At 75.7% G+C, this 57046-nt stretch carries 48 protein-coding genes and 1 tRNA gene (1 of these 49 cut by a window edge); 31 read left to right on the top strand and 18 right to left on the bottom strand.

The window, feature by feature from the left end; genetic code table 11:
- The 6 genes from EV189_RS11100 to EV189_RS11075 form a co-directional block, all read left to right on the top strand.
- Window positions 1-820, top strand: the end of a protein-coding gene (locus EV189_RS11100; protein ID WP_130493052.1) for a hypothetical protein. 3071 nt of this gene lie to the left of the window's left edge; the window shows 820 of its 3891 coding nt (coding positions 3072-3891); its start codon lies off the left edge, out of view; the stop codon is at window positions 818-820.
- Window positions 817-4491, top strand: coding sequence for a hypothetical protein (locus EV189_RS11095; RefSeq protein WP_130493051.1), 3675 nt, complete (start codon window positions 817-819; stop codon window positions 4489-4491). Before EV189_RS11100 ends, EV189_RS11095 begins: the two co-directional genes overlap by 4 nt.
- A gap of 95 nt (window positions 4492-4586) precedes the next feature.
- Window positions 4587-6227, top strand: a complete 1641-nt coding sequence (locus EV189_RS11090) for a peptide chain release factor 3 (RefSeq protein ID WP_130493050.1) — start codon at window positions 4587-4589, stop codon at window positions 6225-6227.
- Between the two features lie 11 nt (window positions 6228-6238).
- On the top strand, window positions 6239-7924 hold the full coding sequence (locus EV189_RS11085; protein ID WP_130493049.1) for a ribonuclease J: 1686 nt from the start codon (window positions 6239-6241) through the stop codon (window positions 7922-7924).
- 168 nt (window positions 7925-8092) lie between these two features.
- On the top strand, window positions 8093-9733 hold the full coding sequence (locus EV189_RS11080; protein WP_130493048.1) for a methyl-accepting chemotaxis protein: 1641 nt from the start codon (window positions 8093-8095) through the stop codon (window positions 9731-9733).
- A gap of 300 nt (window positions 9734-10033) precedes the next feature.
- On the top strand, window positions 10034-11335 hold the full coding sequence (locus tag EV189_RS11075; RefSeq protein ID WP_130493047.1) for a multidrug effflux MFS transporter: 1302 nt from the start codon (window positions 10034-10036) through the stop codon (window positions 11333-11335).
- Between the two features lie 343 nt (window positions 11336-11678).
- Here the strand turns inward: EV189_RS11075 and EV189_RS11070 are convergent, their stop codons facing one another.
- Window positions 11679-12464 carry a SprT-like domain-containing protein gene (locus EV189_RS11070; RefSeq protein ID WP_130493046.1) on the bottom strand — a complete coding sequence of 262 codons (786 nt, stop codon included), beginning with the start codon at window positions 12462-12464 and terminating at the stop codon, window positions 11679-11681.
- Between the two features lie 210 nt (window positions 12465-12674).
- On the opposite strand from EV189_RS11070, the gene EV189_RS11065 reads away from it, so the two are divergent.
- Entirely contained in the window at window positions 12675-15758 is a 3084-nt protein-coding gene (locus tag EV189_RS11065) for a SpoIIE family protein phosphatase (RefSeq protein WP_130493045.1), read from the top strand.
- On the opposite strand, the gene EV189_RS11060 is transcribed toward EV189_RS11065, so the two are convergent.
- Genes EV189_RS11060 through EV189_RS11050 form a run of 3 tightly spaced genes read right to left on the bottom strand, consistent with a single transcriptional unit; the run spans window position 15752 to window position 18573 of the window.
- On the bottom strand, window positions 15752-16729 hold the full coding sequence (locus EV189_RS11060; RefSeq protein ID WP_130493044.1) for an aldo/keto reductase: 978 nt from the start codon (window positions 16727-16729) through the stop codon (window positions 15752-15754). The two genes, EV189_RS11065 and EV189_RS11060, sit on opposite strands and share 7 nt — an antisense overlap.
- A gap of 54 nt (window positions 16730-16783) precedes the next feature.
- Window positions 16784-18070: an aromatic acid exporter family protein gene (locus EV189_RS11055; protein WP_130493043.1), complete on the bottom strand. Its 1287-nt coding sequence runs from the start codon at window positions 18068-18070 to the stop codon at window positions 16784-16786.
- A gap of 53 nt (window positions 18071-18123) precedes the next feature.
- Entirely contained in the window at window positions 18124-18573 is a 450-nt protein-coding gene (locus EV189_RS11050; RefSeq protein WP_130493042.1) for a CYTH domain-containing protein, read from the bottom strand.
- Between the two features lie 260 nt (window positions 18574-18833).
- Here EV189_RS11050 and EV189_RS11045 point away from each other — a divergent pair, with 260 nt between their 5' ends.
- The 8 genes from EV189_RS11045 to EV189_RS11010 all read left to right on the top strand — a co-directional run bounded on the left by EV189_RS11045 (window position 18834) and on the right by EV189_RS11010 (window position 27307).
- Entirely contained in the window at window positions 18834-19475 is a 642-nt protein-coding gene (locus EV189_RS11045) for a hypothetical protein (protein ID WP_130493041.1), read from the top strand.
- 150 nt (window positions 19476-19625) lie between these two features.
- On the top strand, window positions 19626-20885 hold the full coding sequence (locus EV189_RS11040; RefSeq protein WP_165400259.1) for a DUF4192 domain-containing protein: 1260 nt from the start codon (window positions 19626-19628) through the stop codon (window positions 20883-20885).
- On the top strand, window positions 20882-21847 hold the full coding sequence (locus EV189_RS11035; RefSeq protein ID WP_231116288.1) for an aldose 1-epimerase family protein: 966 nt from the start codon (window positions 20882-20884) through the stop codon (window positions 21845-21847). Before EV189_RS11040 ends, EV189_RS11035 begins: the two co-directional genes overlap by 4 nt.
- A 216-nt stretch (window positions 21848-22063) precedes the next feature.
- A complete protein-coding gene (locus EV189_RS11030) occupies window positions 22064-23500 on the top strand; it encodes an MFS transporter (RefSeq protein ID WP_130493724.1) in 1437 nt (478 codons plus the stop codon).
- Window positions 23501-23676: 176 nt separating this feature from the next.
- Entirely contained in the window at window positions 23677-26211 is a 2535-nt protein-coding gene (locus EV189_RS11025) for a DEAD/DEAH box helicase (RefSeq protein WP_130493039.1), read from the top strand.
- Between the two features lie 10 nt (window positions 26212-26221).
- Window positions 26222-26692, top strand: a complete 471-nt coding sequence (locus EV189_RS11020) for an NUDIX domain-containing protein (protein WP_130493038.1) — start codon at window positions 26222-26224, stop codon at window positions 26690-26692.
- A complete protein-coding gene (locus EV189_RS11015; protein WP_130493037.1) occupies window positions 26689-26889 on the top strand; it encodes a DUF5302 domain-containing protein in 201 nt (66 codons plus the stop codon). The genes EV189_RS11020 and EV189_RS11015 overlap by 4 nt, the downstream gene beginning before the upstream one ends.
- A gap of 10 nt (window positions 26890-26899) precedes the next feature.
- Entirely contained in the window at window positions 26900-27307 is a 408-nt protein-coding gene (locus EV189_RS11010; protein ID WP_130493036.1) for an ankyrin repeat domain-containing protein, read from the top strand.
- Between the two features lie 42 nt (window positions 27308-27349).
- On the opposite strand, the gene EV189_RS11005 is transcribed toward EV189_RS11010, so the two are convergent.
- From EV189_RS11005 to EV189_RS10990, 4 genes are read right to left on the bottom strand one after another with little or no spacing between them, the layout of a single operon-like run.
- Window positions 27350-27850 carry a molybdenum cofactor biosysynthesis protein gene (locus EV189_RS11005; protein WP_130493035.1) on the bottom strand — a complete coding sequence of 167 codons (501 nt, stop codon included), beginning with the start codon at window positions 27848-27850 and terminating at the stop codon, window positions 27350-27352.
- A complete protein-coding gene (locus EV189_RS11000) occupies window positions 27851-29014 on the bottom strand; it encodes an RtcB family protein (protein ID WP_130493034.1) in 1164 nt (387 codons plus the stop codon).
- 51 nt (window positions 29015-29065) lie between these two features.
- On the bottom strand, window positions 29066-29968 hold the full coding sequence (locus tag EV189_RS10995; protein ID WP_130493033.1) for a hypothetical protein: 903 nt from the start codon (window positions 29966-29968) through the stop codon (window positions 29066-29068).
- A gap of 2 nt (window positions 29969-29970) precedes the next feature.
- Complete coding sequence (locus EV189_RS10990; RefSeq protein ID WP_130493032.1) at window positions 29971-31068, bottom strand: glycosyltransferase; 1098 nt, start codon at window positions 31066-31068, stop codon at window positions 29971-29973.
- Between the two features lie 108 nt (window positions 31069-31176).
- On the opposite strand from EV189_RS10990, the gene EV189_RS10985 reads away from it, so the two are divergent.
- A complete protein-coding gene (locus tag EV189_RS10985; protein WP_231116286.1) occupies window positions 31177-32001 on the top strand; it encodes a glycosyltransferase family 2 protein in 825 nt (274 codons plus the stop codon).
- A gap of 4 nt (window positions 32002-32005) precedes the next feature.
- Here EV189_RS10985 and EV189_RS10980 read toward each other — a convergent pair whose 3' ends face one another.
- Window positions 32006-32920: a PAC2 family protein gene (locus EV189_RS10980; protein ID WP_231116285.1), complete on the bottom strand. Its 915-nt coding sequence runs from the start codon at window positions 32918-32920 to the stop codon at window positions 32006-32008.
- Between the two features lie 351 nt (window positions 32921-33271).
- Here EV189_RS10980 and EV189_RS10975 point away from each other — a divergent pair, with 351 nt between their 5' ends.
- The 7 genes from EV189_RS10975 to EV189_RS10945 all read left to right on the top strand — a co-directional run bounded on the left by EV189_RS10975 (window position 33272) and on the right by EV189_RS10945 (window position 41559).
- Window positions 33272-34711: a hypothetical protein gene (locus EV189_RS10975; RefSeq protein WP_130493029.1), complete on the top strand. Its 1440-nt coding sequence runs from the start codon at window positions 33272-33274 to the stop codon at window positions 34709-34711.
- Between the two features lie 63 nt (window positions 34712-34774).
- The gene (locus tag EV189_RS10970; RefSeq protein ID WP_130493028.1) at window positions 34775-35326 is read left to right on the top strand and encodes an ATP-binding protein; all 552 of its coding nucleotides are present in this window, start codon (window positions 34775-34777) and stop codon (window positions 35324-35326) included.
- A gap of 441 nt (window positions 35327-35767) precedes the next feature.
- Window positions 35768-37195, top strand: a complete 1428-nt coding sequence (locus EV189_RS10965; RefSeq protein WP_130493027.1) for an ABC transporter substrate-binding protein — start codon at window positions 35768-35770, stop codon at window positions 37193-37195.
- A 278-nt stretch (window positions 37196-37473) separates the two neighbouring features.
- Window positions 37474-38433: a carbohydrate ABC transporter permease gene (locus EV189_RS10960; RefSeq protein WP_231116284.1), complete on the top strand. Its 960-nt coding sequence runs from the start codon at window positions 37474-37476 to the stop codon at window positions 38431-38433.
- Window positions 38430-39335 (top strand): carbohydrate ABC transporter permease, encoded by a 906-nt coding sequence (locus EV189_RS10955; protein ID WP_130493026.1) that lies wholly within the window; start codon window positions 38430-38432, stop codon window positions 39333-39335. Before EV189_RS10960 ends, EV189_RS10955 begins: the two co-directional genes overlap by 4 nt.
- 207 nt (window positions 39336-39542) lie before the next feature.
- Window positions 39543-40079 (top strand): TetR/AcrR family transcriptional regulator, encoded by a 537-nt coding sequence (locus EV189_RS10950; protein WP_130493025.1) that lies wholly within the window; start codon window positions 39543-39545, stop codon window positions 40077-40079.
- Window positions 40080-40149: 70 nt separating this feature from the next.
- Window positions 40150-41559 (top strand): DHA2 family efflux MFS transporter permease subunit, encoded by a 1410-nt coding sequence (locus EV189_RS10945; protein ID WP_130493024.1) that lies wholly within the window; start codon window positions 40150-40152, stop codon window positions 41557-41559.
- 3 nt (window positions 41560-41562) lie between these two features.
- Here the strand turns inward: EV189_RS10945 and EV189_RS10940 are convergent, their stop codons facing one another.
- Genes EV189_RS10940 through EV189_RS10930 form a run of 3 tightly spaced genes read right to left on the bottom strand, consistent with a single transcriptional unit; the run spans window position 41563 to window position 44579 of the window.
- Window positions 41563-42432 carry a nuclease gene (locus EV189_RS10940; RefSeq protein WP_130493023.1) on the bottom strand — a complete coding sequence of 290 codons (870 nt, stop codon included), beginning with the start codon at window positions 42430-42432 and terminating at the stop codon, window positions 41563-41565.
- Between the two features lie 12 nt (window positions 42433-42444).
- Window positions 42445-44106 carry an ABC-F family ATP-binding cassette domain-containing protein gene (locus tag EV189_RS10935; RefSeq protein ID WP_130493022.1) on the bottom strand — a complete coding sequence of 554 codons (1662 nt, stop codon included), beginning with the start codon at window positions 44104-44106 and terminating at the stop codon, window positions 42445-42447.
- Window positions 44103-44579: a heme-degrading domain-containing protein gene (locus EV189_RS10930; protein WP_130493021.1), complete on the bottom strand. Its 477-nt coding sequence runs from the start codon at window positions 44577-44579 to the stop codon at window positions 44103-44105. Before EV189_RS10930 ends, EV189_RS10935 begins: the two co-directional genes overlap by 4 nt.
- A 111-nt stretch (window positions 44580-44690) precedes the next feature.
- Between EV189_RS10930 and EV189_RS20185 the strand changes: the two genes are divergently transcribed.
- Both EV189_RS20185 and EV189_RS10925 read left to right on the top strand, forming a co-directional pair.
- Window positions 44691-44828, top strand: a complete 138-nt coding sequence (locus EV189_RS20185; protein ID WP_165400258.1) for a hypothetical protein — start codon at window positions 44691-44693, stop codon at window positions 44826-44828.
- An 11-nt stretch (window positions 44829-44839) separates the two neighbouring features.
- Window positions 44840-45472 (top strand): nucleoside/nucleotide kinase family protein, encoded by a 633-nt coding sequence (locus EV189_RS10925; RefSeq protein ID WP_130493020.1) that lies wholly within the window; start codon window positions 44840-44842, stop codon window positions 45470-45472.
- Here the strand turns inward: EV189_RS10925 and EV189_RS10920 are convergent.
- Complete coding sequence (locus EV189_RS10920) at window positions 45407-46327, bottom strand: spermidine synthase (protein WP_231116283.1); 921 nt, start codon at window positions 46325-46327, stop codon at window positions 45407-45409. The genes EV189_RS10925 and EV189_RS10920 overlap by 66 nt on opposite strands.
- A 225-nt stretch (window positions 46328-46552) precedes the next feature.
- On the opposite strand from EV189_RS10920, the gene EV189_RS10915 reads away from it, so the two are divergent.
- Window positions 46553-48085, top strand: a complete 1533-nt coding sequence (locus EV189_RS10915) for a serine/threonine-protein kinase (RefSeq protein ID WP_130493019.1) — start codon at window positions 46553-46555, stop codon at window positions 48083-48085.
- Window positions 48086-48119: 34 nt separating this feature from the next.
- On the opposite strand, the gene EV189_RS10910 is transcribed toward EV189_RS10915, so the two are convergent.
- Window positions 48120-48659 (bottom strand): CGNR zinc finger domain-containing protein, encoded by a 540-nt coding sequence (locus EV189_RS10910; protein ID WP_130493018.1) that lies wholly within the window; start codon window positions 48657-48659, stop codon window positions 48120-48122.
- A 101-nt stretch (window positions 48660-48760) separates the two neighbouring features.
- Here EV189_RS10910 and EV189_RS10905 point away from each other — a divergent pair, with 101 nt between their 5' ends.
- From EV189_RS10905 to EV189_RS10895, 3 genes are read left to right on the top strand one after another with little or no spacing between them, the layout of a single operon-like run.
- The gene (locus EV189_RS10905; protein ID WP_130493017.1) at window positions 48761-49723 is read left to right on the top strand and encodes a DMT family transporter; all 963 of its coding nucleotides are present in this window, start codon (window positions 48761-48763) and stop codon (window positions 49721-49723) included.
- 9 nt (window positions 49724-49732) lie between these two features.
- A complete protein-coding gene (locus EV189_RS10900) occupies window positions 49733-50404 on the top strand; it encodes a phosphodiesterase (RefSeq protein ID WP_130493016.1) in 672 nt (223 codons plus the stop codon).
- 39 nt (window positions 50405-50443) lie between these two features.
- Window positions 50444-51943 carry an MFS transporter gene (locus EV189_RS10895; protein WP_231116282.1) on the top strand — a complete coding sequence of 500 codons (1500 nt, stop codon included), beginning with the start codon at window positions 50444-50446 and terminating at the stop codon, window positions 51941-51943.
- A gap of 6 nt (window positions 51944-51949) precedes the next feature.
- On the opposite strand, the gene EV189_RS10890 is transcribed toward EV189_RS10895, so the two are convergent.
- On the bottom strand, window positions 51950-52375 hold the full coding sequence (locus EV189_RS10890) for a SufE family protein (RefSeq protein ID WP_130493015.1): 426 nt from the start codon (window positions 52373-52375) through the stop codon (window positions 51950-51952).
- Window positions 52372-53253, bottom strand: coding sequence for a sulfurtransferase (locus EV189_RS10885; RefSeq protein WP_130493014.1), 882 nt, complete (start codon window positions 53251-53253; stop codon window positions 52372-52374). The genes EV189_RS10890 and EV189_RS10885 overlap by 4 nt, the downstream gene beginning before the upstream one ends.
- Window positions 53254-53402: 149 nt before the next feature.
- Here EV189_RS10885 and EV189_RS10880 point away from each other — a divergent pair, with 149 nt between their 5' ends.
- The gene (locus EV189_RS10880) at window positions 53403-54230 is read left to right on the top strand and encodes a serine hydrolase domain-containing protein (RefSeq protein WP_231116281.1); all 828 of its coding nucleotides are present in this window, start codon (window positions 53403-53405) and stop codon (window positions 54228-54230) included.
- 12 nt (window positions 54231-54242) lie between these two features.
- On the opposite strand, the gene EV189_RS10875 is transcribed toward EV189_RS10880, so the two are convergent.
- A complete protein-coding gene (locus tag EV189_RS10875; protein WP_231116280.1) occupies window positions 54243-55784 on the bottom strand; it encodes an ATP-dependent DNA ligase in 1542 nt (513 codons plus the stop codon).
- Window positions 55785-55831: 47 nt separating this feature from the next.
- Complete coding sequence (locus EV189_RS10870; protein ID WP_130493012.1) at window positions 55832-56446, bottom strand: sigma-70 family RNA polymerase sigma factor; 615 nt, start codon at window positions 56444-56446, stop codon at window positions 55832-55834.
- Window positions 56447-56561: 115 nt separating this feature from the next.
- Between EV189_RS10870 and EV189_RS10865 the strand changes: the two genes are divergently transcribed.
- A tRNA-Trp gene (locus EV189_RS10865) sits at window positions 56562-56634 on the top strand.
- Window positions 56635-57046: the final 412 nt, after the last annotated feature.

Below are 57046 nucleotides of genomic sequence, written 5' to 3'. Positions count from 1 at the left end.
GGACGTGACCGAGTCCGCGCTGGCGGCGTTCCTCCGCGCGGTCGACACGACGCTGTGGACCGTCGACCCCGTCGCCGGGGCCGGCTCGTCCGGGCTCGGCTCGATCACGGGGCGACCGGTCGCGGTCGTGCGCGCCGTCGTCGGGCTCGAGGTCCAGGACGACCTCGCCGTGCTGACGCTCGATGACGCCGGGCGGGCGGCGCGCGCCGCCGCGTACGCCGCCCTGGCCGCGCTCCGCGTGCGGGTGCGCATCGGCGAGCTGACCCGCAGCGACGACGGCGTGCTCGGCTGGTGGGTGGACGACGACTTCTCGACGTTCCACCCGGTCGACGCCGCGGTGCGCGACCTCGCCCTCGAGGCCGGGCGCCGGAAGGGGCACCTCGCCCCGTGGGGCACCGCGCCCGTCGTGCCGGCGCGGCAGGAGATCCTCCACCCGTACCTCCAAGGCTCCGAGCTGCTCGAGCTCGTGCCGGGCGTCCCGCGCCTGGTCACCCTCCTGCTGCTGCCGGGTGCCCGGGCGCACCTGACCTCGGGTCTGCTGCCGCGCAGCTCGGTGGGGCTGTCGCGGGCGTGGTTCGCGCCCGGGCTGGAGCGCCTGTCCCCGTCCGTCCGCGTCGGGCCCGTCCTCCTCGACCCCGGCGAGGTGCGGCTGCCGCGGGTGGCGGCGCTCGGCCAGGACCAGGTGCTCACCAGCCGGGAGGGCGCCCTGGGGTGGCGGGACGACGCGATCCTCGCCGCCACCCAGTCGGCGCTGCTGCCCGACCGGGCGAGCGTGCTGCGGGAGGGGTGGATCCGCGTGGCACCGGAGCAGGCGCCGTGAGCCGGTACGCGTGGCCGCGCGGCCCGCGCGGGCGGCGGGGGCGGGCGGCCGAGCGCCTGGCGTGGAACGCCGGTCGCGGCATCCCGCGCGCGGTGCCCGGGGCGCTGCCGGTGCAGCGCTCGGCGTCCGCCCACCCGACCGCTGCCCACCCCGCTGCTGCTCCCTCGACTGCTGCTCCGCCGACAGCGGGAGCCGACCTCTGGCAGCCGCTCGGCCCGACCGGGACGCTGCGCGGTCAGACCGACGGCGCCCCGCGCGTCGCCGGGCGCGTCAAGGACCTCGCCGTCTCCCCGGACGGCACCCGCGTCTACGCCGCCTCCGCGCTCGGCGGCCTCTGGTACTCCGAGGACGGTGGCGGCCACTGGCGCGCGGTGGGGCCGTACTCCTCCACCCCGCAGGCCGACGTCGCGCCGGGCTCCTTCACGCTGAGCTGCGGGGCGCTGCACGTGGAGTTCGGGGCGAGCGCCGCCGCCGACGAGGTGTTCGTCGCGACCGGGGAGGGGATGCCGCGGCGCACGGTCACGGACAAGGGCGTCGGCGCGCACTACGGGGGCGTCGGCGTGCTCCACGCCACCGGTCCGGCCGCGGCCGGACCGGTCGTCGCGTGGACCCACGAGGCGCAGCCCGCCGGGACGTACCCGGGGCTGCGCGGGGCGGGCTCCTTCGCGCTGGCCCGCGACCCGGCCACGCCCGGTCGGCTGGCCGCCGCGACGATGCGCGGGGTGCACCTGCGCGACCCCGGCACCGGGGCGTGGAGCCTGCTCGCCTCGCCGACCTGGCCGGTGCCCGCCGCGGACGGGACGACCGGGCTCGTCGCCACCGACGTCGTCTGGGTGCCCCGGGCCGCAGGGGGCTCCCGCCTGTGGGTCGCGGTCGCCGGCGCCGGGCAGCCGGACACGCTGCAGGGGCTCTGGCTGAGCACGGACGGGGGAGCGACGTTCGCCCGGGTGCCGCTCGGCGGGGCGAAGCTCACCGCCGCCCGCATCGGGCTGGCGGCTGCGCCCGGCAACCCCGAGGTCCTCTACGTGCTCGCGTCCGGTCCGGCCCGGCTGTGGCGCGTCGACGGGGACGGCGCCGTCCGACCGGTCGGTCCGCTGCCCAAGGATCCGAACGTCTTCGCCAAGCAGGGCCACTACGACCTCGCCCTGGCCGTCGACCCCGCTGACCCGCTCCGCGTCGTCATCGGCGGCGCCGGCGTGACCAGCCCGGACGGCGAGTGGGACGCCGCGCTGTGGAGGTTCCGCCTCGCCGCATCCCCACCCGCCTCCGGCCGCTGGCCGAGCGGCCTGGCCGGATGGACGAGCTGGACCGGCAGCGGCGTGCACGCCGACGTCCACCGCATCCGCTGGTCGACGCCCACCGGAGCGACGGCGTCCAGCGTCCTCGTCGGCTGCGACGGCGGGGTCTTCCGTTCCGACCACGACGGCGACCCCGGCACGTACGCCGCCCGCGCGGACGGCATGCAGGCCACGGAGGCCGGGTTCGTCGCCTGCCACCCCACCAGCGACGGCCCGGTGCTCGCGGGGGTGCAGGACAACGGCACCCAGCTGCGGGTCGGGGAGAGCGCCTGGCGCCTGGTCCACGGCGGCGACGGCGGCGGCGTCGCCTTCCACCCGCTGCAGGGCGGGCGGTGGGTGCACCAGTTCACCAAGGCCGACTGGGGCGACGAGGCGCACGCCATGGGCCCGGTGCCACCCGAGGGGTCGCGCTCCGGCGACGACGTCAAGGAGGACGCGGGCTCGTCGTTCTACTCCGCGCCCGCGGTGCTCGCGACCGGCTCGGGCGTCGCGCTCGCGATCGGCACCACCCGCGTCTGGCTGGCGACCGGCTGGGGGACGGCCGCCTTCGACCGCCGGCCCGCCTGGGTGACGCTGCCCTCCGGCACGAACCCGCGGGGGACCTCCGGCGGCCGGACCAAGGACGTGCTCCCCGCGGGCGCGGGCGGCCCGGGCGACGGCGTGCGCGCGCTGCGCTGGGCGAGCGCCGACCGCTTGTACGCCGTGACGAAGGGCGCCGTCCACGTCCTGCAGCGTCCAGCGGCCGGCAGCCCGTGGACGCGGACGACCATCGACAAGCGCGACGACGCCTCACCGCAGGACCACCTGGTCAGCGGGCGGCTCCCCTTCGAGGGCACGCTCAACGACCTGGCCGTCCACGACCCTGCGCGCGCCGACCTGGGCTCGTTCTACCTCGCGACCAGCGAGCCGGTGCAGCCGCTGTGGTGGTTCGACGGCGGACCGCCCCGCCCAGGGGAGCCGAAGAGCCGCGGGACGTTCTGGCCCTGCGAGCTGCCCACGGCGCCGGGTGCCGGGGCGGCGCCGCGGCCGCGCGCGTACGCCGTGGTCGTCGACCCGGACCACCCCGAGGTCGTCTACGTCGGGACGGCGCTCGGCGCGTACCGCGGGAGGCTGTCGTTCACCGGCACCACGCCGGGCTGGACGTGGACGCTGCTCGACGACGGGCTGCCCGAGGCGCCGGTCCAGGACCTCGCGATCGGCTCGTGGCCGCTGCCGCAGGGCGGCCGGCTGCGGTTGCTGCGCGCCGCGCTGCAGGCCCGCGGGGCGTGGGAGCTGCAGCTGGACCGGCCGGTGGAGCAGCTGACGTACCTCCGCGTGCACCCGTGGGACACCCGGCGCGGCTGGCCGGTCGACCTGACCGACCCGCTCCCGCCGCGCCCCGGCGCGCAGGACCCGGAGTGGGCGCTCGACTGGGCCGCGGCGCGCAACCGGGACTTCCGCACGCCGCGGGGCGCGCCGGCGCCGCACCCCGACGGGACGGCCGTGGGGACGCTGCTCTGGCACGCGAGCCCCGACGTGCGGGTGCGCCCCAGCGGGACCGTGCCCCTCCCGGCGCCCTCCTCACTGCCGTGGCGCGCGGCGCCGAGCGACCGGTTCGCGCTCTGGGCCCTGCAGACGGCGCTGCACGGCATCGACCCCCTCGTCGTGCCGGACGGGCGGTGGAGCGGGCCGTTCCAGCGCCGGCTGCGCGCCCTGCGCGTGTCGCTCGGGCTCTCCGACGCCGTCCTCGTCGACGCCGCGCTGTGGGGGGACGCCGCGGTGCAGGCCGCCTGGTGGTCGGCGCCGTGGGCCACCTCCGCCGGGCCGCCGACCGAGGGGGACCTCGTCGAGCGGCTCGTGGGCATGGCGACGCCGCGGCCGAAGGGGCCGACGGCGCCGGCGCAGTCGCCGGCGAGCGTGGCCGTGCCGGGCACGACAGCCACGATCGAGGTCTGCCTGCACGCCCGGGGGGCCGTCCCCGTGGCGCCGGCCGACGTGGGCGTCGCCCTGCTCGTGCTCGACCTCCCGGCCGACCCCACGACCTGGGGCGCCGGGCCGGTCCCCGGCCTCGCGGCGGCCGTCGCCACCCTGCTGCTCCCCTCGCCGGGTCCCGGGGTGCTCGTCGCCATGCAGGCGGCGCTCGCGCCCTGGCGGCCGGTCTCGTTGACCGTGCAGCGGCCGGCTGCGCCGGTCTGGGCCGGGGCGCCGCAGGTCGTGGAGTTCGACCTGGCGCGCGTCGGCGGGGTCGGGGCGCGCCAGCTGCTGCTCGCCGTCGTCGCCGGAGCCGGTACGCCGGACGTCCGCTCCGAGCCCGGCCACCTCGTGCCCACGGACCTGCGCGACCTGGTCCTGCGATCACCGCACGTCGCCGCCCGCAGCATCGAGTGGGCCTGAGCCGAGCGCCGCCCCCAGCGGCGCGGGGCCCGGGACGGGTAGGCTGGAGGTCGCCGCAGACGAGGACAGCGGACGAGGACAGGACCAGCGACGCGATGACCCCCCCTGCGGAGACCCTTCCCGCTGCCTCGACGACGGCAGGCGGATCTCCCGGCTCGGCGGTGGCCGAGGGCTCGCGGCGGCGCACGTTCGCGGTCATCTCCCACCCCGACGCCGGCAAGTCGACGCTCACCGAGGCGCTGGCGCTGCACGCCGCCGTCATCTCCGAGGCGGGCGCGGTCCACGGCAAGGCGGGCCGGCGCGGCACCGTGTCCGACTGGATGGAGATGGAGCGCAACCGCGGCATCTCCATCACCTCGAGCGTGCTGCAGTTCGGCTACGGCGACGCCGTCATCAACCTGCTCGACACCCCGGGCCACGCCGACTTCTCCGAGGACACCTACCGCGTGCTCGCGGCCGTCGACAGCGCGGTCATGCTGCTCGACGCCGCCAAGGGGCTCGAGCCGCAGACGCTCAAGCTGTTCGAGGTCTGCCGCGCCGGGCGCGTCCCGATCATCACCGTCATCAACAAGTGGGACCGGCCCGGCAAGGAGGCGCTCGAGCTGCTCGACGAGATCGAGCGCACGATCGGCCTGCACTGCACCCCGCTCAACTGGCCGGTGGGCATCGCCGGCGACTTCCGCGGGCTGCTCGACCGGCGCACGGGGGAGTACGTCCGCTTCACCCGCACCGCAGGTGGCGCGAAGGCCGCGCCCCAGGAGGTGCTCAAGCCCGTCGACGCCGAGGAGCGCGAGGGCGACGCCTGGGTGACGGCGGTCGAGGAGAGCGAGCTGCTCTCCGCGAGCGACGCCGACCTCGACCTGGAGGCCTACCTCGCCGAGCAGGCGACGCCGGTGCTCTTCTCCTCCGCGGTGCAGAACTTCGGGGTCCGCCAGCTGCTCGACGCCCTCGTCGAGCTCGCGCCCGCCCCCGCGGCGAAGCCGACCGCCGATGGCGGCGAGCGCCCGCTCGACGCGCCGTTCTCGGCCTACGTCTTCAAGGTGCAGGCCGGCATGGACCAGGCGCACCGCGACAAGGTCGCGTACGCCCGGGTGGTCTCCGGCGTCTTCGAGCGCGGCATGGTCGTCACGCACGAGCCGACCGGCAAGCCGTTCCACACCAAGTACGCCCAGGCGATGTTCGGCCGGGAGCGCACGACGGTGGAGACGGCGTACCCCGGGGACGTCATCGGGCTCGTCAACGCCAACGCGCTGCGCGTGGGCGACGCGCTCTACGTCGACGAGCCCGTCCGCTTCCCCTCGATCCCGAGCTTCGCGCCGGAGCACTTCAGCGTGATCCGCGCCAAGGACACGGGCCGCTACAAGCAGTTCCGCCGCGGCATCGAGCAGCTCGACCAGGAGGGCGTCGTCCAGGTGCTGCGCAGCGAGCTGCGCGGCGACCAGGCGCCGGTCCTCGCCGCGGTCGGCCCGATGCAGTTCGAGGTCGCGGCCTACCGCATGGAGCACGAGTTCGGCGCCGTCGTCTCGATGGAGCCGCTCGAGTACTCCCTCGCGATGCGCACGACGCCCGACGCCGCCGACAAGCTCACCCGCCTGCCCGGCGCCGAGCTCATGGTGCGCTCGGACGGCCAGGCGCTCGCCCTGTTCGTCAACAGGTGGCGCTACACCACCGTCAAGCGAGAGAACCCCGACCTGCTGCTGGAGCCCCTCGTGGGCAGCTCCGTCGCGGGTCAGTGACCAGGAGGATCATGAACAACCCGCACCGCGAGCTCGGCCGTCCCGGCAAGCTTCCCGCCGGCGGCCTGCGCGTCATCGCGCTCGGCGGCCTCGGCGAGATCGGCCGCAACATGACGGTCTTCGAGCACGACGGCAAGCTGCTCGTCGTCGACTGCGGCGTGCTCTTCCCCGAGGAGCACCAGCCCGGCGTCGACGTCATCCTGCCGGACTTCTCGGCCATCCGGGACCGGCTGCAGGACATCGTCGCGATCGTGCTCACGCACGGCCACGAGGACCACATCGGGGGCGTGCCGTACCTCCTCAAGGAGCGGCAGGACATCCCGGTCGTCGGCTCGAAGCTGACGCTGGCCTTCATCGAGGCCAAGCTCAAGGAGCACCGGATCATCCCGCGCCTCGTCGAGGTCAAGGAGGGCGACCGCCGCGGCTTCGGCCCCTTCGACGTCGAGTTCGTCGCGGTCAACCACTCGATCCCCGACGGGCTCGCGGTCGCGATCCGCACCGCCGCGGGGCTCGTGCTCCACACCGGCGACTTCAAGATGGACCAGTTCCCGCTGGACAAGCGGATCACCGACCTGCGGGCCTTCGCGCGGCTCGGCGAGGAGGGGGTCGACCTCTTCCTCACCGACAGCACCAACGCCGAGGTCCCGGGCTTCACCGTCTCCGAGGCCGAGCTCAACCCCGCGATCGAGCAGGTGTTCCGGACCGCCCCGCGCCGGGTCATCGTCAGCAGCTTCGCGAGCCACGTGCACCGCATCCAGCAGGTGCTCGACGCGGCGCAGAAGCACGGCCGCAAGGTCGCGTTCGTCGGCCGCTCGATGGTGCGCAACATGGGCATCGCCCGTGACCTCGGCTACCTCGACGTGCCCAAGGGGCTCGTCGTGGACCTCAAGGCCCTGGAGCGGATGCCCGCCAACCAGGTCGCGATCGTCTGCACGGGCTCGCAGGGCGAGCCCATGGCCGCGCTGTCCCGGATGGCCAACCGCGACCACGTCATCCGCATCGGCGAGGGCGACACGGTGCTGCTCGCCTCGTCGCTGATCCCGGGCAACGAGAACTCCATCTACCGCGTCATCAACGGGCTCTCCCGCTGGGGCGCCAACGTCGTGCACAAGGGCAACGCCAAGGTGCACGTCTCCGGGCACGCCAGCGCCGGCGAGCTGTCGTACTGCTACAACATCGTCCAGCCCAGCAACGTCATGCCGGTCCACGGCGAGTGGCGCCACCTGCGCGCCAACGGCGACATCGCCGTCCGTACCGGCGTGGAGCGCGACCGCGTCGTGCTGGCCGACAACGGCGTCGTCGTCGACCTCGTCGACGGCCGCGCGAAGGTCGTGGGCAAGGTCCCGGCCGGGTTCGTCTACGTCTCCGGCACCACCGTCGGCTCGGTCACCGAGGCTTCCCTCAAGGACCGCCTGACGCTCGCCGCCGAGGGCGTCATCACCGTCGTCGCGATCGTCGACACGCGTACGGGCCGGCTGGCCGAGCCCCCGGACTTCCTCGTCCGCGGCTTCGTCCACGACGAGAAGGTCGTGGAGGAGAGCGTCCCGCTCATCGAGCAGGCGCTCGAGAAGGCGGCGGGGGAGGGCATCGGCGACCAGCGCCAGCTCGAGGAGATCATCTCCCGCGCCGTGGCCCAGTGGGCCTGGCGGGCGCACAAGCGCAACCCGATCGTGCTTCCGGTCGTCATCGAGGAGTAGGTCACACCGGCGCCCGCCTCCGCCGTCGGGCGGGGCGGGCGCCGGGGCGACCCGATCGGGCGACAGGGAAAAGGTGGTCCGGCCGCGGGCGGCCGCCGACGGTGTCCTCGTCAGCGGGAGGGGCCCAGCAGCGGCCTCCCCGACCCGGCGTCGAGGAAGACCTGAGCCATGAGGCACGTCAGCAGCCCCGTCAGCACCGACCCCTCCCTGCAGCACCGCCGCTCCTTCGCCGACCTGCCGGTCGGGGTGAAGGTGCTCTCCGCGATCGTCTGCGCGCTCGTCGTCGCGGTCACCGTCGGTGTCAACGGGCTGCGGGCGCTCGGCGGCGCCAGCTCCTCCGCCCAGTCGATCTACCGCAGCAACATGGCGAGCACCCGCGCCCTGGGGCACCTCGACCGCGCGGCCCTGCAGTTCCGCGTGGACCTGGCGAACCACGCCATCAGCACCGACGACGCGACCATGGAGAAGTACCTCCAGTCGCTCACGGCGGACGAGCAGGCGGTCACGGCCGCCCTCGCTGAGTACGACGGCAGCACCCCCGCCGGCGACCCCGGGGTCGTCCGTGCCTTCCGCGGGGCCTGGCAGGGGTACCTCACCCTGGCGAAGACGCGGATGGAGCCGGCCGGCCAGCGCAACGACATGGTGGGGTGGCAGCGGCTGCGTGACTCCGAGGCGGTCCCGCTGCTGAAGACGATGCGCACGAGCCTCGACGCACTGACCGCGAGCGAGGACCACGCCGCCGCGGACGCCGCGGGGAGCGCGCTGTCGGGCTACCGCTCGAGCCGCACGCTCGTGCTGGTGCTGCTCGTGCTCGGCGTGCTCCTCGCGACCGGCGCGGGCGTGCTCGTCGTCCGCGCGGTCACCCGCTCGCTGCGGCGGGTGCAGGAGGTCTGCACCGCGCTGGCCGCGGGCGACCTGACGCGGACGGCGGGGCTGCGCAGCCGTGACGAGGTGGGCCGCATGGGCAGCGCGCTGGACGTCGCCGTCGAGTCGCTGCGTGCCGCGGTGACGACGATCGAGGGGTCGGCGACCTCGCTGTCCACCGCCTCGGAGCAGATGTCGGCCGTCACCACGCAGATCGCGGCCTCCGCGGAGGAGTCCTCGGCGCAGGCGCAGTCGGTGTCCGCGGTGGCCGACCAGGTCTCGACCAGCGTGGCGACCGTCTCGGCCGGCAGCGAGGAGATGCATGCGTCGATCGCCGAGATCGGCCAGAGCGCGGCGGAGGCGGCCCGCGTCGCCTCCGACGCCGTCGCCCTCGCGTCCGCGACCACGGCGACCGTCGGGCAGCTGGGCGCGTCGTCCAGCGAGATTGGGGACGTCGTCAAGGTCATCACCTCGATCGCCGAGCAGACCAACCTGCTGGCGCTCAACGCGACGATCGAGGCGGCGCGCGCCGGCCAGGCCGGCAAGGGGTTCGCGGTCGTGGCCTCCGAGGTGAAGGACCTGGCCCAGGAGACCTCACGGGCCACCGAGGACATCGCCCGCAGGGTGCAGGCGATCCAGGCCGACACCGCCGGGGCCGTGACGGCCATCGAGCAGATCTCCGACGTCATCGCCCGCATCTCCGACTTCCAGACGACGATCGCCTCGGCGGTCGAGGAGCAGTCGGCGACGACGGCCGAGATGAGCCGCAGCGTGACCGAGGCGGCGACCGGCACCTCCGCCATCGCCAGCACCATCACCGGTGTCGCGGACGCGGCGCGCAGCACGAGCCAGGGCGTCACCGAGTCCCAGCAGGCGACGCTCGAGCTGGCCCGGATGTCGGGGGAGCTGTCGGCGCTGGTGGGGCGCTTCCGGCTCCAGCCCTAGTCCTCGCCTAAGACTAGTTGCGCAATTCTCGACGAGTGCTTCTCCTGGTGGGAAGCGTGCAGCGTACGGGCCTCGCGCAACACGGGGCGAAAGTCGCTTGGTCCCCGACCGGTCGGTCGGGCACAATGGGGGAGCGGGACGTGCGTGCCGGTGCCGTCGCAGGTGCCGTCGCAGGTGCCGTCGTCACGACCCGCTCCCCGCCGGTGCCGCGACGATGCGTTCGCTGCCCGTCCAGCTCAGCCCGGGGCGCCCCGCGCTGCGTCCGTCCGCCGCCTGCACCACCGAAGCCCGAGGCTCTGCATGTCCGTCGTGTCCGTGTCCAGCGTCCGCGCCCTCTCCGCGCGGTGGGGCACCTCCGCCACCGCACCCGCGACGCCGCGCGCCCGGCTCAAGCTCATCGGCGTGCTCGGCCTGCTCGTGGCGCTGCAGCCGTTCACCTTCGACCTCTACCTCCCGGCCCTGCCGGCGCTCACCCGCAGCCTCTCGACGACCGACGCGCAGGTGCAGCTCACGCTCACCGGGACGCTGCTCGGGGCGGGTGCCGGGCAGCTCGTCGTCGGCGCGCTGTCCGACCGCTTCGGCCGCCGGCGCCCGCTGCTCGCGGGCATCGCGGTGCACATCGTCGCGAGCGTCCTCTGCGCGCTCGCGCCGACCGTCGAGGTGCTCGGGGTGCTCCGCGTCCTGCAGGGGTTCGGCGCGGCCTCCGCCGCGGTCACGGCCATGGCCGTGGTCCGCGACCTCTACACCGGCTCCGCGGCCGCGGCGATGATCTCGCGGCTCATCCTCGTCGTGGGCGTCTCGCCGGTGCTGGCCCCGAGCGTCGGTGCCGCCCTGCTCCGCACGACCGACTGGCGCGGCATCTTCGTCACCCTCGCGCTGCTGGGCTCGGCCCTCGGCCTGCTGTCGGGGCTGGTGCTGCGCGAGACCCTGCCCGTCGGGCGGCGCCACTCCGGCGGGATGCGGGACACCGCCGGGGCGTACCGCATCCTCGCGCGGGACCGCGCCTTCCTCGGCCTCACCACCATCGCCGCGGCGAGCATGGGCGTGGTGTTCGCCTACGTCTCGGGCTCGACGTTCGTCCTGCAGGACCAGTACGGCCTGTCCGAGCAGCAGTTCGGGCTGGTCTTCGCGGTCAACGCCATCGCGCTCATCGGCACCCCGCAGCTCAACGTCGTGCTGCTGCGCCGGTGGAGCCCCGAGCAGCTGCTCGGTGCCAGCCTGGCGTACGCCGTGGTGCTCGCCGTCGCACTGCTCGCCGTGACCGCGACCGGCTTCGGGGGCCTGCCCGTCCTGCTCGTCGTGCTCTTCCTCACGCTGGTCTCCTGCGGGCTCGTCGGCCCGAACACCGGCGCGATGGCGCTGTCGCGGCACGGCGAGTCGGCGGGGACGGCGGCCTCCGTGCTGGGGACGCTGCAGTCGCTCTCCGGCGCGGTCATGGCCCCGCTCGTCGGCCTGCTCGGCAACGACGCCCTGGCCATGGGGGCTGTCATCTCCGGCCTGCTCGGCACCGCCGCCGCCGTGCACCTGCTCGTCGTCCGGCCGCAGCAGGCGCTCGAGGCCCCGCGGTCGTACGCCGACCTGCCGGTCGTGGTCGGGCACTAGCCGGGGCACCCGTCGGGCCGAGCCGGGACTCGGTCGGGCACGAGCCCGGCACTGGTCGGGCACCGGTCGTCCACGGGTCGGGCCCTGGTCAGGCACCGCGCCCGGGTGCAGCAGCGGCCGCCCCGGTCGGGGCGGCCACTGGTCGTGCGTCCTGCTGTCCTGGGTCGTGCAGTCCTGCTGGGTCAGTCGTCCCAGGGACCGAGGTCGATGTCGTCCATGACCGGTCCTTCCTGTCGTCTCGTCGGGCGCGCGGGCCGGGGAGCGCGCGGCTGCTGCCGCTGGCGCCGTCCGGCCCGTGCCGGGTCCTGAGGACCTGCATCGGTGTGCCCGCTGCTGACCTGAGTCACACGCGCGGGTGCCGCGCCGCCACGGACGGGTGGCGCCGCCCCCGGACGGGGGAGCGCGGCGCCGCGGGCAGCGGGGCGACCGCGGCGAACGGGGCCGTGAGGACCCCGCTCGCCGTGCGCAGGTGGTAGCGGGTGCGCCCCCGCTTGAGCACCGTGCCGCGGGTCCCGCGGTAGGGCCCCGGCGCCACGACGAGCACCCGCGCCCCCACCTCGAGCAGCGGCGCCGCCGGCGTGCGGGGCGCCGGGACGGCGTCCGGACCCTGACCGCCCGCAGCGGCCGCGGCGGCGCGCAGCCGGGCGAGCTCGGCGCGGTAGCGCGGGTGGAGGTCGGCGGGCTCTCCGGCGCGCGTCCACGCGAAGACCGCGTCCAGGGAGAAGCGGTCGCTGCAGCGCCGGCAGGAGCGGACGCGGACGGGGCTGCGGTGCGCGCTGGTCGTGTGGCCGGCCGGGCACGTCCCGACCCACTCGCCCTCGACCCGCGCCGCGGTCGCCGGCACGCAGCGCTCCCCGCTCGCGCCGATCCGCCGGGCGGTGGCGCGCCAGACCGCGTCGTGGCCGTGCCCCGGGCCGACCAGGGCGTGGGCGACCTCGTGGAGCAGCGTCTCGCGCACCTCGGCCTCGTCGTGCAGCTCGGTCAGCGCGCGGCTGAGCGACACCACCCGGGCCCGGGCGTCGCACAGCCCGGCACGCGTCCGTGCCCGGTCGTAGCGGAAGGTCCAGTCGTGCAGCCCGTGCTCGGCGAGCAGGGCCTGCGCCAGCCGGCGGGCGTCGTCGAGGTCCATGCCGTCCATCGTGCCCCGCGCCACCGACAGAGCCCCGCGCCCCCGCCCAGCCCTCCGAGGTCGGGGACCGGCGAGGTCCCAGGCGGGCGCTACTGTCCTGGTGCGGCAGCGGCGTCGGGAAGCGGGTGCCGCAGCGGACCGGCAGCGACGGACGAGCAGCGACGGACCAGCAGCGGGTGACCAGCAGCGACGAGGGACGGGGGGGCGGCGGTGACGGACCTCGCGGCGCACGCCCTCGCCGGGGACCCCGAGCGCGTCGCCGCCGCCCGCCGCATCGTCCCGCCGGGCGGCGGGAGCGCGGCGCTGGACAGGCTCGCCGCCCTCGCGGCGCGGCTGCTCCGCGCGCCCTCCTCGCAGGTCTCCCTCATCGCCGACGTCCAGCACGTGGTCGGCGTCGCCGGCCGCGCGGAGCGCGGCACCGGTCCGCGCGAGGACAGCCTCTGCACGGTCACCGCGGGGCTGCGCGCCCCGCTCCGCGTCGAGGACGCCGCCGACGACGCCCGCGTGAGCGCGCTGCCACCGGTGACGACCGGCGCGGTCCGCTCCTACCTCGGCGTGCCGCTCGTGGACTCCGCCGGCCGGGTCCTCGGTGCCCTGTGCGTCTACGGGCCGGAGCACCGCACCTGGAGCGACGACGACGTCGCCGTGCTCGAGGGGCTGGCCGAGCCCGTGGTGGCCCAGCTCGAGCTGACCGCCGTCGCCGCGGAGTACGCCCGCAGCCGCTTGCGGCTCGACCTCGCCCTCAGTGCCGCCGACATCGGGTCGTTCGAGTGGGACCTCACCACCGGGGAGCTCGACTGGGACGACCGCCTGCTCGCGGTCTTCGGGCTCGACCCCGAGCGGCCCGTCGTGCACATCGACGCGTTCTGGGCGCACGTGCTGCCGGCGGACCGCGCCGGGCTCGAGCGCGACATCGCCGCCGCGGTCGGGAGCTGCGGCGACTTCTCCTCCGAGTACCGCATCACCCGTCCCGACGGCGCGCTCCGCTGGGTGCACGCCCGGGGGAGCGTCGTGTGCGGCGACGACGGGCGCCCGCAGCGCCTGCTGGGGGCGGCGTACGACTCCACGGAGGCGCGTGACGCCGGTGAGCGGGCCGCCCGCGTCATCGACACGATGGCCGTGGGCTTCTTCTCCGTCGACCGGCAGTGGCGGGTGACCTACGTCAACGCCGAGGGCGAGCGCATCCTCGGGCGCCGTTCGGAGGAGCTGCTGGGGCGCGACCTCTGGGAGGAGTTCCCCGGGGCGCGGGAGGCGCGCTTCGGCCGGGCCTACCTCGCCGCCGTGGAGGACCGCGTCGAGCAGGCGTTCGAGGAGCACTACCCGGGACTCGACGCGTGGTTCGAGGTGCGCGCGCGGCCCACCGCCGACGGGCTGTCGGTCTACTTCCTCGACATCACCGCCCGGCGCAGCGCCGAGCGCGCCCTGGAGCGCACCGCGGACCGGATGCGGCTGCTCGCCCGGGTCTCGGCCGACCTCACCACGCTCGAGCTCGACGAGGCGCTCCAGCGCCTGGCCGTCGCGGCGGTGCCGGTGCTCGCCGACTGGGCGGAGGTCACGCTCGTCGACGCCGAGGGCCGCCTCGAGGGGGTGGCGTCCTGGCACGCGGAGCGCGAGCTGCGCCCCGTGGTCGAGGAGTACCTCGCCGCCCGCCTGCCCCACCTGCAGGAGGCGTCCTACGTCCGGCAGGCGCTGCTGACGGGGGAGCCGCAGCTGGTCCGGGTCGACGCCCGCGAGCGCCTCGCCGAGCTGCTGCCCGACGCGCGCTCGCGCGAGCTGCTCGACGCCCTCGCGCCCGCGACCGCGGTGTTCCTGCCGCTGCGCGCGCGCGGCCGCACGCTCGGCCTGCTCGACCTGTACGCCGGTCCCGCCCGCGGGCCGCTGCTGGCGGAGGAGCTCGACACGCTCGTCGAGCTCGCCGACCGGGCGGGGCTGGCCGCGGACAACGCCGCGGCGTACCAGCGTGCCCGGGAGGCGGCGGACCAGGCCGCGACCGCGAGCCGGCGCCTCGCCCTGCTCGCGCGGGGCAGCGAGGCGCTCTCCACGACGCTCGACGCCGGCGAGGCCGCCGCCCGGCTGGCCCGCCTCGTCGTGCCGCAGCTCGGCGAGTGGTCGCTGGTGGTCGGGCGGCTCGACGGTCCCGAGCTGCGCGTGCACGCCTCGACGACCCGCGACCCCGGCCGGGGGGAGACGGTCACCGCGCTGGGCCGCGCCCTCGCCGCCAGCACCGCCGCGGAGTCCCCGGTGCAGACCTCGCTGCGGACCGGGCACCCGGCCGTGGCCTCCGGCGACCTGCGCGACGGGCTCGGGGACGAGGTCGCGGACCTGCTCGCGCAGCTCGACTGCTCCGCGCTGGTCGCCGTCCCCCTCGTCGCGCGCGGACGGGCCCTGGGCGCCCTCGTGGTCGGACCGGACGTGCCGCTGACGCCGGACGAGCTGGACACGGCCGCCGAGCTCGCCCGCCGGGCGGCGCTGGCCCTGGACAACGCGCTGCTCTACGACTCGCAGCGCACGCTCGCCGAGCAGCTGCAGCGCAGCCTGCTCACCGACCCGCCCCAGCCGGACCACCTCCAGCTCGCCGTCCGCTACACCCCGGCCTCGGAGGAGGCCCAGGTCGGCGGGGACTGGTACGACGCCTTCCTCCAGCCCGACGGCACCACCGTGCTCGTCATCGGCGACGTCGTCGGCCACGACACGCGCGCGGCCGCGGCGATGGGGCAGGTCCGCGGGCTGCTCCGCGGCATCGCGTACACCAGCGAGGCGGGCCCGGCCGACGTCCTCAGCCGGCTCGACGCCGCGCTCGAGGGCCTGCAGGTCGGCACGACCGCGACCGCGGTGGTGGCCCGGCTCGAGCAGACCGACGACGAGCGCGAGCGGCAGATCAGCCGCATCCGCTGGTCCAACGCCGGTCACCCGCCACCGATGGTGATCAACCCCGACGGGGTGGTCTCGCTGCTGGCCGGCATCGAGGCCGACCTGCTGCTCGGCATCGACCCGAGCGCGACGCGCACCGAGTGGGAGGCCGTGCTCGACCGCGGCTCCACGGTGCTGCTCTACACCGACGGGCTCGTCGAGCGGCGCGGCCAGTCGCTCGAGGACGGCCTGGTCGACCTGCGCGAGGCGCTCACCGCGCTGGGGGCCGAGCCGCTCGAGGCGCTCTGCGACGCCGTGCTCGCGCGGCTGCTGCCGCCGGACGCCGAGGACGACGTCGCGCTGGTCGCGGTCCGGCTGCACCGGACGGACGGACCCGCGCCCGTCGACGAGGCAGCCGGCGAGGGCTCAGCCGGAGCTCAGTAGCCCGCGCGCTCGTGCGGGACGTAGCCCGCCTCGAGCCGCTCCAGCTCGGCGGGCTCGAGGTGCAGCTCCACGGCGGCGACCGCGTCCTCCAGGTGCTGGGGCTTCGTCGCGCCGACGATCGGCGCGGCCACCTGCGGTCGGGACAGCAGCCACGCCAGGGCCACCTGCGCCATGGGGACGCCGCGCCCCCCGGCGACCTCCTGCAGCGCGCCCACGACCCGCTGGTCCGCCTGCTCCTGCTGGACGTACAGCCCCTTGCCGAACTCGTCGGTCTGGGCCCGCGCCGTCGACGTGCCCCACGGGCGGGCGAGCCGCCCGCGCGCCAGCGGCGACCAGGGGAGCAGGCCGACGCCCTGGTCCGCGCAGAGCGGGACCATCTCGCGCTCCTCCTCGCGGTAGATGAGGTTGTAGTGGTCCTGCATCGAGACGAAGCGAGTCCAGCCGTGGATGTCGGCGAGGTACAGCGACTTGGAGAACTGCCAGGCGTCCATCGACGAGGCGCCGATGTAGCGCACCTTGCCGGCGCGGACGAGGTCGCGCAGCGCCTCGAGCGTCTCCTCGACCGGCACGGACGGGTCCCAGCGGTGGATCTGGTACAGGTCGATGAAGTCCGTCTGCAGGCGGCGCAGGCTGGCGTCGCACTGCGCGAGGACGGCCTTGCGCGACAGCCCCCCGCCCCCCGGCCCGTCGTGCATCCGCCCGAAGACCTTGGTCGCGACGACGACCTCGTCGCGGCGCGCGTGCTCCTTCAGCGCGCGGCCGAGGAACTCCTCGCTGGTGCCGGCGGAGTACGAGTTCGCGGTGTCGAACAGCGTGATGCCGAGCTCGAGCGCTCGACGGAAGTACGGCCGGGCCTCGTCCTCGGGCAGCGACCACTCGTGCGTGCCCTGGGCGGGGTCGCCGTAGCTCATGCAGCCGAGGGCGATCCGCGAGACCTCGAGGCCGGTGCTGCCCAGACGGGTGTACTCCATGGGGCCATCCCACCACCGCCGCCGGCGAGCCCGGCGCCCGCCCTCCCGGGGGCGTCAGCGCCCGCCCTCCGGCGGCAGCCGGTGCCACACCTCCCGCTCGCCCCTGTCGCGCTCGGCCCGCTCCCGCACCGCCTCGAGCACCGGCCTGCGGGTGCGCTCCGCCCACTCCTCGCGCTGCCGCCCCCGGTGCTCGACGTCCAGGGCCCGCAGCAGGCGCTCGACAGCGGCGAGCAGGGCGCCGTGGAGCTGCCAGAGCGCGCGGTCCTCGCCGGCGTCGAGCAGCAGCAGCTCGGTCAGCCGGGCACGGGCCTCGCGCAGCGCCTCGAGCGCGGCCGCCAGCTCGCGCTCGGGGGGCTCGGTGGCGCCGCGGCCCTCGGCGTGCACGAGCTCGCCGAAGCCGCGCACCGCCGCGGCGAGCTCGTCGAGCAGGACGGCGAAGGCGTCCCGCAGCTCGGCGGCGTCCTCCCCGCCCGGCTCGCGGAGCCCGTCGGCCATAGCGGCGAACAGCGTGCGCAGCGCGGCAGCCGCGACCTCGAGCGCGTCGAGCCCCGAGCGGAGCAGCCCGGTCGCGTCGGGGATGAACGCCGCCCGCGGGTTGAGCTGGCGCCGGTCGACGGCCTCGCGCAGGGCGCGGTCCGCCTCGGCGACCGAGCGGGGCAGGCCGCGCGCCTCGACCAGCCACTGCTCGGCCTGCTCGCTGCCGGCGCCCTCGCGCAGCCCCCCGGCCGCCCGCTCGAGCAGGCGGGCCATCTCGGCCGCCGCGTGCTCGACGGCGGCGCCGGCGTCCCCCGGGCGCAGGCCGGGCGGGAACAGCAGGTTGACGGCCACGCCCACGGCGGCGCCGAGGACGGTCTCGACGACGCGGCCCACGGCGTACGACGACGTGCTCCCGCCCACCGCCAGCACGAGCATCGCGCTGATCGGCACCTCGAGCAGGTGGTCGCCGAGGCGGAGCAGCTGGCCGAGCACGACCGTCGCGGCGATGAGCAGGCCGAGGCTCCACCAGGTGAAGCCCACGGCGGAGGACAGCCCGGTGCTCACCCCGACGCCGGCCACCACGCTGAGGACGCGCTGCAGCCCACTGGTCAGCGTGCTGCGCAGCGTGACCTGGACGACGAGCAGCGCGGTGAGCGGCGCGAGGACGGGGTCGCCGTGCGGGAGCAGAGCCTGGGCGACGAGGTACGCCGCCATGCAGGCCCCGGAGAGGCGCACCGCCTTCGCCGCCGCCACGCGCCGCTCGCGGCGCAGCGCGCGGAGGAGCCGGCGCGCGGAGCGGGCCGCCGCGGGGCGCACGCGGCTCCCGGGCCCCGTCGCCCTCCGCACGTCCGCTCGCCGCGCCATGACGGGGGGATGCCGCGCACGGTCGCCGCCAAACGGCGCCGGGGACGCGAGGACTAGCGGACCCGCGGGACCCCCGCGAGGCGCTCCTCCGCGTACGCGTCGTCGTCGGTCACCTCGGCACCGCACCAGGCGGGCACCGGCGCGTCGGCCGGGCCGACGCCGAGGACGAGCCCCTCGTGCCGCAGCCGGAAGACGCGCAGCCGCCACGCCGCGTCGAGGGCGTGGTCGGTGTAGAAGACCTTCCAGGGCGCCGCCGCGAACAGCGCCGCTCCGAGCTCGGCGGCGAGCGGCCCGTCCTGGGTGCGACCGTCCGGCCGGCGGACGAGCAGCGAGCAGCGCTCGGCGCCGGGCGTGCCGTCGGGGGCGAGCCGGAACTCGCGCGCGACGCGCACCGACCACCCGTCCTGCGTCCCGAGGTAGGCGACGTTGACCTGGAGGGCGGGCGCTCCGGCGGGGTCCGGGCTGGCGCGCAGGAGGAAGCGGCGCTCGTGCCGTGCCGCCATCGGTCTCCTCAGGTACGCGCCTGCCGCTCCCCGCGGTGACGGGAGTCTCGCACCCCGGACCCGCAGTCGATCACGGCTCCGGTCGCCACCGGGTCGTGCCGAGGCCCTGGGTGTGGAAGCCTTGTCCCGGCACCACCGTCGTTGCTGCGCGAGGCAGGAGGCGGCGCGTGCCCCCGAGGAGTGGACGCGCGTGCCCGCGGGCATCCCGCAGGTGCCGGCGCTGTGTCGTGCTGCCAGCGTCGTGCACCCGGGGAGGATCGATGGCTCTGCTGCGTCGCGCTGAGGTCGCGCCGGCACCGTGGTTGCCGGCGCGCGCCCTGGGCTGGCTGCTCACCGCGGCCCTGCCGGCGGGCGCCATGACCGCGGTCGTGCTGACGGTGCTCGCGTGGCGCGGCTCCGCGTCTCCCTGGGCGCCGGTGGGCGTGGCCCTCGCGGTCCTCGCGGGGGGGAGCGCATGGGCGACGGGGATGGTCGTCCGCCGCCGCCGCTACCGCCGAGGCGTGCGCGAGGTGGGCCAGTGGGTGCGCTGCGCGCGCATCGTGGGCGGCCAGCTCGACGGGCTCGCGGCCGTGCGCGCCGGCGGGCCGGTCGACCCCGCGTCCCGGGTGCACGGGTGGCTGAGCGTGGAGCGCGAGCTGCTCCGCTTCCACCCGCACCCGCGCGAGCACCAGCCCGAGAGCATGTGGACCGTGCCGTGGCACGCCATCGCGGTCGTCGACGTGGCGCCGGCCTCCGCGGTCGCGCGCCGGGTCGTCCCCGGGCTGCGCGGCAGCACGGTGCGCCTGCGGCTGCGCGACGGCGCGCACCTCGAGGTCAGCGTCGACGAGGACGCGGACGCCCTGCTGCACGTGTGGAGCTGGCGCGGGATGGGCGACCGGGTCTCGCGGCGCGCCTCGCGCTGACCACCGACCGACCGGACCGCGCGCACCGGGCAGCCCGGCCGTCCACAGCCGGGCGCCGCGCAGGGCGGGCTCCTGCGTCGCCGTGCCGGGTTGTCCACACCGGCGGTCCTGGCGGTCCCGTCCCGCGCGCGGTACCCGCAGGGTGGCGGCGTGCCCCCTCCTCCTGACCGCCCGGTCGCCCGGCTCCGCACGCCCGCCGACCTCGCCGCCGTCGTCCCGCACCTGCTGGGCTTCCCGCCGGAGCGCAGCCTCGTCGTCTGCTGCCTGAGCGGGCACCCCGCCCGCCTGGGCCTGGTCCTCCGGGTCGACCTGCCGGCGGAGGAGGACGTCCCTGACGTCGTCGAGCACGTCGCCGGCACCGTCCTCCGCTCCGGCGCGCAGGGGGCGCTGGTCCTCGTCCACGACGCGCGCGGCGAGCGGGAGGAGCTGCCCCACGCCGGGCTGCAGGAGGCCCTCGGCGCCGCCCTGGAGGAGCGCGGAGTGGCCGTGGTGCGCAGCCTGCTGGTGGGGGAGGGGCGCACCTGGTCCTACGACTGCGCCGACGCCTGCTGCCCGCCCGAGGGCGTCGAGGTGCCGGCCGCGGTGGGCGACGCGGAGACCGCCGTCGCCGCCCGTCGCGCGCTCGACGGCCAGGCGCTGCTCCCCTCGCGGGCGGCCCTCGAGCAGAGCCTGCTGCCCGGGCCCGGGCAGAGCGCCGCGGCACCCGCCCTCGGCCCGGCGCTCGCGGCAGCCGTGCTGGAGCTCGGCGGCACCAGCCGGGCCGACGCCGCGCGGCTGGTGACCGGGCTGGTCCGGGCGGCGTGCCGGGCGCGGGCCGACGGCGCTGCAGGGCTCACCGCCGGCACGGCGGGCCTGCTGCTGGTGGCGTCGCGCGACCGGGTGGTCCGCGACGCGCTGCTGCCCCTCGCGCTGGAGCCGGAGGAGCCGGCCGCCCTCGTGGCGGTGCTCGTCGAGCTCGTCCAGTGGGCGGGCGTGCGGCCGGAGCAGGGGCTTCCGGGCCCCGCGCCGGCGGACCTCGCGGGCGCCTGCGCGCTGCTCGCGGCCTGCGCGCACGTGCTGGGGCAGGGCCCGCTCGCGGGCATCGCCCTGGAGCGCGGTCTCGCCGCGGTCCCCGACCACGCGCTCGCGGCGCTGCTGGACGCCCTGCTGCGCCGGGCGGTCGGCCCCGAGCGCGTGCGCCGCCTCCTCGCGGGCGTGTCCGACGAGCTCGAGGAGCGCTTCCGCGACGGCGGCGGGCGCTGGGCCGAGGACCCGTGGCAGGGCCGGGACAGGGTGGGCGGGCAGCCGAGCGCGGGCAGCCACCGGCCTCGCGCGGAGCCCGCACCCCCTGCGGAGCCGGGTCCGTCCGGGGCGGCTAGCGTGCCCGGCAGGAGGCGGGGCTCCCGCCCAGGACCGGGGAGGCGCACGTGAGCGACGACGGCGACCAGGGCGACCACGGGGGCGAGGGGACCGGCGGCGCGCTGGTGTCGCCGAGCGGACGGCAGGTGGAGCTGCGCGCGGGCGAGGCCCGCGCGACCGTGGTCGAGGTGGGCGCCGGGCTGCGCACCCTCTCCGTGGGCGGGCGCGACGTCCTCGACGGCTACGCGCTCGACGAGGTCTGCCCGTCCGCCCGCGGGTGCCACCTCGTCCCGTGGCCCAACCGCATCCGGCAGGGGATGTACGCGTGGGACGGCGCCACGCAGCGGCTGCCCGTCAACGAGCACGCCTACGGCAACGCGAGCCACGGGCTCACCCGCTGGCAGGCGTGGCAGCTGGACTCCTCGCAGGACGACCGCGCAGAGTGGACGCTGCGCCAGCACCCGGTGCCCGGCTACCCCTTCACCCTGGACCTGCGGGTGCGCTACGAGCTCGCCCTCGACGGCATCACGGTCACGGTCGAGGCGACCAACACGGGGGCGGCGGCCGCGCCGTTCGCGTACGGCGCCCACCCGTACCTCATGGCGAGCCCGGGGCAGCCGGTGGACGGTGACGCGCTCACCGCGCCCGCCGCCACGTGGCTGCCGCTCGACGCCACGATGGTGCCGGTCGGCCGGGCCGCGGTGGCGGGGACGGCGTACGAGCTGGACGGGACCGCGATCGGCGCGCGCGAGGTCAACACGACCTACACCGACCTCGTGCGCGACGACGACGGGCTGGCCCGCGCGGTCCTCGCCGCCGGGGACGGGGGCCGGACTGTCACGGTGTGGCAGGACGAGGCGCTGCCGTACCGCCTCGTCTACACCGCGGACGCCGTGGAGGCGGCCAAGGTCCGCCGCAGCGTGGCGGTCGAGCCGATGTCGGCTCCTCCCAACGCCTTCTCCAGCGGCGAGGACGTCGTCCGGTTGGAGCCGGGCGAGACGTGGCGCGGCCGCTGGGGGATCACCGTCGGCTGACCCGGCAGCGGGCCGGCCCCGCCCCGCCGGCCCGCGGTGAACCGGATCAGGTGACCCCCGTGATGTTTCGCACAGGGCATCGGGGGCGATCTCCTCCGGCGGAACCAACAGCGGAGGTGGCAGGTGTCGACGGGGACAGCTGATCTCTCGGTGACAGTGAAGAGCACGGTGCCGGCGCGCATCGACAGGCTCCCCTGGTCGCCGTTCTTCACGAAGATGGTGATCGCCCTCGGCGTCGCCTGGGTGCTCGACGGGCTCGAGATCACCGTCGCGGGTGTCGCGGCCGGTGTGCTGAGCCAGAAGGACACCCTGAGCATGTCGTCCGGGGCCGTCGGCGACATCGCGACGTGGTACCTGCTCGGCGAGGTCGTGGGAGCCCTCGTCTTCGGGCGGCTGTCCGACCGCCTCGGCCGGCGCAACCTGTTCATGGTGACGCTGGGGATCTACCTCGTGGGCAGCGGGCTCACGGCGTTCACGTGGAGCGGCCACGGCAGCGGCCTGGTGTTCCTCTACGCCACGCGCATCATCGCCGGCATCGGCATCGGCGGTGAGTACGCCGCGATCAACTCCGCCATCGACGAGATGATGCCGGCGAAGTACCGCGGCCGCGTCGACATCGCCGTCAACGGGACCTACTGGGCCGGCGCGTTCCTCGCGACCATCCTCCAGCTCATCGTCCTCAACAACCTCTCCGACGACGTGGCCTGGCGGCTGTGCTTCCTGCTCGGACCGGTGCTGGGCGCCGTCATCCTCTTCGTCCGGCGCAACCTCCCCGAGAGCCCGCGCTGGCTGATGATGCACGGCCGCGAGGAGGAGGCCGAGGCGACCATCGGGCAGATCGAGCGCTGGGTCGCCGACTCCGGTCACCAGCTCGAGGACGTGCCCGAGAGCAAGGCGATCGAGATCCAGCCCGACCCGGGCGTCGGCTACCTCGCCCTGAGCAAGGTGCTCTTCACGCAGATGCCGTCGCGCTCGGTCCTCGGCGCCTCGCTGATGATCACGCAGTCGTTCCTCTACAACGCGATCTTCTTCACCTACGCGCTGGTGCTGACGAAGGTCTACGGCGTCTCGAGCGGCAACCTGCCCTACTACTTCATCGCCTTCGCCATCGGCAACCTGGCGGGTCCGCTGCTGCTGGGCCATCTGTTCGACACCGTCGGGCGCCGGAAGATGATCTCCGGGACCTACATCCTCTCCGGCGTCCTGCTCGTCATCACGGCCGCGATGTTCAAGGCCGGCTCGCTCAACGCGACGACGCAGACGATCTGCTGGTCGGTCATCTTCTTCTTCGCCTCCGCCGGGGCGAGCGCGGCGTACCTCACCGTCAGCGAGATCTTCCCGATCGAGGTCCGGGCGAAGTCCATCGCCATCTTCTTCGCGATCGCGCAGTGCTTCGGCTCGCTCGGCCCGCACATCTACGGCCGGCTCATCGGTGACGGGACCGACCACACCAAGCTGTTCTGGGGCTACATGCTCGGTGCCGCGGTGATGATCGTCGGTGGTGTCATCGCCGCGTTCCTCGCCGTCGACGCCGAGGGCAAGTCGCTCGAGGAGGTCGCGACGCCGCTCGGATTCGTCCGCAAGGTGACCGAGGCGGCCGGCATGGCCACCCCTGACGGCGCGGCCACCCCCCGCGGCTTCGCGAAGGGGTAGAGCGGAAGACCCGCAGCAGCGCGGGAGACCCAGAGCACGGCGCCCGTCGCCCCGGTCCGTTCCGGGGCGGCGGGCGTCGTACGCCCCAGGGACCCTCCACCCGCAGCCGCAGCCGCGGGCACGCCGCGCCGCGCCGGGTAGCCTGACCGCACCATGACTCCAGCGCTGCCCTCGGCATGACGTCCCTGCTGCCGACCCTCGCGCCGGGCGGGAGTGACGCCGACGCGGTCTACGCGGCGTTCGAGGGCTGGGCCGAGGAGCAGGGGCTGCCGCTCTACCCGGCGCAGAGCGAGGCCCTGCTCGAGATCGTCACCGGGTCCCACGTCATCCTCGCCACCCCCACGGGCTCGGGGAAGAGCCTCGTGGCGCTGGGCGCGCACTTCGCCGCGCTGGCAGCGGGACGCACGAGCTTCTACACAGCCCCCATCAAGGCGCTCGTCAGCGAGAAGTTCTTCGCGCTGTGCGCGGCGTTCGGCGCCGACAAGGTCGGCATGCTCACGGGCGACGCCGCCGTCAACCCCGGGGCGCCCATCATCTGCGCCACCGCCGAGGTCCTCGCCAACATCGCCCTGCGCAGCGGCGACGCCGGCATCGGCCTCGTCGTCATGGACGAGTTCCACTTCTACGGCGACCCCCAGCGCGGGTGGGCGTGGCAGGTGCCGCTCCTTGAGCTCCCCGGCACGCAGTTCCTCCTCATGTCGGCGACCCTCGGGGACGTCTCGTTCTTCGAGCGCGACCTCACCCGGCGTACGGGCCGGCCGACGGCCGTGGTCAAGGGCGCCGAGCGCCCCGTGCCGCTGACGTTCACCTACGCGATGACGCCGCTGCACGAGACGCTCGAGGAGCTGCTCGAGACGCGCCAGGCGCCCGTCTACGTCGTCCACTTCACGCAGTCCGCGGCGCTGGAGCGCGCCCAGGCACTGATGAGCGTCAACGTCTGCACCCGTGCGGAGAAGGACGCGATCGCGGAGGCGATCGGGGCCTTCCGCTTCTCCTCGGGCTTCGGCAAGACCCTCAGCCGGCTGGTCAGGCACGGCATCGGCGTGCACCACGCCGGGATGCTGCCGAAGTACCGCCGGCTGGTCGAGACCCTCGCGCAGCAGGGACTGCTCAAGGTCATCTGCGGCACGGACACGCTCGGCGTCGGCATCAACGTGCCGATCCGCACGGTGCTGCTCACGGCGCTGTCGAAGTTCGACGGCAAGCGCACCCGGCACCTCAACGCCCGCGAGTTCCACCAGATCGCCGGGCGCGCAGGCCGCGCCGGCTTCGACACCATCGGCTACGTCGTCGTGCAGGCGCCGGAGCACGAGATCGAGAACGCGAAGGCGCTCGCCAAGGCCGGAGACGACCCGAAGAAGCGGCGCAAGGTCGTGAAGAAGCGTGCGCCGGAGGGCTTCGTCTCCTGGAGCGACAAGACGTTCGAGCGGCTCGTCGCGGCCGAGCCGGAGCCGCTCAGCTCGAGCTTCCAGGTCAGCCACGCCATGCTGCTCAACGTCATCGCCCGTCCCGGCGACCCGTTCCTCGTCATGCGCCGCCTGCTGGAGGACAACCACGAGCCGCGGCCGGCGCAGCGCCGGCACATCCGCCGCGCCATCGCGATCTACCGCGCCCTGCTCGCCGGTGGCGTCGTCGAGCGCCTGCCCGAGCCCGACGAGGAGGGGCGCACCGTCCGGCTCACCGTCGACCTGCAGGCCGACTTCGCCCTGAACCAGCCGCTCTCGCCGTTCGCGGTGGCGAGCCTCGCGCTGCTGGACCGCGCGTCCCCGACCTACGCGCTCGACGTGCTCAGCGTGCTCGAGGCCACGCTCGACGACCCGCGCCAGGTCCTGCTGGCGCAGCAGTTCAAGGCCCGCGGCGAGGCCGTGCAGGCGCTGAAGGCCGAGGGCGTGGAGTACGACGAGCGCATGGAGCTGCTCGACGGCGTCAGCTGGCCCAAGCCGTTGGAGGAGCTGCTGGGCGCGGCGTACGAGCTCTACGCGAAGGGCCACCCCTGGGTCACCGACGCCGAGCTCTCGCCGAAGTCCGTGGCACGCGACCTGTTCGAGCGGGCGATGACCTTCACCGAGTACGTCGGCTACTACGGCCTCGCGCGCAGCGAGGGGCTCGTTCTGCGCTACCTCGCCGACGCGTACAAGGCCCTGCGGCGCACCGTGCCCGAGGACGCGCGCACCCCCGAGGTCGAGGACCTCACCGAGTGGCTGGGCGAGCTCGTCCGGCAGGTCGACTCGAGCCTGCTCGACGAGTGGGAGCGGCTCGCGAACCCCGTCGACGACGTCCCGGGCAGCCCCCGCGTCGAGCTCGGCCCGCCGCCCGTCACCGCCAACGTCCGGGCGTTCCGCGTGCTCGTGCGCAACGCGCTGTTCCGCCGGGTGGAGCTGGCGGCGCTGCGCCGCGTCGACCTCCTCGGCGAGCTCGATGCGGGCTCGGGTTGGGACGCCGACCGCTGGGCGGACGCGCTCGACGCGTACTCCGCCGAGCACGACGAGATCGGCACCGGCCCCGATGCCCGCGGCCCGCGGCTGCTGCTCGTCACCGAGGAGCCCGGGCTCTGGCGCGTCCGCCAGGTGCTCGACGACCCGGCGGGGGACCACGACTGGGGGATCTCCGCCGAGGTCGACCTCGCCACCTCGGACGAGGAGGGGACCGCCGTGGTCCGCATCGTGGGCGTGGACCGCTTCCAGGGCGTGCTCGGCAGCACCGGCGGGTAGCCTCCCCGCCGTGAAGCGGAGCGCGGGGCTGCTGGTCTGGCGCCGGGGTGCGGAGGGCGTCGAGGTGCTCCTCGCCCACCCCGGCGGTCCGCTGTTCGCGGGCAAGGACGACGGCCACTGGTCGATCCCCAAGGGCGAGTACGACGCCGACAAGCCCGCCCTCGCCGCCGCGAACCGCGAGTTCGCCGAGGAGATCGGGGTGGCGCCGCCGCCCGGCGACCCGGTCCCGCTGGGGGACTCGCGCCAGAGCAGCGGCAAGGTCAACACGATCTGGGCGGTCGAGGGCGACCTCGACGTGACCGAGGTGTCGAGCAACCTGTTCCCGATGGAGTGGCCGCCGCGGTCGGGGCGGATCCAGGAGTTCCCCGAGATCGACCGGGCCGACTGGTTCTCGCTGCCCGCCGCGCGGGTCAAGCTGTTCGCGTCGCAGCAGGTCTTCCTCGACCGGTTGGAGCAGACGGTCGTAGGCTCGCAGCCATGAGCGACGAGCCCGAGGACCAGAGCACCGAGGCGGCACCTGCCCCCGAGGACGTGCGCAAGAAGTTCCAGGAGGCCCTGGCGCGCAAGAACGCCCACCACGGCTCCCACGGCACCGGTGGTGCGCCGGGCGGCCAGAGCCACGTCGGGCCCTCCGCCGGTGGCAAGACCCAGCGCCAGTTCCGCCGCAAGTCCGGCTGAGCCCGGCGCCGTGACCGAGCGGGCGCCGGAGCCGGACCCCGAGGTCGTGGAGCTGGCGCACCACTGCCTCGACCTCGCGCGGGCCGGCAGCGCGGGGCAGCTGGGCGACCTGCTGGACGCGGGTCTGCCCCCGGACCTGACCAACTCCCGGGGGGACACGCTGCTGATCCTGGCGGCGTACCACGCGCACCCGGAGACCGTGCGCCTGCTGCTCGCCCACGGCGCCGACCCTGACCGCGTCAACGACAACGGCCAGACGGCGCTCGGGGCCGCGGTGTTCCGCCGCGACGAGCAGAGCGTCCGGGCCCTGCTCGAGGCGGGCGCGGACGCCTCGCTCGGCCGGCAGTCCGCGCGGGTCACCGCGGAGTTCTTCGACCTGCCCGAGATGGCCGCGCTGCTGCCACCAGCCTCCCCGTGATCATGCACGTCCTGGGCAGCGCAGCCCCCAGGACGTGCATGATCACGGCAGGGTGAGGGTGGTGGTGCCGCGGCGCAGGACGCCCGACGTCGTCGGCGCGCAGCGCAGCCCGCCGCGCCCGCGCATCGCGCGGAAGGCGCCCGGCGCGTACACCACGTCCATCCAGGCGCACGGGCTCGCCGGACGTCCCCCGCGGAACCCGATCCCGCCGAGCGCGAACTCCCGCCCGGCGAGCGCGTGCACCTGCGCCGCCGACACCCCGCCGAGCACGACCGTGCGCCGGGCGAGCAGCGGGTCCGGCTCGCCGAGGCCGATCTCGCGGGCCATGTCGCGCAGCCCCTCCAGCGCGATGAGCGTCACCGCCGAGGTGCTGTGCGCGCGCCGGGCGAAGAACCGGTCGCCGCGGACGCCCTTGCCCGCGACGACCTCCACCTCCTCGAGGTCGGAGGTGGCCACCTCGGTCGGACCGTCCGCCGGCCGCCCCTCGTACGCGTGGGCGGGCGACACGACCAGGTGCACCACCTCGACCTCGAGGACCTCCACCTACTCGCCCTTCACGTTCACCAGCTGGCGCAGCACGTGGTCCACCGCGACGAGGTCTGCCGCGTCGCGCATGACGACGTCGATGTCCTTGTACGCCCCGGGGATCTCGTCCAGGAAGGCGTCCGTGTCCCGGAACTCGATGCCCGCCATCGCCGTGCGGAGCTCCTCCCGCGTGAACCGCTTGCGCGCCGCCGTCCGCGAGTACGCGCGGCCCGCGCCGTGCGGCGACGAGCGCAGCGCGGCCGCGTCGCCCTTCCCGGTGACGACGTAGCTCGCCGTCCCCATCGAGCCGGGGATGAGCCCGCGCTGCCCCGCCTCGGCCGTGATCGCGCCTTTGCGGCTGAGCCAGACGCGCTGCCCGCCGACCTCGTCCTCGACGGTGAAGTTGTGGTGGCAGTTGATGCGCTCCTGCTCCACGACGTCGGTGCCGAGCGCGCGGGACAGGCAGGCCACCACGCGGTCCATCATCTCCTCGCGGTTGAGCAGGGCGAAGTGCTGGGCCCACCGCAGGTCCGCGATGTAGTCGGTGAAGGACTGCCGCCCCTCGTGCAGCGGGGCGAGGTCCCTGTCCGGCAGGTCGAGCCGGTCCTGCTCCGCCTCGCGCCGCGCCTGCCCGATCCAGTGCTGGGCGATGCGGTTGCCGACGCCGCGCGAGCCGGAGTGCAGGAAGCACCAGACGCGGTCGAGCTCGTCGCTCGTCACCTCGATGAAGTGGTTGCCCGACCCCAGCGAGCCGAGCTGCAGGCGCCAGGTCGCGGCGTACGAGTCAGGGTCGCGGGCACGCGGGTGCTCCTCGAGCTCGGCGACCCGCGGCGCGGCGGTCTCGACGACCCGACGGTTGTAGCGCCCCGCAGACAGCGGCACCGCGCGCTCGATGTCGAGGCGCAGCGCGCGCAGGTCCGCGCCCGCGAGGTCGTCGCGGGTGAACTGCGTGCGCACCGCGATCATCCCGCAGCCGATGTCGACGCCGACCGCGGCCGGGATCACGGCATCGACCGTGGGGATGACCGACCCGACGGTCGCGCCCTTGCCCAGGTGCGCGTCGGGCATGAGGGCGAGGTACGGCGCGACGAAGGGGAGCTCGCTGGTGCGCCGCGCCTGCTCCAGGGTCTGCGGGTCGAGGACGGAGGCCCAGCTCCTCAGCTTGGGCGTGATCTGCTCCATGCCTCCACCGTGCCCGAGGAGAAACCGCTGGAACGACCGGATTCCCGGCTGCTACGCGGGGGCCAGCAGCGCACGGAGGCGGTCCCCCTCGGAGCCCGTCGACCGGTCGCTCGTGCTCCTCCCCGCCCAGAGCGGCACACCGGCGGGGAGGGCGGCGACGACGGCGACGAGCGCGCCGGCGACCCGCTCCTGCTCCCACGGCTCGGGCAGGTCCGGAGGCTCGGGACGGCGGTGCCAGGCCCAGACCACCCTGAGGGACGGCAGGGCCGTCCCCCGGCTGCGCGCGCACGGAGCGCAGACCGCGACGAGGCCGGCGACGCTGTCGAGCGGCAGCCGGAGCCGGGGGAGGAGCGGGACGACGTCGTGCCCGGCGCGGAGCGGCGCCCCGCACCCGAGGCAGGTACGCCGCTGGGCCTCCCGCAGCAGCGCCGCCGCGCCCTCCGGGACGAAGGGCGGCCTGGGGTCCGGCTGGAGCAGCGGGCGCACGACGCCCGTCACCTCCCGCAGCGCTCGTGCGGCCGCGGGGTCGAGCTCGACCCGCCGGGACCGGGCGTCCAGCTCGGCCTGGGTCAGCCGCCGGTGCACCCACGTGAGGTCGGCGAGCGCCTGGGGGAGCAGGGCGGGGAGCGACCGGGCGGTGAGGGCCAGGGCGGTGCGGCGGCGCGCCGCGGCGTACCTCGCGGGCAGCAGGGCGGCCGTCCCGTGCGCGGTGAGCGAGCCCGCCGCGCGTCCGGCGGCCGCGAGCGCCGCGACCTCCTCGCCGACCGGGTCGGTCGGCCGCCCGCGCGCTCGCCAGAGCAGCTCGAGGACGCGGTCGGTCCAGCCGTCGAGGTCGAGCGGTCCGTCGTCCGGGACCAGCAGCGTGTCGAGCAGCGCCGCGCCCGCGACGCGCTGCTGCTCGTCGAGCCCGCCGAGCCCCGCGAGGAGCAGCTCCGCGAGCGCCGTCCCCTCCACGGCTACGCCCGCGGCCGGGGTACGCGCAGGCGGGGCGTCCGCGGCGCGCGCACCGCGTCCGCCCAGAGCCGCTCGTAGGACCGGGCCATGACGTCGGCGGTCAGCGCCGCGGTCGCGGCCGCGCGCCCCGCAGCGCCCATGCGCGCGCGCTCGTCCGCGTCGTCGCGCAGCCGGCGCAGCGCCCCCGCCAGGGCGGCCGGGTCGTCGACGGGGACGAGCAGGCCCGTACGCCCGTCGGCGACGGCCTCGGCGACCGCGCCCACCGGCGTCGCGACGACCGGCAGCCCGGCGAGCATGGCCTCGCCGATGGAGAGCGGGAACCCCTCGACGCGGCTGGGCAGGCAGAAGACGTCGAAGCGGGCCAGCGCCTCGCGCGCGCTGTCCGACCAGCCGGGCAGCCGCAGCCGGTCGCCCACGCCCAGCTCGCGGGCCAGCCGCAGCAGCGCCGCGCGCTCGGTGCCGTCGCCGACCACCTCGACCTCGACGCCGTCGACCTGCGCGAGCGCGCGCACCAGCACGTCGTACGCCTTCTGCCCGTCCAGCCGCCCCAGGCTCCCGACGACCAGGCGCTCGCCCGGCTCCCGGGCAGCGACCGGTCCCAGATCCGGGACGCCGTTCGGCACCGACACGACGCTGCGCCGGCCCAGCGCGTAGAAGTCCTCCACCCGCCGGGCGCTGCCCTCGCCGACGGCGACGTGGACGTCGACGCGGAGCAGGCGCGCGCGGGTCGCCGCCCACTGCGGCAGGCTCGTCGTGCGCAGGGGCAGCTGCTGCACCGCGGCCGTCCGCAGCCGCGGCGCGAGCGCGGCCGCGGCCAGCGCCGCGCCCGCCGCCCACGGCACGGCGAGGTTGACGTGCAGGAGCTCCGGTGCCGTGCGCCGCAGCAGCGCCGCGTGCGCCCGCACGGCGCGGGGGCCCGCCTCCGGCTCCACGACGTGCACGGGCGTGCCCGGGCGGTGGCCCGCCACCCAGTCGACGAGGTCCGGCTCGACCCCCGCCACCGCGACGTCGAGGCCGGGATCGAGGGCGGCGGCGAGGTTGGCGAGGCTGATCTCCGCGCCGCCTCGGCCGCGGGACGCGGTGTACAGCAGGACCTTCACGCGGGCATCGTCCCAGCCGCCCGGTGGAGGTGACGAAGGCCGCCCTCCTGCACGGGCATGACCCGTCGGCTGCACGGGCAACCGGCAGACGTGGCCCCTGCTGTGGACGTGCTCATCCCGACCGCCGACCGACCCTCCGCCCTCGCCCCCACCCTGACCGCCCTGCTCGCCCAGCGGGAGGCGGAGCTGCGCATCGTCGTCGCCGACCAGTCGCCCGTGCCGGTCGTCCAGCAGGCTCCCGAGGTCGCGACGGCCGTCGCGGCGCTGCGCCGCAACGGCGTCCGCGTCGAGCTCGTCCACCGGCCGGAGCGGCGCGGGATCGCCGAGCAGCGCGACTGGCTGCTCGCGCAGGCGCAGGCGCCCGCGGTGCTGTTCCTCGACGATGACGTGCTCCTCGAGCCCGGAGCGGTCGGGCGGATGCTCGACGCGCTCCGCACCCTGGGCTGCGGGCTGGTCGGCATGCCCGTGCTCGGCATGTCCGCCGTGGACGACGAGCGGCCGGAGGACTGGGCGCCGCTCGAGCTGTGGGACGAGCAGGGGGTGCACCCGGAGCGGGTGCGCAAGGGCGACCCGGCGTGGGAGCGCTGGAGGCTGCACAACGCGGCGACGCCGCTGCACCTCGAGCGCATGGTCGAGGTGCCCGAGCGGGGCTGGGTCGCGTACAAGGTGGCCTGGATCGGCGGCTGCGTGCTCTACGACACCGGGGTGCTGCGCGCGGCCGGCGGGTACGCGTTCTGGCGCGACCTGCCGGGCAACCTGCGCGGGGAGGACGTCGTGGCCCAGCTGCGCGTGCTCGAGGCGCGGGGCGGGGCGGGGCTGCTGCCCTCCGGCGCGTACCACCTCGAGCTGCCGACGACGCTGGCCGACCGGCGCGTCGACGCGTACGCCGCGTTGCTCGAGGGGCAGGCGCTCGACGGGGCCGCGGGGGTCTGAGCGGCTACTCGTCCTTGCGGGCCTGCTCGGCGAGGTAGCGCTCGACCTCCGCGCCCAGCTCGTCGCCGCTCGGCAGGGAGCCGTCGGTGGCGCGGGCGAGCACGAAGCGGTCGTACTGCTGCTCCAGCCCGGCGATCATCTCCTGGATCTCCGCGCTCGCGCCCGCCTCGGCGGCCACGCGGTCGGCCACGAGCGCGGCCGCCTCGGCCAGGGGGCCCGTCGGCAGCCGCAGCCCGGTCACGTGCTCGAGGACCTCGGCCAGGCGCAGGGACGCGGCGGGGTAGTCGGCCTGGGCGAGGTACTGCGGCACGTGCACCGCCAGCCCCGCGGTGGGGATGCCGCGCTCGGCGAGGAGGTACTCCAGCACGTGCGCAGCGGAGCCGGGCACCAGTGCCTGCTCGAACCACGGCGCCTGCCCCGCCCGCACCGACTCCTCGGAGGAGTGGACGGTCACGCCGAGCTGGCGGGTGTGCGGCACCGCGAGCGGGACCGCGTCGAGGCCGACCACCAGCCGCACGCCGAGCTCGCGCACGACCAGCTCGACCGCGGACACGAAGCGCTGCCACTGCACGTCGGGCTCCGGGCCCGTCAGCAGCAGGAACTCCTGCCCCGCCTCGTCGGCCACGACGAGCAGGTCGAGCCGGGGGAGCGCGAGCGCCGTCCAGCGGTCGCGCTCGAAGGTGAGCAGCGGCCTCCGGTAGCGGTAGTCGACCAGCTGGTCCACGTCGAACTCCGCGAGGACCCGCCCGCCGCCGTCCGCCAGTGCGGCGTCGCGCAGCAGGCGCACCGCGGAGCCCGCGTCGACGAAGCCGTCCAGCGCCAGCAGGAGCACCGGCGCCGCCGGCCGCTCCCCGGGGAGCACGTCCACCAGCCCGCGCGCGTCGTGCCGCCGGCGCTCCCGTCCGCTGCCCGTCTGCACGGTCGCCTCCCCGTCCTGCGGCCGAGCCGCGTCCTGCCCGCTGCTGGTCGTGCTCGTCCCGCTCGCCCCTGCACGGGGCCTGGTCTGCGCCAGCAACGGCGGGCGGACGGGCATTCCCTGCCGCCCCGTCCCCCTATCGGGGCCATTGTGTCCCCGCCAGTCCTGACGAGGCGATAGATTGCCGCGCAAAAGGCACGGACCGTGCGAGTGCACCGGAGCGGACCTCCTGGGACCAGGAGGGCGCGACGGCGCCTCGGCGGCCCGTTCCGCACTGGTGGAGCACGCAGGACCGGACGGACGCAGGACCGACAGAGGCAGGACGGAGCGCGGGGGGTGGTGGAGGTGGCCCGGGTGGCCGGTGCAGGGGAGGGTGGTCGCGGCTCGGCCGCGCCCGCGGCCCCGTACGGCCTGCCCGCCCGCGGCTCCACCACGCTCGTCCCCGCCAAGCTGCTGCTCGCCGCGGTCGTCGTGCTCGTCGCGTGGCTCTGCGCGGGAGGGCACGCGTCCGCCGCCGAGCCGGCGGCGGACCCGGCCTCCGTGACCACCTCCGCTGCCGCCGACGCCGCGCCCGCCGCCGCAGGCGCTGGCGCCGCGGACGCGGCCACCCCCGCTGCAGCGGACCCCGGCCGCGCCGGGGTGGACGCCGCTGACGCGGCCCCGGCAGCCGACCAGCCCGCGGCAGCGGCCCCCGCCGCGGCCGACCCCGCGCCCGCCGCGGCTGACCCCGCGCCCGCTGCGGCCGACCCCGCGCCCGCTGCGGCTGACCCCGAGCCCGCCGCCCCGGCCACGCAGCCCGCCGCGCCCGAGCCGGCGCCGACGCAGCCGGCCGTCGAGCCGTCCGTCCCCGCGGCGCCCGTCCCGCCCGCGGACCCCGCCCCGGACGACCCGGCCCCGAGCGACCCGGCACCCGCGGCGAGCGACCCCGCGCCCTCGAGCCCGGTCGTCGCCGCCGGCCCGGCCCCCTCGTCCAGCCCCGCCGTCCCTGCCGCCGGGCACGACGCGGCGAGCACGCCCGCGCCGACCGCCAGCGCGCCCGACGCCCGCCCCTCCGATGCCGCGCCGCGCCCGTCCGACGACCCCGTCGCCGTGCCCGCCCCCGCCGGCGAGGGGGGTGCCGCCGCTGCCGCTCCGGCGCCGGCGGTCGCCCCGGTCGCCGCGCCCGTCCCGGCGCCGGTCGTCCCCGCGAGCGCGACCCCCGCCGCCGGCGTGAAGGCCGCGCAGACCGCCGCCCTCCCCGCGCCGGCGGCGGAGAGCGCCCGCCCCGCGCCGGCGGAGCAGCCCCTCCCGCTCGGCCCGCCCGTGCCGTCCTGCGGCAGCGCCCCCGGCGCAGCGTGCGCGTCCGGACCGGCCGACGCCCCGGTCGTCCTGAGCGCCTCCGCCGGTGACGGCACCGTCGCGCAGGCCCCGCTGCACGCCCCCGTCCTCACCGGCGGGCGGAGCCAGCGCGCCGCGACCCCGGGCACCGCACCGGACGACGTGACCGCCCCTGCGCACGCGAGCGCGGCCCAGTCGCCGTACGACGGCGGCAACCCGCACCGCGGCCCCCTCGGTCCCGAAGGGCCCGGGGGCAGCAGCACGCCCAGCGTGCCGACGCCCACGGCTCCCACCGCCGGCGGCTCCGGCGGGGCGAGCTCCGGCTCGGCCGCCGGTGGAGCGACGGGCACGACGCCCGCCACGCTCGTCAGCGGCGCCGTCGTGGCGGCTCCCGCTGCCGTGCTCCTCGGGCGGACCAACCAGCCCGCGGGAGCGCTGCCCCGCTACTCCGTCACCCCCTCCGTCCCCCCTGCGTGACGCCGGCGGAACGGCCTCTGGCCGTGCCCGCCCGCACTTCCGTCCGCCCAGGGGAGACCTCCCATGCTCGACAACGACGGCCTCGGCCGTTCCCTCACCAGTGACTGGCTGACCGGCCGCAGCGAGGAGCCCGCGCTCCCCGCCGCCCCGGCCGAGGGCGCCCCGGTGCCCACTGCTCCGACCACGGGCGTCCTGGGGACCGTGGGCGGCCCCGCCGCCGCGCGGCGCCGTCCCGCCCCGTTCCGCCGCAGCGCCCGGCTGCTCGCCACCAGCGAAGCCCCGCGCCAGGCGCGGCACTTCGTCGCCGCCGCCGTCGCCGAGTGGCAGGCCGACCCGGCGCTCGTCGACGACGTCGTGCTGGTGGTGAGCGAGCTCGTCAGCGACGCCGCGCGCTACCCGCTCGCGGTCGCCGTCGAGATCACCCTGGCCGCCCGCGCGGGCCGCCTGGAGCTGGTCGTGGCCGACTCCTGCCCGCAGCCGCCGCTCTGCGCCGACGAGCAGGCCGGCGGGGGCTGGCTCGCCCGTTCGGTCCTCGAGACGTGCAGCGAGGCCTGGGAGTGGAGCACCACGCCCCAGGACGGGCGCATCGTGCGGGCGTACTTCCTGCCCCGCTGAGACCGGCCCCGGGAGGGGCCCTGAGACACAGAGGTGCTGGCGCGCGGAGGGGGCGCGCCAGCACCTCTGCGCGTTCCGGGCCCGTGTCCGGCCCCGTGTGCCGCCCTGTCCTCGGGCCCGTATCTCGCCCCGTGTCCGGGCCGGCGTACGGACCTGCCCGGCAGCCCGCGGGCGGCCGCGAGCGGCATGACGACCCCGGGGGAGCGCTCTCCCGGGTCCCGGAGGGGGCAGAACCCCATGAAAGCGCCTACAGATGCCCCTCGCACCGGCCGTGGGGGGGATGTTGCGACCGGCAAGAACCGTCAAGCCCTGACGGCTCCCGACGTCGGCGTGACGCAATCGTTACGGTCTCGATGCCGTCCGGAGGCCCACGGCGGGTCTGGTCGGATGCAGGATGTCCTCCGTTCCTCCACTACGGAGTACGACGAAGGGGACTTCCACATGAGCAAGCGCACGCTCCGCCAGGGTGGCGTCGTGATCGCGAGCCTCGCCCTCACGCTGACCGCGTGCGGCGGCAGCAGCAAGAGCGACAACGGCGCGTCAGGCAGCAGCGGCGGTGGCAGCAGCGCCGGCGCCAGTGGCGGGGCGGCCGCCGGCAAGACCGTCCAGGGCAAGTCGGGACCGCTCGACTGCTCGGTGTTCTCGTCCTTCGGGGACATCAAGGGCAAGACCATCTCGGTCTACACGACGATCGTCGCGCCCGAGGACAAGCCGCAGATCGACTCGTACAAGCCGTTCGAGGACTGCACCGGCGCCAAGGTGAACTACGAGGGCAACAAGGACATGGAGTCCCAGCTCCTCGTCCGCATCAAGGGCGGCAACGCCCCTGACATCGCCTACATCCCGCAGCCGGGCCTCCTCCAGCAGGCCGTGAAGGCCGCGGGCAGCAAGGCCGACCCCGCGCCGCAGACGGTCATCGACAACGTCACCAAGTACTTCGGCAAGGACTGGGCCGGCTACGGCAGCGTGGACGGCAAGCTCTACGCCGCTCCGCTGGGCGCCAACGTCAAGTCCTTCGTCTGGTACTCCCCGAAGATGTTCAAGGACCACAACTACCAGGTGCCCACCACCTGGGACCAGCTCATGCAGCTGACGGCGCAGATCGCCAAGGACGACAAGAACGCCAAGCCGTGGTGCGCGGGCTTCGAGTCCGGCGGCGCCACCGGCTGGCCGGGCACCGACTGGGTCGAGGAGCTCATGCTCCGCACCGCGGGCCCGGAGACCTACGACAAGTGGGTCAAGCACGAGATCCCCTTCAACGACCCCAGCGTCGTGAAGGCCCTCGACACCGCCGGCGCGATCCTCAAGAACCCGGCGTACGTCAACGGCGGCTACGGCGGCGTGAAGACCATCGCCACCACCGCCTTCCAGGACGGCGGCCAGCCGATCCTCGACGGAACCTGCTACATGCACCAGCAGGCCTCGTTCTACGCGGCCAACTGGCCCAAGGGCACCAAGATCGGCCCCGACGGCGACATCTTCGCGTTCTACGAGCCGTCGATGGACGCGAGCTCGAAGCCCGTCGAGGGCGCTGGCGAGTTCGTGGCGTCGTTCCGCAACGCCCCTGAGGTCGAGGCGTTCCGCACCTACCTCTCCTCGCCGTTCTGGGCGAACGAGAAGGCGATCATCTCCACCGGGTGGGTCAGCGCCAACAAGGGCGCCAACATCGCCAACTTCAAGAACCCGATCGACGCCCTCTCGGTGAAGACCCTGCAGGACCCGGCGACGGTGTTCCGCTTCGACGGCTCGGACGCGATGCCGGCCGCCGTGGGCACGGGCAGCTTCTGGAAGGGCATGGTCAACTGGATCACCGGCGCCAGCACGAAGTCGGTCCTGGACTCCATCGAGGCCTCCTGGCCGAAGTCCTGACGCTGGTCCGCTAGGACCCGCTCAGTCCGACCAGCGGCTCCGGCCGCACCCCGCGGGGCAGGGCGCATGCGTCCTGCCCCGCGGGCGTCCCTCCCGGCGACGCCCGCCGCGCGCGTACCTGTGACCGGCCGGCGCACCGGGCCGTGCTCCGCCGGGCCGGCGCGGACCCCCCGCGCGGCTCGGTCCCAGATGCTCGTCAGCGCCCTGCGCGGCGAGTACCGTCTCAGCCGCGGTCCTTGATCGACGGCGCTCGGAACCCACAGAAGAGGTGATGCGGGGTGTCCACCTTCGACAAGTTCGAGCAGATGGTCATCGCGGTCGTGGCCTTCGCGGTCGTGTTCGCGGTGATCATGCTGCTGGCGGACCGGATCCGGGGGAGGTCCGCCGACCGCAGCGTCGCGATGGTCTTCCTCGTGCCGACGGTGGTCCTGCTCGCGGTCGGGCTCGTCTACCCCGCGATCCGCACGCTGCTCGACTCCTTCCGCAACGCGGAGGGCACGAAGTTCATCGGCATCGACAACTACCAGACCGTCTTCAGCGACCACGACCTGCTGATCGTGCTGCTGAACACCGTGCTCTGGGTAGTGTTCGTGCCGTTCTTCGCGACCGCGATCGGCCTGCTCTACGCGCTCGTCATCGACAAGTCGCGCGTCGAGGCCATCGCGAAGGCGCTGGTCTTCCTGCCGATGGCGATCTCGTTCGTCGGCGCGTCGATCATCTGGAAGTTCGTCTACACCTACAAGGGCGCGGGCAGCCAGATCGGCCTGCTCAACGAGATCCTCGTGAAGCTCGGCCTCCCGGCGCAGCAGTTCCTGCTCAACTGGCCCAGCAACACCTTCTGGCTCATCGTCGTCATGATCTGGATCCAGGCCGGCTTCGCGATGACGGTCCTGTCCGCTGCGATCAAGGCGATCCCGCAGGACATCATCGAGGCGGCCCGGCTCGACGGCGTCAACGCCGTCGGCATGTTCCGCTTCGTCACGCTGCCCAGCATCCGCCCGGCCGTGATCGTGGTCCTCACGACGATCGCCATCGGCACCCTCAAGGTGTTCGACATCGTGCGGACCATGACCGGCGGCCAGTTCGACACCAGCGTCATCGCCAACGAGTTCTACAACCAGAGCTTCAACATCGGGGACGAGGGGCTCGGGGCCACGCTGGCCGTCATCCTCTTCGTGCTCGTCATCCCGGTCGTCATCTACAACGTCCGGCAGCTGCGGAAGGCTGATGCGCGATGACCACCACGACCCCGCCCGTCGCCGTCACCGGCGAGCTCGCCACCACGGCCGTCGCGCGCAAGCGGCTGAGCTCGCCCTGGGCGTCGCTGACCGCCATCGTCATCGCGGTCCTCTGGACCACGCCCACGCTCGGCCTGTTCCTCACCTCGTTCCGCACCCAGGACGACATCCGGGTCAGCGGCTGGTGGAACGTCTTCCTCCACCCGAACCTCACGCTGGACAACTACCGCCAGGTGTTCAGCTCGGGCACGAGCACGGACCTGTCCGGCTACTTCGTCAACTCCATCGTCATCACGATCCCGGCCGTCATCGCCCCGGTCCTGCTGGCGTCGCTCGCGGCGTACACCTTCGCCTGGATCCCGTTCAAGGGGCGCGACGCGCTGTTCGTCGCCGTCTTCGCGCTGCAGGTCGTGCCGCTGCAGGTCGCGATGATCCCGCTGCTGCAGATCTACATCAAGTGGCTGCACATCGGCGGCAGCTTCTGGACCGTGTGGATCTCGCACACGATGTTCGCCCTGCCGCTCGCGATCTTCCTCCTGCACAACTTCATGAAGGAGATCCCGGGGGAGCTCATCGAGGCGGCCCGCGTCGACGGCGCGGGGCACGTGCGCATCTTCTTCCAGGTGCTGCTGCCGCTCATCACGCCCGCGCTCGCGGCGTTCGGCATCTTCCAGTTCCTCTGGGTCTGGAACGACCTGCTCGTCGGCCTCGTCTTCCTCGGCGGCAAGCCCGAGACGCAGCCGCTGACGGTCGCGATCCAGAGCCTCGCCGGCACCCGAGGCAGTGCGTGGTACCTCCTGTCGGCCGGTGCCTTCGTCTCGATCGTCGTGCCGCTCGTGGTCTTCCTCAGCCTGCAGCGCTACTTCGTGCGCGGCCTGCTGGCCGGTGGCCTGAAGGGCTAGCCGCCCGGCCCGTACGCCTCCAGCGCCCCTCCTGCCACCCCGCAGGAGGGGCGCTCGTGCGTCGGGGGAGGGCCTCCCCGCCGACGTGCGCAGCGCCCGGGTCCGAACAGGGCGCCCCAGTGGTGCCCCGACGACCACCGGGTGCCCCCGTTCGGACCTGAGGGCCACCCCTTGACAGTGCTAGTTAGTGGTCACTACCTTCAGGGCATGGCGAGGATGTCGGCGGACGAGCGGCGCGAGCTGGTGCTGCGCGTCGCCGGCACGCACTTCGCCGAGGGTGGTCTCGACGGGACCTCGACCGAGGACATCGCCCGCGCGGCGGGGATCTCGCAGCCCTACCTGTTCCGCCTGTTCAGCACGAAGCGGGCGCTGTTCACCGCGTCGTGCGAGCGGGTCTTCGCCCGCATCGAGGCCGTGTTCCGCGAGGCGGCGGACGGCGTGACGGGGGAGCAGGCCCTCACCGCGATGGGCGGGGCCTACGTCGAGCTCATCCACGACCGCGAGCTCGTCCTCCACATGCAGCAGGCGTTCGTGGCCTGCCGCGACCCGGAGGTGCGGGCGGCAACGCGGGCGGGCTTCGCCCGACTGCACGGCGTCGTCACCACGCTGTCGGGGGCCGACCCCGAGACCGTCCGCCAGTTCTTCGCCACCGGCATGCTGCTCAACGTCGTCGCGGCGATGGACCTGCTCGACCCCACGGTGCCGGTCGAGCCGTGGGCGCAGTCCCTGGTCCCGCCCAGCTGATCGTCCGTCACGCCACTCCGGCCTACCGCTGCCCACTCAAGGTAGTGAGCACTCACAACAAGGAGGAGCCATGTCCCGTCATGCGCCGCTGCTCTGGACCTTCGTCGTCACGTCCCTGGCCGCGTTCATGGTGTCGCTCGACAACCTCGTCGTCTCGACGGCGCTGCCCTCGATCCGCGCCGACCTCGGTGCGGGGCTGGAGGGGCTCGAGTGGACGGTGAACGCGTACACGCTGACCTTCGGCGTGCTCCTGCTCACCGGCGCCGCCCTCGGCGAGCGGTACGGCCGGCGCCGCACCCTCGTCGCCGGGCTCGCGCTGTTCACGGTCTCGTCGGCGCTCGCCGCGCTCGCCCCCGGGATCGGGGCCCTCGTCGCGGCGCGGGCTGCCCAGGGCGTCGGCGCCGCCCTGGTCATGCCGCTCACCCTCACGATCCTCAGCGCAGCCGTCCCGCCGCAGCGCCGCGGTGCCGCGCTTGGCGTGTGGGGCGCCGTCACCGGCATCGCGATCGCGGTGGGCCCGCTCGTGGGGGGCGCGGTCGTCGAGGGGTGGGCGTGGCAGTGGATCTTCTGGCTGAACGTCCCGATCGGCCTGGTCCTCGTCCCCGTCGCCCTGCTCCGGCTGCCCGAGCAGCGGACGAGCGGACGCCGCGCGCTCGACCTGCCGGGGCTCGCGCTCGCCACGCTCGGACTCGTCGGTCTCGTGCTCGGCCTGGTCCGCGGCAACGGGCACGGCTGGACCAGCGCGGGGGTCCTCGGCAGCCTGGCCGCCGGCGCGCTGCTGCTCCTCGCCTTCGTCGCCTGGGAGGCGCGCACGGCCGAGCCGATGGTGCCGCTCGGAATGTTCCGCTCGCGCGGCTACACCGCCGCGAACGTGCTGTCGCTGCTGTTCTCCTTCGGGGTCTTCGGCTCGATCTTCCTGCTGGCGCAGTTCCTCCAGACCGTGCAGGGGTCCTCGCCGTTCGAGGCCGGCCTCAAGACGCTGCCGTGGACGGCGATGCCGCTGCTCGTGGCGCCCGTCGCCGGGCCGCTGTCCGACCGGGTCGGCGGCCGCCCGCTGCTGCTGGTCGGCCTGGTCCTCCAGGCCGCCGGGCTCGGGTGGTTCGCGGCGACCCTCAGCACCAGCGTCTCGTACGCGGCGCAGGTCCCCGCCTTCGTGCTCGCCGGCATCGGCATGGGCCTGGTCTTCGTGCCGCTCGCCAGCGTCGTGCTCGGCGCCGCCGACCCGGCGTACGCGGGGGTGGCCAGCGGCACCAACACCACCTTCCGCGAGATCGGCGGGGTGTTCGGCGTCGCCGTGCTCGGCACGGTCTTCTCCTCGACAGGTGGGTACGGCTCGCCGCAGGCCTTCGTCGACGGCATCGTGCCGGCGCTGTGGGTGGGCGTGGCCGTGGTCCTCGCCGCGGCAGCGTGCGCCGTGCTGCTGCCGGGGCGCCGGGCCACCGCGGTGGTGCCGGTCGGGGAGCCCGTGCTCGCCGCCTGAGGCTCAGCCCTCGAAGAAGACGAGGTCGTCCGGCTGCGTCGTCAGCCGGACGACCTCGCCGTCGACCGCCACCACGGAGGAGACCGGGGCGACCTCGCCGCGCGGGAGCACGAGCACCCGGTCGCCCCGGGCGTCGAGGAAGGCGCGGAAGCCGGCCATCGACGTGCTGCCGAGCGCGAGGTACTCCGCCAGCCGGCGGAAGAGCTTCGGCAGGATGACCGCGCTGTCGGTGAGCACCTGCAGCGAGGTGACCTCCACGCCGGCGGTGGTGCGGTCCTCGGCCCAGACGCCGGAGCGCGCGTCGCGCGCCGCGGAGGCGAGGCCGGCGAGGCTGGTGCGCAGGTCGGCGTACAGCCCGGAGTAGAACGTCGGGTAGGCCAGGCCCGTGGCCAGCAGCTGCGCGTTGGCGCTGGGGGAGAGGTCGGCGGGCGCGACGCGCACCCGCGTGCCGTCACCGCCGAGCAGCGGCGCCCCGGCGGGGAGGAGGAACGCGACGCAGCGGCCGTACGTGTCGACCCCGCTCGTGAGGATCGAGGCCGCGACGGTCGCCGGCGTCACCGCGGTCACCACCTCGTCGGCGCCGCGGGAGACCGCGGTGAAGCCCACGAGCCGCAGCAGCTCCTCCGCGGCGGCGTGCGCGAGCGGCAGCGGCTGGTGGAGCATCGCGGCGGAGGTGCGCTGGGGCGGGGCGTAGTGCGTCTCCAGCGCGTCGATCGCGTCCAGGCGGAGCTGGACGCCCCCGTGCGGGTTGGCCCGCACCGCCAGGCCGGCGGCGCGCCACGCGTCGGCCCGGTTCGGCGTGAAGCGCACCGAGTCGCCGTCGGGCGCCGCTCCGACGACCGAGAGGGTCCCGTCGATCCGCGTGAACGTCATGCGCCCAGCAGATCACCTGCCGCTGACAGTGCCCGCCCCGGCCTCCCGCACCTGCCCGTCGAGCACCTCGAGCCGGCGGGTCGTCTCCACGGCGGCGAGCATGCGCCGGTCGTGGGTGACCAGCAGCAGCGTCCCGGCGTAGTCCGCCAGGGCCTGCTCGAGCTGCTCGATCGCCGGGAGGTCGAGGTGGTTCGTCGGCTCGTCCAGCACGAGCAGGTTGACCCCCCGCGCCTGCAGCAGGGCGAGCCCGGCGCGGGTCCGCTCACCGGGGGACAGCGTGGAGCAGGCGCGCAGCACGATGTCGCCGCGCAGCCCGAACTTCGCCAGCAGCGTGCGCACCTCGGCCTCGGGCCACTCGGGCACCTCGCGCCCGAGCACGTCGAGCAGCGGGCGCTCCCCGGTGAACAGCGCGCGCGCCTGGTCGACCTTCCCGACCTGGACCCCCGAGCCGACCCGCGCCGTCCCCGAGTCCGGCGGCAGCTCGCCGAGCAGCAGGCCGAGCAGCGTGGTCTTCCCGGCGCCGTTGGGCCCCGTCACCGCGACGCGCTCGCCCCACTCGACCTGCAGGGTGACCGGTCCGAGCACGAACCCGCCGCGCCGGACGACGGCCTCGCGCAGCTCGCCCACCAGGGTCCCCGACCGGGGTGCGGCGGCGATCGACATGCGCAGCTCCCACTCCTTGCGGGGCTCCTCGACCACCTCGAGCCGCTCGATCGCGCGGTCGGTCTGCCGGGCCTTCGCTGCCTGCTTCTCGCTCGCCTCGCTGCGGAACTTCCGGCCGATCTTGTCGTTGTCGGTCGCCTTGCGCCGGGCGTTCTTCACGCCCTTCTCCATCCAGGCGCGCTGGGTGCGCGCCCGCGCCTCCAGGTCGGAGCGGGTCTCGGCGTAGTCCTCGTACGCCTCACGGGCGTGCCGGCGCGCCCGCGCCCGCTCCTCGAGGTACGCGTCGTAGCCGCCGCCGTAGACCGCCACCCGGTGCTGCGCGGCGTCGATCTCGATGACCCGGTCCACGGTGCGGGCGAGGAACTCGCGGTCGTGGCTCACGACGACCACGCCGGCGCGCTGCCCGAGCACGAAGCCCTCGAGCCGCGCGAGGCCGTCGAGGTCGAGGTCGTTGGTGGGCTCGTCGAGGAGGAACACGTCGTAGCGGCTCAGCAGCAGGGCCGCGAGCCCCGCGCGGGCCGCCTGCCCGCCCGACAGCGCCGTCATCGGCATCGCGAGGTCGACGTCCAGCCCGAGGTCGGCAGCGACGGCGGGCGCGCGGTCCTCGAGGTCGGCCGCCCCGAGGGCGAGCCAGCGCTCCAGCGCCGTCGCGTACGCCTCGTCGGCGCCGGCAGCGCCCGCGGAGAGCGCCTCCGTCGCGGCCGTCAGCGCGGCGTCGGCGGCGGCGACGCCCGTCCGTCGCGCGAGGTGGTCGAGCACGCTCTCGCCCGAGCGCCGCTCGTGCTCCTGCGGGAGGTGGCCCACGACGGCGGAGGTGGGGGCGAGGGCGACCGAGCCGGACTCGGGAGCCTGCAGCCCGGCGAGGACGCGCAGCAGCGTCGACTTCCCCGCGCCGTTGGCGCCGACGAGCCCGACGACGTCACCCGGCGCGACGGTGAGGTCGAGGTCGGCGAAGAGCGAGCGGTCCCCGAAGGCGGCCGCGAGCCCGCTCGCGACGAGGGTCGCGCTCACCCGCGGGAGGCGAGGTGCGCGCGCAGGGCCTCGACGACCAGGGCGTGGTCCTCGCGCTGCGGCAGGCCGCTGACGACGGCGACGCCCACGACCCCGGTGCCGGCGACGGCGAGCGGGAACCCGCCGCCGTGCGCGCGGTAGTCGGCGAAGTCGAGTCCGTTGCGCTCGGTGAAGGAGACGCCGGACTCCTCCTCGACGAGGCGGTGGTAGAGGGTCGCGTGGCCGTAGCGCTCCACCACCCGGGTCTTGCCGGCGACCCAGACGTCGTTGTCCGGCACGACGCCGGGCAGCGCTGCGCGGAAGAGCACCTGCGGCCCGCGGCGCACCTCGATGAGGACCGGCAGTGCGCGCTCCCGGGCGAGCCGCAGCAGCTCGAGCCCGAGGTCCACGGCGTCGTCGTTCGACAGCGACGGGAGCACGAGCTCGCGCTCCTGGCTGAGGACGGTGTCGGGCGTGAGGGGCTCGGACGTCATGCCCGCAGCGTACGGGCCTCGGGCAACGCGGGCCAAAGGTCCGTCAATGGCCCTCGATCAGCGCGAGCGGTCCGTCCATTCTGGAGGTCCGCTCCCGTCCTGGAGGTTCCCGTGGGTGCTCTCGTCGTCCTCGCCGCCCTGCTCCTGCTCGCCGTGCTGGCTGCGCGCTTCGGCGCCGACAGCCGCGACCACGCGACCACCGCCCCGCGCTCGCGGGAGCCGGGCCGGGGGGCCGAGCCGCTGGCGTAGCCTCGCCGGTCGTGCGCGTGCGACCGGCCACCCCCGAGGGCCTCCGCGACGCGGTCGTGGAGCGCTGCCTCGCGGCGCGTGCGGACCGGCCCCTGCGCGTCGCGGTCGACGGGGCGCCCCCGGCCCGGCCGCTGGACCTGGCCCGCGCGGTCGCCGACGAGCTCGTCGCGCAGGGGCGACCGGCGACCGCGCTCGACGCCGCCGGCTTCCTGCGGCCGGCCTCGCTGCGCTTCGAGCACGGCCGGACGGACCCCGACGCGTACCTCGAGGACCGGCTCGACGTGCGCGCGCTCGACCGCGAGGTCCTCGACCCCCTCGAGCCCGGGGGTACGGGCCGGTTCCTCCCGAGCCTCTGGGACCCGGTGCGCGACCGGGCGACCCGCGCGGCGTACGTCGCTGCCGCACCCGGCCAGGTCGTGCTCGTCGCCGGGGAGCTGCTGCTTGGCCGGTGGCTCGCCTTCGACCTCACCGTGCACCTGCACCTCTCGCCCGCGGCGCTGCTCCGCCGCCTCCCGGAGGACGAGCGGTGGGTGCTGCCGGCGTACGAGCGGTACGCGGCGGAGACGGACCCGTCCCGCTCAGCCGACCTCGTCGCCCGGGTCGACGACCCCCGGCACCCCGGGCTCGTCGTCGAGCGGGACTGACTCGTCCGGCGGGTCCTCCAGCGGCAGCGCGCGCCCCACCAGCTCGGCCAGCCGCTCCTCCACGAGCACCCGCGCCGGCGCGGCCCCACCCGACGCCCGGCGCAGCAGAGCGTCGACCGGCAGCGGTGCGTCGGAGGCGACGAGCACGACGTTGCCGTTGCGCCGGCCCCGGAAGACCGCCGGCTCGCTCTGCAGGGCGACGTGCGCGAAGGACGCGAGCGCCGTCGCGGCCTCGCGCCGCGCGTCCGCGAGGCCGGGCCGGCCGCTGAGGTTGGCGACGTAGGTCCCGCCCGGGCGCAGCACCCGCCGCACCTCGGCGAGGAACCCCGTCGTCAGCAGGTGGGACGGCACCTGGAGGCCGTCGAAGGCGTCGCGGATGACGACGTCGGCGCTGCCCGGCGGCTCCTTCGCGAGCCCGGCGCGCCCGTCCCGTGCGCGCACCCGCAGCCGCGGGCCCTGGCGCAGCCCGAGGACGTCGCGGGCGAGCTCGACGATGCGCGGGTCGAGCTCGAGCACGACCTGCGTCGAGCGCGGTCGCGTGGCCGCGAGGTAGCGGGCGAGCGAGCCTGCACCCCCACCGACGTGGACGGTGTCGAGGGGGTCGCCGGCGGGCGCGAGCGAGTCCAGGACTCCCGCGATCCACGCCATGTACTCGAAGCCGAGGTGCGTCGGGTCGGCGAGGTCGACGTAGGACGAGGGCACGCCGTCGAGCAGCAGCACCCACCCCTCGTCGACGTCGAGGTCGCGCAGGAGCTCCGCGGTCTGGCCGGTCACCTCGTGCTGCCCGGGCAGGACCTCGGGTGCACCGCGGCGCGAGGGGGCGGGGCGACGGCGGCTGCGCGGCTCGCGCCCCACGGGTCCTCCTGGTCGTGCTCGTGCGGCGGCGGGATGTCCGGATCGTTACGGCTTCGAGACCTGCGGCGCTTGCCCCCGGGCGCCGCGCCAGGGTTCCATCTTCTCCGGGGCAGGCGCAAAGGCGCGCCTCTCCCGCCCGTGCGGTGTCGACCCCCCGCACCGACGACCTCCCGCACGCCGTGCGACCTCCCCGAGATCCCCGCCCCCGACAGGTAGCGTGCGCCCGTGGACGTGCTCGACGCGGGCGCCCGGCTGGGTCCGTACCAGCTGCTGGCACGCATCGGCGAGGGCGGCATGGGCGTCGTCCACCTCGCGCTCGACCCCGAGGGCCGCGCCGTCGCGGTCAAGGTCCTGCGCCCCCACGTGCTCGACGACTCCGGCCGCGAACGCCTCGCCCGCGAGGTCGCGGCGCTGCGCCGGGTCGGGGGCGAGCACGTCGCCAGCGTGGTCGACGCCGACCTCGAGGCCACCACGCCGTACGTCGTCATGCGCTACGTCCAGGGGCGCCCGCTGCCCGAGCGCGTGGAGCGGCACGGCGCCGTCCGCGGCGACGAGCTGCACGCGCTGGCCGCGGGGCTCGGCGCCGCCCTCGTCTCGCTCCACGCGGCCGGCGTGGTGCACCGCGACGTCAAGCCCGGCAACGTGCTGCTCGCCGAGGGCCAGCCGGTGCTCGTCGACTTCGGGCTCGCCCACGTGCTCGACACCACCCGGCTGACCGCGACCGGCCTCTTCCTCGGGACGCCGGGCTACCTGCCGCCCGAGACCGTCCGCGGGTCCGGCGTCACCCCCGCCGCCGACGTGTACGGGTGGGGCGCCACCGTCGCGTTCGCGGCCACCGGTCGGCCGCCGTTCGGCAGCGGCGCCTTCGAGGTCGTCCTGGCGCGCGTCCTCGAGGGCGAGCCGGACCTCGACGGGGTGCCCGACGAGCTGCTGGCGCTGGTCGTGGCCGCGCTCGACCCGGAGCCCGCGGCGCGCCCGAGCGCGCAGGAGGTGGCAGCGCTCGGCGGGGGAGCGGCGACGACCCTGGCGGTCGTGCGGCCGGCGGCGCCGCGCGCGCCCGAGCCCCGGCCCGCGCTCGTGGTGCCGCCGGGAGTCCCGGTCGTGGTGCACGGGACCGTGCCGCGCGAGCCCGTCGCGCCGTACGCCCCTCCGCCCCTGCCGCCGCGCCCGCCCTCCGCGCCGGTGCTGCTCGCCGCGCTCGTCGTCGTGCTCGCCGCCGTCTGCGCCCGTGCGCCCGTCGTGGGCGGCGCCCTCGTCGTCGCCGGGGCGGCCGGCGCCCGCGCCGTCGACCTCGCCTCGCGAGCGCGCCGGTCCCGGGCCGCGCGCCGCGGTCCCGGACGCTCCGACCCCTGGGTGGCGGGCGCCCTCGCGCCCTGGCACCTGCTGCGCGCGCTGGCCGCCACCGCGGTCACGCTGCCGCTCGGCCTGCTCGGCGCGGCGGGCACCGCCCTCGCGGCGCACGCGCTCCTGCCGCCCGGCGGGGCGGACCTGCACCGGGCCGGCGCCGCCGCCGCTGCTGCTGCCGTGGGCGCGGCGCTGCTGTGCTGGGGACCGGGCTGCACCGGCGTACGCCGTGGAGCCGCCCGCGTGCTGCTCGCCGGTGGCCCGAGCAGGGCCAGCCGGGCCGCGACGGGGCTGCTGGCCCTCGTCGCCGCGGCGCTCCTCGTGCTCTCCGCCACCGCGGAGCCCGCCGCGTGGCCCCTCGGCTCCCTGCCGGACCTCGCCCTGCGCGGCTACCGCTGGCTCGCCCCGGCCTAGCCCTCGCGCCCTGCCGAGCGGCGCGCCTCGCGCCCTACCGAGCGGCGCGCCTCGCGCGGTAGGCCGCCACGTTCGTCCGGTTCGAGCACGTCACGTCGCAGAAGCGGCGCGAGCGGTTCTTCGACAGGTCGACGAGCACGTCGTCGCAGTCCGCGGCGGCGCACCGGCGCAGCCGCGGCATCTCGCCCATGCGGATCACGTCGACGAACGCCATCGCGGCCTCGACGGCCATGCGGTCGGCGAGCGGGGCGTGCGGCGAGGTCGCGTGCAGGTGGTAGTCCCAGCCGTCGTGCCGGACGAGCTGCGGCAGGGCGCGCGCCTCGGCGAGCAGGGCGTTGACGAGCTCGACCGCCTCGTCCTCGGGGGCGTCCCACAGCCGCTCGAGGCGGGGGCGCAGCTCGCGGACGGCGCTCAGCTCGTCCTCGTCGTGGGTGCGGTCGCCGGTGAAGCCCCAGGACGTGACGTAGCGCTCCAGGTCGGCGAGGTCCGCGAGGCCGTCGGGCTCGCTGTGCGCGGTGTTGACGAGCTCCGCCGCCGAGGCCAGCGCCATCTCGGTGTCATGGGCGAAAACCACCTTGACTCCTTACTCGCGGCAGACCTACGGTGGCGGCGCGTCACGGGCGTCGGCCCGCCACGGTCGTGACGCTCTCGGCAACCCCGCCGTCGGAGGATCTCATGCCCGGCTCGAGCTCCCGTGGCACCGGCCTGTGGCTGGCGCTGCTCTCGGGCGCGAGCTTCGGCAGCTCGGGCTCCTTCGCGACCTCGCTGCTCGACGCGGGCTGGACACCGGCGGCCGCGGTCAGCGCTCGGCTGCTCGTCGCCTTCGTCGTGCTCACGCCCTTCGCGCTGCGCGAGTTGCGCAGCGGCGTCGCCGGGCTGCGCCGCTCGGCCGGGGCCGTCGTCGGCTACGGCGTGCTCGCCGTCGCGGCGGCGCAGCTGTGCTACTTCGGCGCCGTGCCCCGGCTGGGCGTCGGGGTGGCGCTGCTCCTCGAGTACCTCGGGATCCTGCTCGTCGTCGGCTGGATGTGGCTGCGCCACGGGCAGCGCCCGCGGCGGCTCACCGGTGCCGGCGCCGCGCTGGCGCTGGTCGGGCTCGCCCTCGTGCTCGACCTCGGCGGGGGAGTGCGGCTCGACCCGGTCGGCGTCCTGTGGGGACTGGGAGCCGCGGTCGGACTGGCGGTCTACTTCGTCCGCTCCGCCGAGCAGCCCGAGGACCTGCCGCCGGTGGTCCTCGCGTGGGGCGGCCTGGGCGTCGGCGCGCTGGTCCTGCTGGCGGCGGGGGCGACCGGGCACCCCCGGCTGCACGCGTCCACCCGCTCGGTCGAGCTGCTGTCGCACGCGGTCCCGCCTCTCGTCCCCGTGCTCGGGCTGGCCGTGGTCGCCGCCGCGCTGGCCTACGCGACGGGCATCGCCGGGGCGCGGCTGCTCGGCCCGCGCCTCGCGTCCTTCATCGGGCTCAGCGAAGTGCTCTTCGCCGTGGCCTTCGCCTGGCTGCTGCTCGGCCAGCTGCCCGCCCCCGTCCAGCTGGTCGGCGGCGCCGTCCTGCTCGCCGGTGTCGTGCTCGTCCGCGTCGACGAGCTGCGCGACCCGCAGCCGGCCCTCCCCGAGCCCGCGGGTGCGGGGGCCGTCGCGGGGTAGGTCCCCGCCATGGCCCTGACGCAGCTCGGGTCCGCCGTCGGGAGCGCCCTCGCCAGGGTGTCCGTCCTGCGCGGCGGGCGTCCCATGCACCCCTCCGGGGACACGTACGTCGCCGTCCTCGACCGGCTGCCGCTCGCGCAGCCCTGGGGCGTGGCGTGGCTCGACGCGACCGGCAGCGCGCCCGCGGTGGTCCGGCTCTCGCGCTCGGTCGGGCTGCCGGGACCGGTGCCCGACGTGCTCGGTCTCGCGGTCCGCGTGCCCGGCGCGGGCGGACCGGTCGACCTGCTCCTGGCCACGGCCGGGCTCGGTGCGCTCAGCCGGCACCTGCTGGCCCCGCGCCGCGACACCGCCGGCGCGTACTCCTCGCTGGCGAGCTACGGCAGCCCGCAGGGCCGGGTGACGCTGGCGGCGGTGGCCGAGGACCAGACACCCACGAGCTTCGTGCTCGCCGCCGCGCTCGGGCGCGGACCGTTCGAGCCGTACGCCGTGCTGCGCCTCGGCGCCCTGCTCGCCGCCGACGAGGACCCCGCTGACGCGTACGACGCGGTTCGGCACGCGCCTCCCGGCCTGACGGCCGACGGCGCGATGTCGCGCTTCCGCGCCCCCGCGTACGCCCGGGTGCGCGAGCAGCGCGACGCCCGCCTCGAGTGGCGGGTGCCACAGAGCCCGATCGCGCCGTGACTGGTGCAAAGCGGGGCTCCGCGGGGCACACCTGCCGTCGTGACCGCGACCGAGACCGCCCCACGCTCCGGCTCCGAGGAGCCCCGCCCGGCTGAGCAGGGGGGCGGCGAGCAGGCCGGCGACCCGCGCCGCTGGCGGGCGCTCGCGGTCTGCCTCGTCGCGGCGTTCATGACGCTGCTCGACGTCAGCATCGTCAACGTCGCCCTGCCGAGCATCCAGAAGGGCCTGTCGGCCAGCGCGAGCGACCTGCAGTGGGTGCTCTCGGGCTACGCGGTGGCGTTCGGCCTGCTGCTGGTCCCGGCCGGACGGCTGGGCGACTCGTACGGCCGTCGGCTGGTCTTCATCATCGGCGTCGCGGGGTTCACGCTCGCGTCGGTGCTCTGCGGGCTCGCCCCGTCCTCGAGCACCCTCGCGGGCGCGCGGCTGCTGCAGGGCGCCGCAGCCGGCCTCGTGATCCCGCAGAACGCCGGCGTCATCCAGCAGCTGTTCCGCGGGAAGGAGCGCGGCCAGGCGTTCGGCATGCTCGGCGCGGTCATCGGCCTGTCCACCGCGGTCGGGCCGCTCGCGGGCGGGCTGCTCATCAGCGCCTTCGGCACGACGGAGGGCTGGCGCTGGATCTTCTTCGTCAACCTGCCCATCGGCCTGGTCGTCCTGCCGTTCGCCTGGCGCCTGCTGCCCGGTCGCCCGGAGGAGCGGGGGAGCCGCTCGCTCGACCCCGTCGGCGTCGTCCTGCTCGGCGTCTCCGTGGTCCTCGTCCTCCTGCCGCTCGTCGAGGAGAGCGAGTGGAAGGGCGCCGCGAAGTGGCTGCTCGTGCCGGCCGGGCTGCTGGTCGCCGGGCTGTTCCTGCTCTGGGAGCGCAGGTACGCGCGGCGCGGCGGCGCTCCCGTGGTCGACCTCGGGCTCTTCCGGCTGAAGTCGTACGCGCTGGGCAACGCGATCGGCTCGGTCTACTTCGCGGGCTTCACCGGGATCTTCTTCGTCTACACGCTGTTCCTGCAGCAGGGCCGCGGCTACAGCGCGCTCGAGGCGGGTCTCGCGCAGGTGCCGTTCGCGGTCGGCTCGGGCGTGGCGAGCGCCGTGGGCGGCAAGCTCGTGCACCGGGCCGGCCGTCCGCTGGTGGTCGCCGGGCTCGCCCTCGTCGTCGTCGGCCTCGTCGCCACCGACCTCCTGCTGGGCTCGGCGAGCGGCAAGGAGGTCGGCTGGGTCCTCGCGGTCCCGCTGCTCGTCGCCGGTGTGGGCAGCGGCCTGGTCATCGCGCCGAACACCTCGATCAGCCTGTCCGAGGTGCCGCCCGAGGGCAGCGGCAGCGCGTCCGGGGTGCTGCAGACCGGGCAGCGGGTCGGCACCGCGCTCGGCATCGCGGCCGTGGGGTCGGTCTTCTTCAGCGCGCTGGCCTCGTCGAAGGGCAAGGACTGGTCCGGAGCGCTGGAGCGGGGCCTGCTCGTGGCCACGGCGTTCGTCGTGCTCTCGCTGCTGCTGGGGCTCCTGGACCTGCGCGGTGGCAGGTCCCGCAGCCACGGCCGGCACGAGCGGGCCTGAGCCCGCTCAGCTGGCCGCGCGCACCTGGCCCTTCACCCGGGCGAGCATCGCGGCCATCCCGCGCAGCCGCAGCGGGCTGACGAGCTCGGCGAGGCCCAGCCGCACGTAGAAGTCGTCGGGCACGGCGAGCACCTGCTCCGCGCTCGCGCCCTCGAGCCCGGTGCGCAGGATGCCGGCGAAGCCGCGGGTCGTCGGTGCCTCGGCGGGAGCGTCGAACCACAGGTGCACCGGCCCCGCCTGCTCGACCTCGACCGCGAGGAACAGCGGCGACTGGCACTCCTGGACCTGCTCCATGCCGGCCCGCGAGGCGAAGCGCTCGGGCAGCGCCGGCAGCTCCTGGCCCATCTCGAGCAGCAGCTGGAGCCGGTCGCGCGGCGCGACCGCCGCGAAGTCCTCGACGACCTCCTCGAGCGGCGCGGGCAGCGCGCTCACTGCCCGGAGCCGGTCTCGATGGGGACGCGGACGCTGTTGCCCCACTCGGTCCACGAGCCGTCGTAGTTGCGCACGCGGTCGTAGCCCAGCAGGTGCGTCAGCACGAACCACGTGTGCGACGAGCGCTCCCCGATGCGGCAGTAGACGACCACGTCGTCCTCGGGGCTGAGCCCCGCCCCGCCCTCGTAGAGCGCCCGCAGCTCCTCGAGCGGACGGAAGGTCGCGTCCTCGGCGGCCGCCGTCGCCCACGGGACGTTGCGCGCGCCCGGGACGTGGCCGCCGCGCACCGCGCCCTCCTGCGGGTAGTCGGGCATGTGGAGCAGCTCGCCGGTGTACTCGCCGGGGGAGCGGACGTCGATCAGCGGGGAGCCGAGGTGCGCCAGCACGTCGTCCTTGAAGGCGCGCACGCGGCTGTCGTCGCGCTCGACCACCGGGTAGTCCGCAGCGACCGGCTCCGGCACCGCTGTCGTCAGCTCGCGGCCCTCGGCGGCCCACTTCGCCCGGCCGCCGTCGAGCAGCCGCACGTCCGGGTGGCCGAACAGCGTGAACACCCACAGCGCGTACGCCGCCCACCAGTTGTTGCGGTCGCCGTAGATCACGACGGTCGAGTCGCGCGAGATCCCCTTCGCCCGCATCAGCGCGGCGAACCGCTCGCCGTCGACGTAGTCGCGGGTGACCGGGTCGTTGAGCTCGGTGTGCCAGTCCACCTTCACCGAGCCGGGCACGTGGCCGGTGTCGTAGAGCAGCACGTCCTCGTCGGACTCGACCACGACGAGCCCGGGCTGTCCGAGGTGCTCGGCGAGCCACGCGGTGCTCACCAGGCGCTCCGGGTGGGCGTAGCCGGCGGACTCGGCCTGGGCGTCGACGGGCAGGGCCACGGTTCCTCCACGTGCTCAGCGGGTGGGGGCGTGCCCCCCTTCGCCCTCCGCAACGCACGGACGGCCCGCCGTCATCCTGCACGCCGCCATCCTCGCCGTGGTCCCCCGGCACTGGTCGGACCGGGAGCGAGCCCCCGTAGGGTGCGGCCGTGCCCGCACTGCCCGACGTCCTCGCCCAGGTCCGCGACTGGCCCGTCCCGCACGTGGCGGTCGCCGTCGTCGGCCCGGACGGCATCCTCGCCGCCGAGGGCGACCTCGAGCGGGCGTACGCGCTGGCGAGCGTGACCAAGCCGCTCACGGCGTACGCGACGCTGCTCGCGGTCGAGGAGGGCGCGCTCGCGCTCGACGACCCGGCCGGGCCCGCGGGCTCGACGGTGCGCCACCTGCTCGCGCACGCGTCCGGGCTCCCGCTCGAGGGCCCGGCCCCGATGGCGGCGCCGGGCGTGCGGCGGATCTACTCCAACACCGGCTTCGAGGTGCTCGCCGCGGCGGTGGAGCGCGCGGTCGAGATGCCCTTCGCGGACTACCTCGCCGAGGGAGTGCTGCGCCCGCTCGCCATGCGGGCCAGCAGCCTGCCCGGCTCGGCGGCGCGGGCCGGGGTCTCGACGGTGCGCGACCTCACGGCCTTCGCCGCCGAGCTGCTGCGGCCCGCCCTGCTGCACCCGACGACCGCCGCCGAGCTCGCGGCGGTGCAGTTCCCCGGGCTGCGCGGCCTCGTGCCGGGCTTCGGCAAGCAGGAGCCGAACGACTGGGGGCTCGGCGTCGAGGTCCGCGGCACCAAGGCGCCGCACTGGACCGGTCCGACGCAGTCGCCGGCGACCTTCGGCCACTTCGGGCAGAGCGGCACGTACGTCTGGGTGGACCGCGCGGCGGGCGTCGCCTGCGTCTGCCTCACCGACCGCACGTTCGAGGCCTGGGCGGCGGAGCTGTGGCCGGGCTTCAACGACGCGGTGCTGCGGGCGGCGACCGGGGGCTGACGCAGCCCGCCGTCAGCCCGGGAGGTGCGCCCGGACGGCGGCGAGGTCGTCCGCCTCGGCGGCCTGCTTGTCCTCGCGGTAGCGCACGACCCGGGCGAAGCGCAGCGCCACGCCCCCGGGGTAGCGCGGCGAGCGCTGCACGCCGTCGAAGGCGATCTCGACGACGAGGTCGGGGCGGACGACGACGCCCCACCCGGGGCGCTCCACGGCACGCTCCTGCAGGGCCGCGGTCTGCCACTCGAGCAGCGCGTCCGTCAGCCCCTTGAAGGTCTTGCCGAGCATCACGGGCGCGCCGCCGTCGGGGTCGCGCGCGCCGAGGTGGAGGTTGGACAGCCAGCCGCGCCGGCGCCCGGAGCCCCACTCGGCGCCGAGGACGAGCAGGTCGAGGGTGTGCACGGGCTTGACCTTGACCCAGGCGCTGCCGCGCCTCCCCGCGGAGTACGCCGAGGCCAGGTCCTTGACCACCACGCCCTCGTGCCCCCTGGCGAGCGTCGCCGCGAGGAACCCCTCCGCTGCGTCCACCGGCTGGCCCGGGAGCCAGCGCAGTGCGCGCACCCGGTGCTCCTCCGGGACCACGCGCTCGAGCTCGGCGCGGCGCTCCTCGAGCGGGACGCCCAGCAGGTCGCGCCCGTCGAGGTGCAGCAGGTCGAAGAAGACCGGCGTGAGCGCGCGGTCGCCGCCGCCGGGCGTCCGCGTCCCCGTGCGCGACGCCGTGTCCTGGAAGGCGTGCGGGCGGCCGTCGTCGCGCAGCGCGACGGCCTCGCCGTCGAGGACGACGCGCTCCACGGGCAGGGCGCGGGCGAGCGCGACGACCTCGGGGAGCCGGCCCGTCAGGTCGTCGAGGGTCCGGCTGAGCACCACCACCTCGTCGCCGTCGCGGTGGACCTGCACGCGGATGCCGTCGATCTTCTCCTCGACGGAGGCGCCGTGCTCCATGCCGGCCAGGGCCTCGCCGACGCTCGGGCTGCTCGCCGCGAGCATGGGGTGGACGCCGCGCCCGGGGACCAGTCCCACCTCCGCGAGGGCGCCGGGTCCGCGGGCGACGAGGAGGGCCGCGACGGCGGGCAGCGAGCCGCTGAGCATGGCGGCGCGGCGCACCTCCTCGAGCGGGGCGTCTGCGGCTGCCGCCCACGCCTCGAGCACCTGCGCCTCCAGCGCGCCCTGGCGCAGCTCGCCCAGGAGGAGCCGGCGCAGCAGGTCCTGCTCCTCGGCGGTGGCGGCGGAGAGCAGCGAGCCCAGCCGGTCGGCCCGCCGACCGGCGCTCCCCGGTCCGCGCTCCGTGCTCAGCGCCTCGACGGCGGCGTCCACGTCGAGCACGTCCAGGCTGCTGCGCTCCGCGGGCGCGGGCAGCGCGCGCAGCGACGACCAGCCGACACCGGTCGCCCGCTGCCGCACGTCCCCGGCGAGGTACGCCGTCACGACGGCCGCGTCCTCGGGGGAGCCGCCGGCGAGCACCTCGCGCAGCAGGGCCTCGAGCACGCGGCCCTTCTCCCGCCGGGAGCGGGTCGCGGCGACGGCGCTGCTGGCGGCCACCAGCGCGGCGAGCGTGGTCATGCCACGCATCGTGGCAGGGCCCACCGACGCTCGCCCGGAGGAGCGCGTCAGGCGGCGCCGAGCGCCCCCGGGCGGAGCGACGGCAGGGTGCGCTGGCGCGGGCGCACCGGCTGGCGGTGGGCGAGCGACTCGCGGAGGAGGGCGCGCCCCCGGTGGAGCCGGCTGCGGACGGTCCCGAGCTTGACGCCGAGCACCTCGGCCGCCTGCTCGTAGCCCATGCCGTCGACGTCGCAGAGCACGACGGCGTCGCGGTACGCAGGGGGGAGCGCCGCCAGCGCGGCGCGGACGTCCACGTCGAGGGTGCTGTCCGTCCACGCGTCCTCCGAGGAGGGGGAGGCGGTGCCGAGCGCCACGAGGTCGTCGTCCGCCACGGCCTCGATGAGGATCCGCTTGCGCCGGCGCCACCGGTCGCGGAAGAGGTTCATCGTGATGCGGGTGACCCAGCCGTCGAAGTTGCCCTCGGTGTAGGAGTCGAGGGAGCGGAAGATCCGCACGAACACGTCGTGCGTCAGGTCCTCCGCGTCGGCGGCGTTGCCCGTGAGCCGGTAGGAGAGGCGGTACACCCGCTGCTGCTGCTCGCGCACGATGCGCTCCCAGTCCTCGCTGCTCGCGGTGGGGGAGGTCGGCGTCACGGGTGCCGGCGTCACGGGTGCCTGCGTCATGGTGACAGGAGACCCCGTGGCCGCGAAAGCAGTGCGAAAGCACCGGGAGGGGCGCGGTACGCTCTTCCCCGGCGCGCGGGACCCGCGTGCCGCGGCACGGGTCCACCCGTGCCGGAGGGGCGTAGCTCAACTGGCAGAGCAGCGGTCTCCAAAACCGCAGGTTGCAGGTTCAAGTCCTGTCGCCCCTGCACCGACGACCAGGTCCGCACCGCGCCCGCAGCTCCTGCTGCGGGCCCGTGCGCGGGCCGGCTCCCCACGACCGCGCGAGGCGGTCGCGACGCCGCTGCCCCCGCCCACCAGCGGGGAGCAGGATGCCCGGGGGAGCGGTCGCAGGGGCTGCCGGAGGCCGAGTTGACAGGTCTGCGGGAGTCGCGTAAGTTTTCTCCTCGTGCCTCGCGAGAGGAACGGACACCAGGGGGTCACCCCCGGCGGCCGGTCTCGGAGGCGGAAAGTCGCGAAAGGATCTGCTAATGTAGATCTCGCAACGACAACAACCACGAAAGACGCCCGGAAGGGCTGGCAGCGTGTGTGCTCGTTTCTTGAGAACTCAACAGCGTGCTATTCGAGGAAGATGCCATTTGTTTTGTCCTCGTCGCCCGC

Origin of the sequence: Motilibacter rhizosphaerae, assembly GCF_004216915.1 — a bacterium.
GTDB lineage: Bacteria > Actinomycetota > Actinomycetes > Motilibacterales > Motilibacteraceae > Motilibacter > Motilibacter rhizosphaerae.
Note: the sequence above shows the minus strand (reverse complement) of the source record. Positions and strands in the feature narration are given on the sequence as shown.

What these genes read in the sequence shown, in the direction of transcription:
- EV189_RS11090 (WP_130493050.1), top strand. Translation starts at nt 4,587, where the DNA reads ATGACCCCCCCTGCGGAGACCCTTCCCGCTGCCTCGACGACGGCAGGC.
- EV189_RS11085 (WP_130493049.1), top strand. Translation starts at nt 6,239, where the DNA reads ATGAACAACCCGCACCGCGAGCTCGGCCGTCCCGGCAAGCTTCCCGCC.
- EV189_RS11080 (WP_130493048.1), top strand. Translation starts at nt 8,093, where the DNA reads ATGAGGCACGTCAGCAGCCCCGTCAGCACCGACCCCTCCCTGCAGCAC.
- EV189_RS11075 (WP_130493047.1), top strand. Translation starts at nt 10,034, where the DNA reads ATGTCCGTCGTGTCCGTGTCCAGCGTCCGCGCCCTCTCCGCGCGGTGG.
- EV189_RS11070 (WP_130493046.1), bottom strand. Translation starts at nt 12,464, where the DNA reads ATGGACCTCGACGACGCCCGCCGGCTGGCGCAGGCCCTGCTCGCCGAG.
- EV189_RS11060 (WP_130493044.1), bottom strand. Translation starts at nt 16,729, where the DNA reads ATGGAGTACACCCGTCTGGGCAGCACCGGCCTCGAGGTCTCGCGGATC.
- EV189_RS11055 (WP_130493043.1), bottom strand. Translation starts at nt 18,070, where the DNA reads ATGGCGCGGCGAGCGGACGTGCGGAGGGCGACGGGGCCCGGGAGCCGC.
- EV189_RS11050 (WP_130493042.1), bottom strand. Translation starts at nt 18,573, where the DNA reads ATGGCGGCACGGCACGAGCGCCGCTTCCTCCTGCGCGCCAGCCCGGAC.
- EV189_RS11045 (WP_130493041.1), top strand. Translation starts at nt 18,834, where the DNA reads ATGGCTCTGCTGCGTCGCGCTGAGGTCGCGCCGGCACCGTGGTTGCCG.
- EV189_RS11030 (WP_130493724.1), top strand. Translation starts at nt 22,064, where the DNA reads ATGGTGATCGCCCTCGGCGTCGCCTGGGTGCTCGACGGGCTCGAGATC.
- EV189_RS11025 (WP_130493039.1), top strand. Translation starts at nt 23,677, where the DNA reads ATGACGTCCCTGCTGCCGACCCTCGCGCCGGGCGGGAGTGACGCCGAC.
- EV189_RS11015 (WP_130493037.1), top strand. Translation starts at nt 26,689, where the DNA reads ATGAGCGACGAGCCCGAGGACCAGAGCACCGAGGCGGCACCTGCCCCC.
- EV189_RS11000 (WP_130493034.1), bottom strand. Translation starts at nt 29,014, where the DNA reads ATGGAGCAGATCACGCCCAAGCTGAGGAGCTGGGCCTCCGTCCTCGAC.
- EV189_RS10970 (WP_130493028.1), top strand. Translation starts at nt 34,775, where the DNA reads ATGCTCGACAACGACGGCCTCGGCCGTTCCCTCACCAGTGACTGGCTG.
- EV189_RS10965 (WP_130493027.1), top strand. Translation starts at nt 35,768, where the DNA reads ATGAGCAAGCGCACGCTCCGCCAGGGTGGCGTCGTGATCGCGAGCCTC.
- EV189_RS10955 (WP_130493026.1), top strand. Translation starts at nt 38,430, where the DNA reads ATGACCACCACGACCCCGCCCGTCGCCGTCACCGGCGAGCTCGCCACC.
- EV189_RS10950 (WP_130493025.1), top strand. Translation starts at nt 39,543, where the DNA reads ATGGCGAGGATGTCGGCGGACGAGCGGCGCGAGCTGGTGCTGCGCGTC.
- EV189_RS10945 (WP_130493024.1), top strand. Translation starts at nt 40,150, where the DNA reads ATGTCCCGTCATGCGCCGCTGCTCTGGACCTTCGTCGTCACGTCCCTG.
- EV189_RS10940 (WP_130493023.1), bottom strand. Translation starts at nt 42,432, where the DNA reads ATGACGTTCACGCGGATCGACGGGACCCTCTCGGTCGTCGGAGCGGCG.
- EV189_RS10930 (WP_130493021.1), bottom strand. Translation starts at nt 44,579, where the DNA reads ATGACGTCCGAGCCCCTCACGCCCGACACCGTCCTCAGCCAGGAGCGC.
- EV189_RS10905 (WP_130493017.1), top strand. Translation starts at nt 48,761, where the DNA reads ATGCCCGGCTCGAGCTCCCGTGGCACCGGCCTGTGGCTGGCGCTGCTC.
- EV189_RS10900 (WP_130493016.1), top strand. Translation starts at nt 49,733, where the DNA reads ATGGCCCTGACGCAGCTCGGGTCCGCCGTCGGGAGCGCCCTCGCCAGG.
- EV189_RS10875 (WP_231116280.1), bottom strand. Translation starts at nt 55,784, where the DNA reads ATGACCACGCTCGCCGCGCTGGTGGCCGCCAGCAGCGCCGTCGCCGCG.
- EV189_RS10870 (WP_130493012.1), bottom strand. Translation starts at nt 56,446, where the DNA reads ATGACGCAGGCACCCGTGACGCCGGCACCCGTGACGCCGACCTCCCCC.